Origin of the sequence: Mesorhizobium sp. M0317, assembly GCF_040321555.1 — a bacterium.
GTDB lineage: Bacteria > Pseudomonadota > Alphaproteobacteria > Rhizobiales > Rhizobiaceae > Mesorhizobium.
Genome location: NZ_JAMYRV010000052.1, coordinates 1 through 49,761 on the forward strand (window position 1 = coordinate 1; position 49,761 = coordinate 49,761).

The 49,761-nt window shown below is 62.7% G+C and carries 48 protein-coding genes, 1 tRNA gene and 1 pseudogene; 24 read left to right on the forward strand and 26 right to left on the reverse strand.

The features are described from left to right. Positions 1-181: 181 nt before the first annotated feature. Positions 182-2,821: an aminopeptidase N gene (gene pepN, locus NKI88_RS27210; RefSeq protein WP_352658496.1), complete on the reverse strand. Its 2,640-nt coding sequence runs from the start codon at positions 2,819-2,821 to the stop codon at positions 182-184. Between the two features lie 317 nt (positions 2,822-3,138). On the opposite strand from pepN, the gene NKI88_RS27215 reads away from it, so the two are divergent. Then, a complete protein-coding gene (locus tag NKI88_RS27215) occupies positions 3,139-4,041 on the forward strand; it encodes a DMT family transporter (RefSeq protein WP_352546229.1) in 903 nt (300 codons plus the stop codon). 19 nt (positions 4,042-4,060) lie between these two features. Here NKI88_RS27215 and NKI88_RS27220 read toward each other — a convergent pair whose 3' ends face one another. The 3 genes from NKI88_RS27220 to NKI88_RS27230 form a co-directional block, all read right to left on the reverse strand. Then, on the reverse strand, positions 4,061-4,873 hold the full coding sequence (locus NKI88_RS27220; protein WP_352658498.1) for a helix-turn-helix domain-containing protein: 813 nt from the start codon (positions 4,871-4,873) through the stop codon (positions 4,061-4,063). A 229-nt stretch (positions 4,874-5,102) separates the two neighbouring features. Beyond that, on the reverse strand, positions 5,103-5,981 hold the full coding sequence (locus NKI88_RS27225) for a uracil-DNA glycosylase (RefSeq protein WP_352658500.1): 879 nt from the start codon (positions 5,979-5,981) through the stop codon (positions 5,103-5,105). Between the two features lie 141 nt (positions 5,982-6,122). Further along, on the reverse strand, positions 6,123-6,677 hold the full coding sequence (locus tag NKI88_RS27230; RefSeq protein ID WP_023698594.1) for a hypothetical protein: 555 nt from the start codon (positions 6,675-6,677) through the stop codon (positions 6,123-6,125). Between the two features lie 302 nt (positions 6,678-6,979). On the opposite strand from NKI88_RS27230, the gene NKI88_RS27235 reads away from it, so the two are divergent. Together NKI88_RS27235 and NKI88_RS27240 are read left to right on the forward strand one after the other, a co-directional pair. Continuing rightward, on the forward strand, positions 6,980-8,659 hold the full coding sequence (locus NKI88_RS27235; protein ID WP_023805715.1) for an electron transfer flavoprotein-ubiquinone oxidoreductase: 1,680 nt from the start codon (positions 6,980-6,982) through the stop codon (positions 8,657-8,659). Next, the gene (locus tag NKI88_RS27240; RefSeq protein WP_348524362.1) at positions 8,656-9,402 is read left to right on the forward strand and encodes a DUF922 domain-containing protein; all 747 of its coding nucleotides are present in this window, start codon (positions 8,656-8,658) and stop codon (positions 9,400-9,402) included. Before NKI88_RS27235 ends, NKI88_RS27240 begins: the two co-directional genes overlap by 4 nt. Before the next feature lie 25 nt (positions 9,403-9,427). Here NKI88_RS27240 and NKI88_RS27245 read toward each other — a convergent pair whose 3' ends face one another. From NKI88_RS27245 to NKI88_RS27255, 3 genes are all read right to left on the reverse strand, one after another. Then, complete coding sequence (locus tag NKI88_RS27245; protein ID WP_155922474.1) at positions 9,428-10,441, reverse strand: endonuclease/exonuclease/phosphatase family protein; 1,014 nt, start codon at positions 10,439-10,441, stop codon at positions 9,428-9,430. A gap of 140 nt (positions 10,442-10,581) precedes the next feature. Beyond that, positions 10,582-12,042: an AMP nucleosidase gene (locus NKI88_RS27250; protein WP_023731828.1), complete on the reverse strand. Its 1,461-nt coding sequence runs from the start codon at positions 12,040-12,042 to the stop codon at positions 10,582-10,584. Between the two features lie 277 nt (positions 12,043-12,319). Further along, complete coding sequence (locus NKI88_RS27255) at positions 12,320-12,514, reverse strand: hypothetical protein (protein ID WP_023670200.1); 195 nt, start codon at positions 12,512-12,514, stop codon at positions 12,320-12,322. A gap of 51 nt (positions 12,515-12,565) precedes the next feature. Here NKI88_RS27255 and NKI88_RS27260 point away from each other — a divergent pair, with 51 nt between their 5' ends. After that, positions 12,566-12,796 (forward strand): hypothetical protein, encoded by a 231-nt coding sequence (locus NKI88_RS27260; protein WP_352658541.1) that lies wholly within the window; start codon positions 12,566-12,568, stop codon positions 12,794-12,796. 136 nt (positions 12,797-12,932) lie between these two features. Here NKI88_RS27260 and NKI88_RS27265 read toward each other — a convergent pair whose 3' ends face one another. Continuing rightward, the gene (locus NKI88_RS27265) at positions 12,933-13,274 is read right to left on the reverse strand and encodes a DUF2147 domain-containing protein (protein ID WP_352658503.1); all 342 of its coding nucleotides are present in this window, start codon (positions 13,272-13,274) and stop codon (positions 12,933-12,935) included. A 437-nt stretch (positions 13,275-13,711) separates the two neighbouring features. Here NKI88_RS27265 and NKI88_RS27270 point away from each other — a divergent pair, with 437 nt between their 5' ends. Together NKI88_RS27270 and NKI88_RS27275 are read left to right on the forward strand one after the other, a co-directional pair. Next, positions 13,712-13,978, forward strand: a complete 267-nt coding sequence (locus NKI88_RS27270) for an SEL1-like repeat protein (protein WP_006199745.1) — start codon at positions 13,712-13,714, stop codon at positions 13,976-13,978. Positions 13,979-14,364: 386 nt separating this feature from the next. Continuing rightward, the gene (locus NKI88_RS27275; RefSeq protein WP_023687260.1) at positions 14,365-15,486 is read left to right on the forward strand and encodes an ABC transporter substrate-binding protein; all 1,122 of its coding nucleotides are present in this window, start codon (positions 14,365-14,367) and stop codon (positions 15,484-15,486) included. Between the two features lie 49 nt (positions 15,487-15,535). Here NKI88_RS27275 and NKI88_RS27280 read toward each other — a convergent pair whose 3' ends face one another. From NKI88_RS27280 to NKI88_RS27325, 10 genes and pseudogenes are all read right to left on the reverse strand, one after another. Next, positions 15,536-17,512, reverse strand: coding sequence for an acetyl/propionyl/methylcrotonyl-CoA carboxylase subunit alpha (locus tag NKI88_RS27280; RefSeq protein WP_352658505.1), 1,977 nt, complete (start codon positions 17,510-17,512; stop codon positions 15,536-15,538). 49 nt (positions 17,513-17,561) lie between these two features. Beyond that, on the reverse strand, positions 17,562-17,939 hold the full coding sequence (locus NKI88_RS27285; protein WP_352658507.1) for a hypothetical protein: 378 nt from the start codon (positions 17,937-17,939) through the stop codon (positions 17,562-17,564). 45 nt (positions 17,940-17,984) lie between these two features. Then, the gene (locus tag NKI88_RS27290) at positions 17,985-18,359 is read right to left on the reverse strand and encodes a hypothetical protein (RefSeq protein ID WP_023670207.1); all 375 of its coding nucleotides are present in this window, start codon (positions 18,357-18,359) and stop codon (positions 17,985-17,987) included. A gap of 120 nt (positions 18,360-18,479) precedes the next feature. Continuing rightward, positions 18,480-19,008 (reverse strand): annotated as a pseudogene (locus NKI88_RS27295) (O-acetyl-ADP-ribose deacetylase). A 1-nt stretch (position 19,009) separates the two neighbouring features. Next, entirely contained in the window at positions 19,010-20,617 is a 1,608-nt protein-coding gene (locus tag NKI88_RS27300; protein WP_352658509.1) for a carboxyl transferase domain-containing protein, read from the reverse strand. An 8-nt stretch (positions 20,618-20,625) separates the two neighbouring features. Next, the gene (locus NKI88_RS27305) at positions 20,626-21,450 is read right to left on the reverse strand and encodes a DUF1444 family protein (RefSeq protein ID WP_352658511.1); all 825 of its coding nucleotides are present in this window, start codon (positions 21,448-21,450) and stop codon (positions 20,626-20,628) included. 107 nt (positions 21,451-21,557) lie between these two features. Further along, the gene (locus NKI88_RS27310) at positions 21,558-22,721 is read right to left on the reverse strand and encodes an isovaleryl-CoA dehydrogenase (protein ID WP_352658513.1); all 1,164 of its coding nucleotides are present in this window, start codon (positions 22,719-22,721) and stop codon (positions 21,558-21,560) included. A 66-nt stretch (positions 22,722-22,787) separates the two neighbouring features. Then, entirely contained in the window at positions 22,788-23,444 is a 657-nt protein-coding gene (locus NKI88_RS27315) for a TetR/AcrR family transcriptional regulator (protein ID WP_352658515.1), read from the reverse strand. 69 nt (positions 23,445-23,513) lie between these two features. Continuing rightward, entirely contained in the window at positions 23,514-23,804 is a 291-nt protein-coding gene (locus tag NKI88_RS27320) for an acylphosphatase (RefSeq protein ID WP_023731405.1), read from the reverse strand. A 146-nt stretch (positions 23,805-23,950) separates the two neighbouring features. Beyond that, positions 23,951-25,063, reverse strand: coding sequence for a pyridoxal phosphate-dependent aminotransferase (locus NKI88_RS27325; protein ID WP_352658517.1), 1,113 nt, complete (start codon positions 25,061-25,063; stop codon positions 23,951-23,953). Between NKI88_RS27325 and NKI88_RS27330 the strand changes: the two genes are divergently transcribed. Beyond that, a complete protein-coding gene (locus NKI88_RS27330; RefSeq protein WP_352658518.1) occupies positions 25,062-25,223 on the forward strand; it encodes a hypothetical protein in 162 nt (53 codons plus the stop codon). The genes NKI88_RS27325 and NKI88_RS27330 overlap by 2 nt on opposite strands. Before the next feature lie 97 nt (positions 25,224-25,320). Here the strand turns inward: NKI88_RS27330 and NKI88_RS27335 are convergent, their stop codons facing one another. From NKI88_RS27335 to NKI88_RS27345, 3 genes are all read right to left on the reverse strand, one after another. After that, complete coding sequence (locus tag NKI88_RS27335) at positions 25,321-26,493, reverse strand: porin (protein WP_023684506.1); 1,173 nt, start codon at positions 26,491-26,493, stop codon at positions 25,321-25,323. A gap of 124 nt (positions 26,494-26,617) precedes the next feature. Further along, complete coding sequence (locus tag NKI88_RS27340) at positions 26,618-26,860, reverse strand: GIY-YIG nuclease family protein (RefSeq protein WP_352518982.1); 243 nt, start codon at positions 26,858-26,860, stop codon at positions 26,618-26,620. Between the two features lie 260 nt (positions 26,861-27,120). After that, positions 27,121-27,211, reverse strand: a tRNA-Ser gene (locus tag NKI88_RS27345). Positions 27,212-27,675: 464 nt separating this feature from the next. On the opposite strand from NKI88_RS27345, the gene NKI88_RS27350 reads away from it, so the two are divergent. Continuing rightward, positions 27,676-28,848, forward strand: a complete 1,173-nt coding sequence (locus tag NKI88_RS27350) for a porin (RefSeq protein WP_352625976.1) — start codon at positions 27,676-27,678, stop codon at positions 28,846-28,848. A 239-nt stretch (positions 28,849-29,087) separates the two neighbouring features. Continuing rightward, positions 29,088-30,164: a tyrosine-type recombinase/integrase gene (locus tag NKI88_RS27355; protein ID WP_352625977.1), complete on the forward strand. Its 1,077-nt coding sequence runs from the start codon at positions 29,088-29,090 to the stop codon at positions 30,162-30,164. A gap of 52 nt (positions 30,165-30,216) precedes the next feature. Here NKI88_RS27355 and NKI88_RS27360 read toward each other — a convergent pair whose 3' ends face one another. Together NKI88_RS27360 and NKI88_RS27365 are read right to left on the reverse strand one after the other, a co-directional pair. Beyond that, positions 30,217-31,119, reverse strand: coding sequence for an alpha/beta fold hydrolase (locus NKI88_RS27360; protein WP_352658520.1), 903 nt, complete (start codon positions 31,117-31,119; stop codon positions 30,217-30,219). 311 nt (positions 31,120-31,430) lie between these two features. Further along, complete coding sequence (locus NKI88_RS27365; protein WP_352658522.1) at positions 31,431-33,464, reverse strand: lytic transglycosylase domain-containing protein; 2,034 nt, start codon at positions 33,462-33,464, stop codon at positions 31,431-31,433. 277 nt (positions 33,465-33,741) lie between these two features. On the opposite strand from NKI88_RS27365, the gene dapA reads away from it, so the two are divergent. The 3 genes from dapA (at position 33,742) to NKI88_RS27380 (ending at position 35,918) form a co-directional block, all read left to right on the forward strand. Further along, a complete protein-coding gene (dapA, locus tag NKI88_RS27370; protein ID WP_352658539.1) occupies positions 33,742-34,623 on the forward strand; it encodes a 4-hydroxy-tetrahydrodipicolinate synthase in 882 nt (293 codons plus the stop codon). A gap of 25 nt (positions 34,624-34,648) precedes the next feature. Then, complete coding sequence (gene smpB / locus NKI88_RS27375; protein WP_352658524.1) at positions 34,649-35,128, forward strand: SsrA-binding protein SmpB; 480 nt, start codon at positions 34,649-34,651, stop codon at positions 35,126-35,128. An 82-nt stretch (positions 35,129-35,210) separates the two neighbouring features. Further along, positions 35,211-35,918 (forward strand): glycoside hydrolase family 25 protein, encoded by a 708-nt coding sequence (locus NKI88_RS27380; RefSeq protein ID WP_502909500.1) that lies wholly within the window; start codon positions 35,211-35,213, stop codon positions 35,916-35,918. 268 nt (positions 35,919-36,186) lie between these two features. Here NKI88_RS27380 and NKI88_RS27385 read toward each other — a convergent pair whose 3' ends face one another. Further along, positions 36,187-36,852, reverse strand: coding sequence for a uracil-DNA glycosylase (locus NKI88_RS27385; protein ID WP_352518921.1), 666 nt, complete (start codon positions 36,850-36,852; stop codon positions 36,187-36,189). Further along, entirely contained in the window at positions 36,849-37,430 is a 582-nt protein-coding gene (locus NKI88_RS27390; protein WP_023670234.1) for a LabA-like NYN domain-containing protein, read from the reverse strand. The genes NKI88_RS27385 and NKI88_RS27390 overlap by 4 nt, the downstream gene beginning before the upstream one ends. Before the next feature lie 332 nt (positions 37,431-37,762). Here NKI88_RS27390 and rpoZ point away from each other — a divergent pair, with 332 nt between their 5' ends. From rpoZ to recO, 11 genes are all read left to right on the forward strand, one after another. Next, on the forward strand, positions 37,763-38,164 hold the full coding sequence (rpoZ, locus tag NKI88_RS27395; RefSeq protein WP_023670235.1) for a DNA-directed RNA polymerase subunit omega: 402 nt from the start codon (positions 37,763-37,765) through the stop codon (positions 38,162-38,164). Positions 38,165-38,291: 127 nt separating this feature from the next. Further along, on the forward strand, positions 38,292-40,523 hold the full coding sequence (locus NKI88_RS27400) for a RelA/SpoT family protein (RefSeq protein ID WP_352658528.1): 2,232 nt from the start codon (positions 38,292-38,294) through the stop codon (positions 40,521-40,523). A gap of 165 nt (positions 40,524-40,688) precedes the next feature. Continuing rightward, on the forward strand, positions 40,689-41,267 hold the full coding sequence (pyrE, locus tag NKI88_RS27405) for an orotate phosphoribosyltransferase (protein WP_023687283.1): 579 nt from the start codon (positions 40,689-40,691) through the stop codon (positions 41,265-41,267). Between the two features lie 11 nt (positions 41,268-41,278). Beyond that, positions 41,279-41,659, forward strand: a complete 381-nt coding sequence (locus tag NKI88_RS27410) for a VOC family protein (protein WP_023692854.1) — start codon at positions 41,279-41,281, stop codon at positions 41,657-41,659. Between the two features lie 264 nt (positions 41,660-41,923). Then, positions 41,924-42,508 (forward strand): DUF2062 domain-containing protein, encoded by a 585-nt coding sequence (locus tag NKI88_RS27415; RefSeq protein WP_352658530.1) that lies wholly within the window; start codon positions 41,924-41,926, stop codon positions 42,506-42,508. Further along, complete coding sequence (acpS, locus tag NKI88_RS27420) at positions 42,505-42,918, forward strand: holo-ACP synthase (protein ID WP_023738565.1); 414 nt, start codon at positions 42,505-42,507, stop codon at positions 42,916-42,918. Before NKI88_RS27415 ends, acpS begins: the two co-directional genes overlap by 4 nt. A 90-nt stretch (positions 42,919-43,008) precedes the next feature. Further along, complete coding sequence (gene lepB, locus NKI88_RS27425) at positions 43,009-43,758, forward strand: signal peptidase I (RefSeq protein WP_023670241.1); 750 nt, start codon at positions 43,009-43,011, stop codon at positions 43,756-43,758. Beyond that, entirely contained in the window at positions 43,758-44,474 is a 717-nt protein-coding gene (rnc, locus tag NKI88_RS27430) for a ribonuclease III (protein ID WP_023684493.1), read from the forward strand. Before lepB ends, rnc begins: the two co-directional genes overlap by 1 nt. Then, positions 44,471-45,397: a GTPase Era gene (era, locus tag NKI88_RS27435; RefSeq protein ID WP_023670243.1), complete on the forward strand. Its 927-nt coding sequence runs from the start codon at positions 44,471-44,473 to the stop codon at positions 45,395-45,397. The genes rnc and era overlap by 4 nt, the downstream gene beginning before the upstream one ends. A 44-nt stretch (positions 45,398-45,441) precedes the next feature. Further along, positions 45,442-46,335 (forward strand): aminoglycoside phosphotransferase family protein, encoded by an 894-nt coding sequence (locus tag NKI88_RS27440; RefSeq protein ID WP_352658532.1) that lies wholly within the window; start codon positions 45,442-45,444, stop codon positions 46,333-46,335. A gap of 102 nt (positions 46,336-46,437) precedes the next feature. Continuing rightward, the gene (recO, locus tag NKI88_RS27445) at positions 46,438-47,229 is read left to right on the forward strand and encodes a DNA repair protein RecO (RefSeq protein ID WP_352658534.1); all 792 of its coding nucleotides are present in this window, start codon (positions 46,438-46,440) and stop codon (positions 47,227-47,229) included. A gap of 101 nt (positions 47,230-47,330) precedes the next feature. On the opposite strand, the gene NKI88_RS27450 is transcribed toward recO, so the two are convergent. After that, positions 47,331-47,795 (reverse strand): NUDIX hydrolase, encoded by a 465-nt coding sequence (locus tag NKI88_RS27450; RefSeq protein ID WP_023687287.1) that lies wholly within the window; start codon positions 47,793-47,795, stop codon positions 47,331-47,333. A 246-nt stretch (positions 47,796-48,041) separates the two neighbouring features. On the opposite strand from NKI88_RS27450, the gene NKI88_RS27455 reads away from it, so the two are divergent. Continuing rightward, on the forward strand, positions 48,042-49,761 hold a 1,720-nt coding region (locus tag NKI88_RS27455; protein WP_352658536.1), incomplete at its 3' end, for a DUF2339 domain-containing protein.

Genomic DNA, 49,761 nt, shown 5'->3' on the forward strand with positions numbered 1-49,761 from the left:
CCCCTCAAGGGGAGGGATTCCCTTGAGGGGAGGGTGGCCCGAAGGGCCGGGTGGGGTCCTCGGCGAAGCGCTCGACTCTCTCAATCACGGTCGAAGTTGGTCGAGGTCGCGCACTGCCGCAACGACCCCACCCGTCCATCCGCCTTCGGCGGCTGTCCACCGTCCCCTCAAGGGGGAGGGATCAGGCCAGCGTTCGCTCCACAATGTCCCGCAAATCCGCCGACAGGTTCTCGGCACCGGCGATCGCCAGCAGCGCTTCCCTGGCCTTGGCTTGCCTGCCCGGCTCCAGCGAGCGCCACGAGCGCAGCGCTGTCGCCAGCCTGGCCGCCACTTGCGGATTGCGTTTTTCAACCTCGAGTACGGTCTGGGTAAAAAACCGGTAGCCTTCGCCATCGGCGCGGTGGAAGCCGGTCTGGTTGGCGCTGGCGAATGTGCCGACCAGCGAGCGCACCCGGTTCGGATTGGCCATCGAGAAAGCTGCGTGACCAGTCAGCTCGCGTACCGTGTCGACTGTCCGGCGTCCCGGCACGCTGGCCTGGATTTGGAACCATTTGTCCATGACCAGCGGATCGGCGCCATAACGCGCCTCGAAATCGGCCAGCGCCTTGATCGCCTCCGGCGAACCGTCATGGCGGTGCGCAAGGACGGTCAGCGCTGCGGCGCGGTCGGTCATGTTGGTCGCGGTTTCGAAATGCCGGGCGGCGAGCGCAGCACCTTCCGGCGGCAGCGAGAGGTAGTCGAGCAGGATGTTGCGCAGCGCGCGGCGTCCCGCACTTGCCGCGTCGGGGCTGAACGGCCCGTCGCCGGCGAGGCGGCCGTATAGGTCGGTGAACGTTTGCTGATTGGCGCGCGCGATTGCCAGCGCCAACGCCTCGCGAGCGGCAAAGATGGCGTCGGGATCGATGTTCGTGCCGATGTCGCGGGCAATGTCGGCCTCGCCCGGAAGTGACAGCGCCAGCGCCCGGTAGGCAGGTTCCAGGGTCTCGTCGCCGGCGATCTTGCCGGCAAGTCCGGTCAGCCTGGCGGTGAAAGCCGGCTTCGCGCCGCCGAGGATCTGGCGGAAGGCCGCTATCAGCGCATCGGTGAGCAGCGTGTTGAACGCCTGCCAGCGCGCGAAGGCATCGCTGTCATGGCCGGCGAGGAAGAACTGGTCGTCGGCCTTCTGCTCGACCGAAAGTGTGATCGGCGCCGAAAAGCCGCGATTGAGCGACACCGCCGGCCGCTCGGCGACGCCTGAGAAGCGCACCATATGTCGGCGCTTGCGGATATGGATGACACCGTCTTCGACGGTGGCGCCTTCGACGCCGCCATAGGCGACCGGTTCGCCGCCGGCGCCGACCAAGCCGAAGGCGAGCGGAATGTGCATCAGGCGCTTGCGGCTCTCCGACGGTGTCGGCGGCACCGACTGCTCGATCTCGAGGGTAAACTCGCGCGTCGCCGGATTGTGCGTCGAACTGACGGTCAGGTTCGGGGTGCCCGCCTGGTGATACCAGAGCGCGAACTGAGACAGGTCGCGCCCGGAGGCGTCCTCGAACACCTTCAGGAAGTCCTCGATCGTCGCGGCCTCACCGTCATGGCGCTCGAAATAGAGGTCCATGCCGGTGCGGAAAGCCTCGGCCCCGAGGATAGTGCGGATCATGCGCACGACTTCCGAGCCTTTTTCGTAGACCGTCGCCGTGTAGAAATTGTTGATCTCGCGGTAGCGGCGCGGCCGCACCGGATGCGCCAGCGGTCCCTGGTCCTCGGGGAACTGGTGTGCCCTCAGCGTGCGCACTTCGGCGATGCGCTTGACCGCGCGCGAGCGCTGGTCGGCGGAGAATTCATGGTCGCGAAAGACCGTCAGCCCTTCCTTGAGGCAGAGCTGGAACCAGTCGCGGCAGGTGATCCTGTTGCCGGTCCAGTTGTGGAAATACTCATGCGCGATGATCGCCTCTATATTGGCGAAATCGGCATCGGTGGCGGTTTCCCGGTCGGCCAGCACATACTTGTCGTTGAAGATATTGAGGCCCTTGTTCTCCATGGCCCCCATGTTGAAGTCGGAAACGGCGACGATGTTGAAGACGTCGAGGTCGTATTCGCGGCCGAAGGCCTGCTCGTCCCATTGCATCGAGCGCTTCAGCGCATCCATGGCGTAGCCGGCAAGCCCCTCCTTGCCTGGCTCGACATAGATGCCGAGTTCGACCTCGCGCCCGGACATGGTGACGAAACTGTCCGCAACCTTGCCGAGATTGCCGGCCACGAGCGCAAACAGATAGGACGGCTTGGGGAAGGGGTCGTGCCAGACTGCAAAGTGCCAGCCGTCGGCAAGCGCGCCGCTTTCGACCGGATTGCCGTTGGAAAGCAACAGCGGCGCTTCGTCCAGCCTCGCCTCGATACGCACGGTATAGACCGACAGGATGTCGGGGCGGTCGAGGAAATAGGTGATGCGGCGAAAGCCCTCGGCCTCGCATTGCGTGCAATAGACATTGCTGGAGCGGTAGAGGCCCATCAGCGCCTCATTGCTGGCCGGCGCGATCTCGGTCTCGAGCAGCAGCTGGAAACGGGCCGGCGGCCTCAAAATGGTCAGCTGGTCCGGCGTGGCGAGATACTCGGCCGGGGCAAGCTCGCGACCGTCGATGGCAATGCGCTTGAGCACCAGCCCGTCGCCGTCCAGCACCAGCGACGTCGAGGCGGCGGCGCCATCGCGGCGTTCGATCGTCAGCACTGCGGTGACACGCGTTGCGTCTGGCGAAAGGCGGAAGGTGAGGCCGGTTTGCGGGATGGAAAAGTCGTTGGGGCGGTAGTCTTCGAGCTTGAAGACCTGGCCGGTATCGGTTCGCATTCCCTTGGGTTTCCCTGTCGCTATCGGAGCCGCTGACGTGTCCTGGCCCATTACTCTAAAGTTGCGCGCTCTTTACACGAAACGGCCACTCGACAAAACTGCGCCAATGCCTATTTCACGGCGTTCCCCTTCCATCTTCATCGCGAGGCCTTGATGACCGTCGTCACACCGAAATTCGGCATGGGTGCCTCTGTGCTGCGTCCTACGACACATATCTGGGCAACGATTCGGGAAGCGGCGGAGGCGTGACTTTAGGGCCGAGAGACGAGGCGGCAGGGAAACTGTCCGATCATCCAGGGCGTGTGCTGACCGGGATCATGCTCAAGGTGATGTCGGTGGCGGTCTTCGTCGGCATGCAAACCTGCATCAAGGCAGCCGGCACCTTGCCGGCCGGCCAGATCGTCTTCTTTCGCTCCTTCTTCGCCATCTTCCCGATCATTATCTTCCTGGCCTTCAGGAGAAAACTGGGTACGGCGTTTGCCACCAAACGTCCGCTGAACCACATTGCGCGCGGTGTCGTCGGCGTTTGCGCCATGGGGCTCGGCTTCTTCGCGCTGACCCGGCTGCCGCTGCCGGAGGCGATTACGCTGAACTATGCGCAGCCGTTGCTGGTGGTGGTGTTCTCCTCGCTTTTCCTCGGCGAGGCCATCCGCATCTATCGCTGGAGCGCGGTCGCGGTTGGTCTCGTCGGCGTGCTGATCATCTCCTGGCCGGAACTGACGCTGCTCACGTCGGGCGCCGCACTCGGCGACCAGGAGGTGCTGGGCGTCATCGCTGCTCTCTTCTCAGCGGCAATCTCCGCCAATGCCATCCTGCTCGTGCGCAATCTGGTTCAGACCGAACGGACAGCGACCATTGTGTTGTGGTTTTCGGCGACGGCGAGCGTCATGGCGCTGTTTTCGCTGCCTTTCGGCTGGCAGGCGCTGACGCTATTGCAGACCGGCCTTCTGGTCGCCGCAGGCTTCTGCGGCGGGCTGGCGCAGATCCTGATGACGGCAGCCTATCGCCACGCCGAGGCCTCGGTGGTGGCGCCGTTCGAATACACCTCGATGATCCTCGGTGTCGTCGTCGGCTATTTCGCCTTTGGCGATATCGCCACCATCAACACGCTCGTCGGCGGTGTGATCGTCGTTGCCGCCGGCATGTTCATCATCTGGCGCGAGCGCCAACTCGGCCTGGAACGCACCCGAACGCGCAAGGCAGCGCCACCACAGGGGTGAGGAGGTCCGCGGGGTTGGCTCAGTTAGCTTCCGCACGTTCCTTCGCCAGCCGCACCAGCACCGCTCGCGTCTGCTCGTCGGCCGGGAAGAAAGACTCGATCGCCAGTTCCGACAGCGTCACGTCAAGCGGCGTGCCGAAGACGGTGATGGTGCTGATGAAGGACAGCACCTGGTCGCCATGCGCCAGCCGCAGCGGATGGACGATGCCGTTGGGCTCGACCGGCACCGGCCTCGCACCCTTGAGCCCGGACGGATAGGTTCGCAATTCGCGCTCCAGCTCGACCAGGACGGGATCGCCGGCGGCATCGTTCTGGTGTTTCAGCCGCTCCAGCAGATGCGCCCGCCATTCCGCGAGATTGACGATGCGCGGTGCGATGCCGTTCGGGTGCAGGCTGAGGCGCAGCACATTGACCGGCGGCTGGAGCAGCGACGGCTCGGCAACATCGGCCAGAAACGGGCCGATGGCGGCATTGGCGGAAATCAGGTTCCAGTGCCGGTCGACGGCCAGGGCGGGGAACGGCTCATGCCCTTTGAGCACGCTCTCGACCGCGGCAAGCGCCGGCGCCAGCGTCGTATCTGTGAGTGGCCGCTCGCTGAAGCTCGGGGCAAAGCCGGCAGCCAGCAACAGCTGATTACGCTGCCGCAGCGGAATCTCAAGCTGCTCGGCCAGATGCAGCACCATCTCACGCGACGGCGCGGCGCGGCCGCTTTCGACGAAGGAAAGATGCCGCTGCGAAATCTCGGCCTCCATGGCGAGGTCGAGCTGGCTCATGCGCCGCCGTGTGCGCCATTCACGGATCAGGCCGCCGGCGGAGGTTTGGGCTGTTGTCATCGGGCAGGATTAAGGCGGCGGGAGAGGGATTTCAATTACGTCGGAGGTTATAGCGGAGGCCGAGGCGAAATCTTCTCCCCCTTTGAGGGGGAGATGGCCGGCAGGCCAGAAGGGGTTCGACGGGATGCGACCTTCTTACGGAAATGGACGTTGGCGCTCCACGCGCAACGACCCCACAGTCGCCTTCGGCGACATCTCCCCCTCCAAGGGCCCTCAAGGGGGAGATCAGCTAGCCCACCTCCCGCAACTTCGCCTTCACCTCGAGAAAGTCCCGCCAGGCCAGCTTCTTGTGCGCAGGGGTCCGCAAGAGATAGGCCGGATGCAGCGTCGGCATCGCCGGAATGGCGACACCGGAAGCCGTGGTGTGGACGCGCCAATTGCCGCGCAGGCGCAGGATGCCCTCGGTCGTGTTGAGCAAGGTTTTGGCTGATGGGCCGCCGAGATTGACCAGCACCCTCGGATTGACCAGCTCGATCTGCCGCTCGATGAACGGACGGCAGATCTCGGTCTCGTGCGGCGTCGGCGTTCGGTTGCCGGGCGGCCGCCAGGGAATGACGTTGGCGATATAGACCGAGGTGCGATCAAGCCCGATCGCCGCCAGCATGCGGTCGAGCAGTCTGCCGGAGCGGCCGACGAAGGGAAGGCCCTCAATGTCCTCGTCGCGGCCGGGCGCCTCGCCGACCAGCATCACCGACGCTTCCGGATTGCCGTCGGCAAAGACCAGGTTCTTGGCGGTGAATTTGAGGTTGCAGCCGTCGAAGGACGCCATGTGCTGGCGCAGCGCGTCGAGCGTCGAGGCGCTTGCCGCCATTTGCCTGGCAAGAGCCGCCTGCGCCTCGTCTGGCACGGTCGCCATGGCAGGCACGGAGCGGGCCGGCGCGTCCGGCACCCGGCTTGCGTCCAGCCCGGGGCTGGCGGCGGCTTGTTCCGGAAACTTGTTTTCGCGAGGCGGCGCGGCAGGCGCCGTTGTGCGCTCGGGGCGCTTCGGTGCTGCCCCGGCAAACCGGTTCACCGGCGCGTCCTCCAACGCTTCGTCGACACCGGCAGAGGCGTAGAAGGCGAGCAACTCGGCCAGGTCGGATCGGTTGTTGGGGGAGGCGGCAGTCATACCGGGCACATTCGTCCGCCGAGAGACGATTTGCAAGGTTGGGCGGTTAGTAATCTCCCCCTCAAGGAGGGAGATTACGCGCTCGTCGGCTTTCGCCAATCACGAAGGGCATTTCGTGGCGATTTTCACGGCGTCTGCCGCTTACCCCGTCGGTATCCGCGGATCCTGCACCAGATAGAACGTCCAGCGCGGCGTGTAGTCGGTGATCAGAAACTCGAAGCGTCCCCTCTTCAGCGGGTCGATCTGTCCACTCTTGAACAAGAGCCGGTCATAGGGTTCGAAATCGCGGTCGAAATCGGCGTACGCGCTCGACAGGATGTTGTCGGGCGTCTTGTTGCGCTGGTCGAAGGACAGGCCGTCGCCGAACACGCTCGGCTGGTTGAGTATCTCCTGCAGCTCGAACTGGAATTCGACCCAGGCCTGGCCGCTGTTGTTGAGCACCTCGATACGCATGTACAGGATGCCGTTGGCGAATTCGCCGTTGGTGCTGAACGGCTGGATCGGTTTGGTGGTGCGGATGGTGAGCGTCACCGGCGTCGACGAATTCAGCTCCTCGGAGATGACCAACGGATCTTCCTTGGTGCCGGTGCCCGAGGCGCCGGTGATGTGGAAACCGCCAAGCTCGTCGGAAAAGGAATAGGCGCCGGTCGCCCACACCTTCACCGGCTCGGCCTGAGCGCGAACCGGCGTAAGCATTGAAAGGGCGAGAAGGATCGCTCGGCAGGTCCGGCCGGGCGGAAGGGGGAAGCGCGTCAATGAATAGCCGGACGGCGTGCGCATGGAAATAAGTATGGCCGATAAGAGAGCCGTCGAACAATTAAAATATGGGACGCTGAGCGCGGCCGCGCGCAAAACGCTTGCGGCAGAGTTGTCATCCGCGACTTTTTGTCGAAATCGGCATTGTCACGTCAGCGCCGGTTTCCTGTCGCGGATTGATGCGCTATGCAGCGCAGGAGCCAGCAAAATGCCGGAAACGGTTGGCCAGAGCGGAGGGGTTGATGAGCGAGATCGAACGCGAGAGCATGGAATTCGACGTGGTCATCGTCGGGGCCGGCCCGGCGGGCCTTGCCGCAGCGATCCGTCTCAAGCAGGTCAATCCCGAGCTTTCCGTCGTGGTGTTGGAAAAGGGCGGCGAGGTTGGTGCCCACATTCTGTCAGGCGCCGTCGTCGATCCCATAGGCGTCGACCGCCTGTTGCCGGGCTGGCGCGAGGAAGATGGCCACCCCTTCAAGACGCCGGTTACGGCCGACGATTTCCTGGTGCTCGGCCCCGCCGGCTCGTTCCGTCTGCCCAATATCCTGATGCCGCCGCTGATGAACAATCACGGCAACTACATCGTCTCGCTCGGCAATGTCTGCCGCTGGCTGGCAACCAAGGCTGAAGCGCTAGGCGTCGAAATCTATCCGGGCTTTGCTGCCGCCAGCCTCGTCTACAACGATGCCGGCGCGGTCACGGGCGTCGTCACCGGCGACATGGGCGTCGAAAAAGACGGCACACATGGCCCGGGCTTTGCGCCGGGCATGGCGCTGATGGGCAAATACGTGCTGATCGGCGAGGGCGCGCGCGGTTCGCTGTCCAAGCAGCTGATCGCAAAATACAAACTGTCCGACGGCCGTGAGCCCGGCAAGTACGGCATCGGCCTCAAGGAGCTGTGGCAGGTCAAGCCCGAGAACCACCGGCCGGGCCTGGTGCAGCACTCCTTCGGCTGGCCGCTCGACCTGAAGACAGGCGGCGGCTCCTTCCTCTACCACCTCGAGGATAACCAGGTCGCGGTCGGCTTCGTCCTGCATCTCAACTACAAGAACCCCTGGCTGTCGCCCTTCGAGGAATTCCAGCGCTTCAAGACGCATCCGGCGATATCGCGCACCTTCGAGGGCGCCAAGCGCATCGGCTACGGCGCGCGCGCCATTACCGAAGGCGGCTGGCAGTCGGTGCCGAAACTCTCCTTCCCCGGCGGCGTGCTGATGGGGTGTGCGGCGGGCTTCGTCAACGTGCCGCGCATCAAGGGTTCGCACAATGCGGTGCTGTCCGGCATGCTGGCGGCCGAGCATGTCGCGCAAGCGATCGGCTCCGGCCGCGCCAATGACGAACTGTCGTCTTATGAGGACGCCTGGCGCGCGACCGATATCGGCAAGGATTTGAAGAAGGTCCGCAACGTCAAGCCGCTCTGGTCGCGCTTCGGCACCATTATCGGCGTCGGCCTCGGTGGTCTCGACATGTGGCTGAACACGCTGTTCGGCTTCTCGCCCTTCGGCACGCTGAAACATGGCAAGGCCGATTATGCCACGCTTGAGCCCGCGGCCAAGCACAAGAAGATCGCCTATCCCAAAGCGGACGGCGTGCTGACCTTCGACCGCCTGTCCTCGGTGTTCCTGTCCAACACCAATCACGAGGAAAACGAGCCGGTGCATCTCATCGTCGGCGACATGGAGTTGCAGAAGCGTTCCGAGCATGATGTCTTTGCCGGGCCTTCGACCCGCTATTGCCCGGCCGGTGTTTACGAATGGGTCGACAAGGACGGCAACGCCGCCGCCGATCCGTCTGCCAAGGATGTGCGCTTCGTCATCAACGCGCAGAACTGCGTGCACTGCAAGACCTGCGACATCAAGGATCCCAACCAGAACATCAACTGGGTGCCGCCACAAGGCGGCGAAGGCCCGGTCTATCAGAGCATGTGAGCCTCACCGACCGGGGCCGTCTCAACCAGCAAAAATGGCGGCGATGGCCGGGTTTACCAAGGCATGTAAGGCGCTCGGCGCCAAAGATTGTTGAAACCGTCGTCTGCTTGTGGTCTCATTGCCGCGTCCATGGGGAAAATGGCATGCGCGTGTTGGTCTTGTTTTGCGTCGCCGTCATAAGCGCGGCCTGCGGCGTCGTCGGGACGGCGTCGGCGGGGGTGAAAACCGTCGTCAAGACGCGAACCTATGACATCACCGGCATGACAGGTGCCGGTCTGGTTATCGCCATGAACCGCAGGGGCCCCAAGCACGGTTTCATGACCCACGCCATCGCGCAGACAAGCTACACCGCCGACTGGAGCCTGGACGTGGGTCAGGTCAACGGCGTCTGCCGCCTGCGCCAGGCCAATGGAACGCTCAACATCGCCTACACCTACCCGCGCGTCGCCTCGGCCGTCACGCCGGCGCTACGCAAACGCTGGAACCGGTTTTTCACAGGCGTTCTCGCTCATGAAGGAACCCATGGCCGTATCGCCGGGCAGATGATGCAGGCTGCCGAGCGGTCGGTTCGCGGCCTGAAATTTGCCAACGATCCACAATGCAACAAAACGCGCGTCGAAGCCACGCGGCGCTTGCAAGCCACTTCCAAGCTCTATGAGGCAAAACAGATCGCCTTCGACGCGCGCGAGCACAGTGAAGGCGGCCATGTCGAGCGCATCATCGAGGCCTTGGTAGGCTTGTGAAACCGTAAGCCCCGTGGCGTACGATCTAGCCGCCCATGCTGGGCTGGATCAGCGACACAGTCGCGGTAGAATCCTCGTCGACCGGCTTGGTCTCGTCGCGCATCAATGAAAATTCCACCATCACCGGCAGATGGTCGGAGCCGGTCTCTTCCATCTGCGTCGACGACAGGATGGTCACCCCGCCCTTCGAAAACACCTGGTCGATCGGCAGGCCCGCATAGCGCCGCAGGAAATCGGGCAGGGTCCGGTGGATCCAGGTCGGTCCGGCCGACGGCATCACGGTCAGTCCGCCGAGCGAGGCAACGCGCCGTACCGCGGCGCTCCACGGCACGGCGTTGCAGTCGCCGGCCATGATCGCCGTCTCGCCGAGCGAGGTGAGCGTCTCGGTCAACTCGCCGATCTGCCAGTATTGTTCCTTCGGCCACGGCCAGCTCAAATGGATCGCCGCGACATCGACCGGAGTGCCGCCGAAATCGACGGTGGCGGCCGCCATCGCGCCGCGCGGTTCGCAATGCGGCTCGGTGCCGGCCGCAAAAGGTCGCCGGGACAAAAGCGCCACGCCCCACACGCCGTCGGGATGGGCGCACAGGATGCGATAGGGATAGGCGTTCTGGATATAGCCGAGTTCGGTCGCCCACATGGCCGATACTTCATCGAGCGTGATCACGTCTGGGTTGGTCCTGGCGATCAGCGAAAGAACCTTCTTGGGTGTCGGATTGTTGAAACGCAGGTTCATCTGCAGCAGCCGGTAAACCGGTTCGTTGCCGGGCGCGGCGTCATTGGCGGCCTGCACCGGCCACAGGCGCGGCAAGGTGCTCAACGTGCTGGCGAAGGCGGCCACGGCCAGCAGCAGGCCCACGCCCGCCTGCAGGCGAAACGAGGTGGCGAGCAGCGGCAGCGCAATCAGCCCCATCAGCACGGCAAAATGGATGCGGAAATGGGCGAAGGAATCGAAGGCCGGATGCAGTGCGCCAAAGAACCCGGCTACAAGCGCGGCCGAGAGGCCGAGCATTGCCAGGAACGCCATTGAAGCCATCATCTTTCGCACGCGTGCCATCAGACCGGGTTTTGCCCATAGACCGGGTAATACATTGCCGAGGTATCAGGCCTTTATCGGCTGAAATGCGGCCCAATCAAGATGACGAAACGCCTCGCGGCAAACATTTACGGCAAGCCGGTCTACTGAAAGGCCGTCTCCGAAAAGCTTCTCAGCTTGCGCGAATGCAACCGTTCCATCGGCATTTCCGCCAGCTTCTCCATCGCCTTGATGCCGATGGTCAGATGCTGCGCCACTTGCCGCTTGTAGAATTCGGTCGCCATGCCGGGCAGCTTCAACTCGCCATGCAGCGGCTTGTCGGAGACGCAAAGCAGCGTGCCGTAGGGCACGCGGAAGCGGAAGCCATTGGCGGCGATCGTGGCCGATTCCATATCGAGCGCGATGGCGCGCGACTGCGACAGCCGCTGCACCGGTCCGCGCTGGTCGCGCAGTTCCCAGTTGCGGTTGTCGATGGTGGCGACGGTGCCGGTGCGCATGATGCGCTTGAGATCGTAGCCGGAAAGTCCGGTGACTTCGGCGACCGCCTCCTGCAGCGCCACCTGGATCTCGGCCAGCGGCGGTATCGGCACCCACACCGGCAGGTCATCGTCCAGCACATGGTCTTCCCGGACATAGGCATGCGCCAGCACATAGTCGCCCAGCGCCTGAGTGTTGCGCAGGCCGGCGCAATGGCCGAGCATCAGCCATGCATGTGGCCGCAGCACCGCGACATGGTCGGTGATCGTCTTGGCGTTGGACGGGCCGACGCCGATGTTGACCATGGTGATGCCGCCATGGTTCGGCTTCTTCAGATGATAGGCTGGCATCTGAGGCAGGCGCGGCGCCGCCACGCCTTCGCTGGGTGCGTTTTGCCCTGCCTTGGTGATGACATTGCCCGGTTCGACGAATTCGGTATAGCCGTGGCCGCCTTCAGCCATCTGGGCCCGCGCGCGGGCGACGAACTCGTCGATGTAGAACTGGTAGTTGGTGAACAGCACGAAGTTCTGGAAATGCTGCGGGCTGGTCGCCGTGTAGTGCGTCATGCGGTGCAGCGAATAGTCGATGCGCTGCGCCGTGAACGGCGCCAGCGGCCTTGGTTCGCCGAACGCGACCTCGAAGGTGCCGTTGGCGATCTGGTCGTCGGTGCCGTCAAGATCCGGCACGTCGAACAGGTCGCGGATCGGCCGTTTGATGCGGTCGGCGGCGGCGCCATCGACATGGGTTCCTTCAAGGAACGCGAAATGCAGCGGGATCGGCGTGGTCGATTCCGAAACCGTTACCGGCACGCCGTGATTGCGCATGATCAGGCGAAGCTGCTCTACGAGATAGCGTTCGAACAGCACCGGCTGGGTGATGGTGGTCGAGAAATGCCCGGGGGTCGGCATGTGGCCGTAAGCCTGGCGCGAGTCGATCTGGGTGAACGAATTGGTGGTGACGCCGATCTCCGGGTAGAAGGCGCGGTAGCGCTTGCTTTCGTCGCCGCCGGCGGCAAGCGTGGCAAAGGAGTCGCGCAGAAACTTGGTGTTGCGGTCGTAGAGCACCTGCAAGGCGGCCACGGCCTTTTTGGCGTCGTCGAAGCTCTGCTTGCCGAAAGGCTCCGGCATGACGACCGATTCGATAGCTTGTGGGTAGATTCGCTTTTCCATGGCTCAATATAGAGACTTGAGGCCGCACTTGGGAGGGGAGGGTGGCCGCCAAGTGGTCGATTTATTCGTCCACGCCCAAGGTGTGCTGAGATTCAGGTAACGCTGAGCCGGAGTCGAGGACGGGCGCGAAGCGACCAAACTGGCTGGCTTCGAGAACCGGAGCGGAGCGTACTCGAAGCATGTGAGCACCAAGGCCGCCACTTGCAGGCCGGCATCACCTTAATACCGGCACACCTTACCCGCGCTGCAGACTGACCAGCAAGACAAAGCCGACGCCATGCTTCTTCGTCGCCGGCGCGTCGATCGTCGTGTCGGCATTGGCCCGCATCATTGGCATGGCCAGGACCGGCGCCGACAGCACGACCAGGACGAGCGCCGCCCGCGGCAGGAGCCGAAGGGTCTGGAGGGCGTTGATGGCGATGCGGTTCATGGCTTTTGCTTTTCTGTTTGGATCTATGTCTTTGTCGTCTCAGGGGCGAAAATGGTTCATGCAATCGAATTGGCAGGAACCGGCTGCATCCCAGGAACGGGCCGGGCGGCCGGCTTCGGCCACGAGGATGGCGAAGAGCATCCCGAACAGGCTCATCAACAGGCAGACGATGGTGAAGCGGCGAGCGAGCATTTGCGTAGTGTCTCCTTGAACACGCCATCAAAATGCCCTGATGCGACTGAACCGGCGCTGATGCCGGCGTTCATCTGCGGTTCAAAGTGATTGACGATGTCTTAGAGAGAGCATCGGTTCGGGTTTGCGCCGCCGCAAACGGCACGGTCGTCGCTATGGCGCGGACCGTCCGGCAAAAGAAAACGGGGCCTGTGAAGGCCCCGTTGGTCAACTCAAAGCAGCAAGATCAGAGCTTGTGCCAGGTCTGGCTCTTGCAGATCAGCCCGCCGAGCACGCAGCCGCTCATTTTGAGCGAGGTGCCCGACAGTGTTGCCTTGCCCGAATAGGTCTTGTCGTTTGCCGGATCGGTGATGTTGCCGGCATATTTGTTGGCCCCGGCCGCCTTGAGCGAACCGATGGTCTTCCCGGCATATTTGCCGGTCTTCAGGGTGATGGAGAATGAACCGCTGCCGCCGATAACTGCTGTGTCGCCGGCTTGTGTCTTCCAATTGCCTTCGAGCGGATCGGCCCAAGCCGCACCAGCCATCATCACGGCGGCCGCCAGGGCCAAGCTCACTTTGCGAAACATATCTGTCCTCCCTGGTTTAGATGGGGCAGCCGCCTCTCTGCCCCTTACGCAAACGTAAGCTAATCCAGCTCCCGGCAAAACAAAAGCGTGCCGCGACGGAGGGTTTCGCAATTTTCATGCGGGGTCGGGAGAGCGCAGCCCGTGAAAATGAAACGATCGAGGCGTTGGCTTTGGTTTGCGTGGTTAGCAGAGTGTTGATCGGCCCCTTGCAAATTTTCGTCAAATCGATCGAAAAACGGCGGGATTGCTGACTTTGCATCCTTAACGAATTTCCGCGTTTACCTCTTGTTTTAGCTTTGTTTTCTCCAAATTAAGCACGCCATTTAACGACTGATTCAAGGCTCGGCCTCATTCTCGGAAGCATCGAAAGAGCGGCTCCCCAGGGAACACCGGGGGACAGAAGAGGCCCGCTCTCGGGAGCCAGACAGGGGACTAAAATGGCACGTTTTGAAATGCTTGAAGCCGGCTTCGGCGCCATGGGGGCAACTGCCCAGGCCGACATTCTTTTCGAACTGGGCATGATGTATGCGACCGGCCGCGATTGCGAGACCGATGTCGTTGCCGCCCACAAATGGTTCAACATAGCCGCCATCAAGGGCTCGGTCCGCGCCGCGGAACTGCGCTCGGAACTGTCGGCCGCAATGTCCAAGGTCGAGATCGCCAAGGCGCTGCGCGAAGCCCGCGAATGGATGACGATGCACTGAGATCGCGAGCAGATTATCGCAGGCAGATTATCGAAAACAGGGAAGCCCCGGGATCAAGACCGCAAAGACGGTCGGAACCGGTGAAACGACAAGGCCGCGACAAGACGGCCGACCATGAAAGAACAAGAACGCGGCAGGCCGGCACGGTCCAGTCGTGCACAATGGGGACGGCGGGCAGGTTTTCGTGGCGCGGGGGCGCATGGGGACTGCTACGAGCAAAAAGCCACGACCGGCCGGAACAGGCTGGCGTGGCTTTTTGCGTTGATGAGGCCCAATCGAGCGGTGCCGATGCGCCTAGACAGGCCGTATGAAGGATGAAATTGTCCCGCCTTCGGAAAGAAGCGCGGCCAGAGCGGCTGCGCGAGTGTGGGAGGAGTTCTATCACCATGAAAAAAACGGGTATTTTGAGCGCGGCCGTATTTGGCCTGATGATGAGCGCGCCGGTTGCCTTTGCCGATGACATCACCATTTCGGTGGTCGGCCCGATGACCGGACAGCTCGCCACGATCGGCGATCAGTTCAAGCAGGGCGCAACGGCAGCCGCCGATGCGATCAACGCCGCCGGCGGTGTCAACGGCTCGATGATCAAGCTCGACATCGAGGACGACCAGTGCGATCCCAAGCAGGCGGTTTCGGTGGCCAACCGGATCGTTGCCAACAGCGTCAAGTTTATTGACGGCCATGCCTGTTCAGGTTCGAGCATCCCGGCTTCCGCCGTCTACGCCGAGGCCGGCGCGCTGATGATGAGCCCGGCCTCTTCAAATCCCGAGCTGACCGATGCCGCCGCCAAGGCCGGCTGGCCGACGATCATGCGTCTCTATACGCGTGACGACGCGCAGGGCGCCTTCATTGGCCCTTGGATCGCCAAGAAATATGCCGGCAAGAATGTCGTTATCCTGCATGACAAGAGCGCCTACGGTCAGGGCGTTGCCGATGCCGTGAAGGCGACGATGAATGCCGGTGGCCTCAAGGAGATCGACTATGAAGGCATCAATGCCGGCGAGAAGGATTATTCGGCTCTCGTCACCAAGCTGAAGGACCTCAAGGCCGACGTTGTCTATTTCGGCGGCTATCACCCGGAAGCCGGGCTTATCCTGCGTCAGTCGGCCGAGCAGAGCGTCAAGTTCCAGCTGATCATGCCGGACTCGATCGCCTCGCCGGAATTCTGGCAGGTCGCCGGCCCCGCCGGTGAAGGCACCCTGTTCGTCTTCCCGTCGGACCCGCAGGCCAAGCCGGAAGCCAAGGAGGCCATCGCCAAGATCAAGGCGGGCGGCTTCGTGCCGGAAGGCTTTACGCTGTTCTCCTACGCCGTCGTTCAGGCGTTTGCAGAGGGCGTCAAGCGCGCCGGAACGGACGATCCGGTCAAGGTAGCCGAAGCGCTGAAGAACGGCACGCCGTTCAGCACCGTGGTCGGCGACGTGACCTTCGACGAGAAGGGCGATCTGAAGAACGCCAGCTACGACATCAACCAGTGGCACGACGGCAAATACGCACCGATCGCGCAGTAAGCGGCCGCGTACTCATGGAATGGCCGGGCTTGTCCCGGCCATTTTTCATTCAAGCCTCCAGCCGGCTATGCACCTCTTCAACGAAGCGCACCAGCACCGTTCCGTCGGTTACCTGCGCGCCCTCGGTGGCGATCTCGGCGATCACGCCGTCATGGCTGGCCGCGATCGTGTGCTCCATCTTCATCGCTTCCAGGATCAGTAGCGGCTGGCCCTTGATCACCCTTTCGCCCTTTGCCGCGCGCACCAGCTTGACCACGCCCGGCATCGGCGCGCGCAGGCTGCCCGAAGCGGCGGCCGCCTCGTCGGTTCGCACCAGCGGATCCGGGACGAGGAAACTGTAGCCGACCGCGCCTTCGAACACGGTGACGTGGCCTGGCCAGCGGGCAAGGCGAGGGGCGGCGCGAAGATCATGCGAATTGACGCTATCATAGGGCGCGTCCAGCGCCACCTCGAAGCGCCCGTCCGGCCGCACTGAAACACGCGCCAGTATATCGTCCTCGCCATGGCGCAGGCGCGTGCGGCGCGCAACGCTGTGGAAATGCGCATAGCCGGCAAGCGACGACCACGGATCGTTCGACGGCGGCAAGGCACCGGCGCCCGCCGCGGCAAGGGCCGCCGCGGCAACGATCTCGCTGCTCGGCAGGGCGACCGCGGTCAGCGCTTCCTGATGCCTGCCGATCAGGCCGGTATCGACATCACCGGCCGAAAAATCGGCGTCCGCGGCAAGTGCCGCGAGAAACGCGGTGTTGACGGTCGAGCCGGCAATCTCGGTCTGCGACAACGCAGTGCCGAGCGCATCGAGTGCCGCCTGCCTGTCCTTGGCGTGGACGACCAGCTTGGCGATCATCGGATCGTAGAAGGGCGAGATCGCATCGCCGGCCCGCACGCCGGTCTCGATGCGCATGCTGGCGCCTTCGGGCGCGTTGTCGGGAAACGCCAGGTGATGCAGCGTGCCGGTCGCCGGCAGAAACCCTTTCGCCGCGTCCTCGGCATAGATGCGCGCCTCGAAGGCGTGGCCGGAAAGCGTGATTTCGCTCTGCGTCTTCGGCAGCTTTTCGCCGGCGGCTACCCGCAACTGCCACTCGACCAGGTCGGTGCCGGTGACCATTTCGGTGACGGGATGCTCGACCTGCAGGCGGGTGTTCATTTCCATGAACCAGAAGCGGTCGGCCTTCAGCCCTTGCGAGGCATCGACGATGAATTCGATGGTGCCGGCGCCGGAATAGCTGATCGCCTTGGCGGCCTTGACCGCCGCTTCCGTCATCGCCTCGCGCAGCGCCGGCGTCATGCCGGGCGCCGGCGCTTCCTCGATCACCTTCTGGTGGCGGCGCTGCGCCGAGCAGTCGCGCTCGTAGAGATGCACGGCATTGCCAAAATTGTCGCCGAATACCTGGACCTCGATGTGGCGCGGCTTGTCGACATATTTTTCGACCAGCACGCGGTCGTCGCCGAACGCGGCCTTGGCCTCGCGCCGTGCGCCCGACAGCGCCTCGGAGAAATCGTCGGGATGTTCGACCCGGCGCATGCCCTTGCCGCCGCCGCCGGCGCGCGCCTTGATCAGCACGGGATAGCCGATCTCACGCGCCTTGGACGCCAGCAGCACGATCTCCTGCGCCTCGCCATGATAGCCCGGCACCACCGGCACGCCGGCCTTTTCCATCAGCCGCTTGGCCGCATCCTTCAGCCCCATGGCGCGGATCGAGGCGGCCGACGGGCCGATGAATGTGAGCCCCGCCGCCACCACCAGGTCGACGAAATCGGGGTTTTCCGAGAGGAAGCCGTAGCCGGGGTGAATTGCTTCGGCGCCGGTCGCCAGCGCCGCCGCAACAATCCTGTCGCCGCGCAGATAGCTTTCGCCGACCGGCGAGGAACCGATACTCACTGCCTCGTCGGCCATTTTGACGTGCAGGGCCTTGGCGTCCGCGTCGGAATAGACGGCAACGGTGCGCACTCCCATCTTCCTGGCCGTGCGTATCACCCGGCAGGCGATCTCGCCGCGATTGGCGATCAGGATCTTGGCGAACATGGAGCCTCCAGAGTTTGTCTCGGGCGGCGCCGGTCTGGCAGGAATGAGCCTATTTCGAAGCCGCGATTTTGCAGCCGCTGCTCGCGGTCTGAACCTTCCACTTTTTCAGGCCAACCTGACAGCTTCGCAAAGCCAACTCTTCCGCGGCCTTCTGAGATGGCGCGTTCAGCCGCGCACCGCAGATGATGTAAAGATCGTCGACGCGCGAGTAGAATGTGGTCGCGTAGGCCGAGTGGCCACTCGCCGCGACATAGGCGTTGTACGACTTCGTGCAGGGCTCCTTTGGATTCAGTGACAACGGAGGCCAGAATCGGGTGTCTCCCTTGCTGCCCGCCAGCGATCCAGCCGCCCCGATACCGGGTGCCGTAAATACGAGCAGGCCGGCAAGCATCGATACAGTAATTCGTTTGATGCGTTTCGATTTCATCTTGCGCCGCCCATTTGAAAAATGCCCAAGCCGATGCTTGTCGGCCTACTTCGATGCCGCAACTTCGCAGCCCGCCCCTGTAATGACCTTGTAATGGCTGCGGGCGGACTCGCAGGATTTCATCGCCCGTTCTTCGGCAGCCTTCTGTGACGGTGCATTCAAGCCCGAGCCGCAGATGATGTACAACGAACGGATCCGGGCATAGGGCGTGGTCGCATAGGCCGAATGGCCGCCGGCGGCCACATAGGCGTTGTAAGCCATGGTGCACTGGTCTTTCGGGCTTTTCGGCAAATACGGATAGAAATGGATGTCGCCTTTGCTTCCCGCCAGCGATGCCGCGGCGCCAACGCCGGGTACCGCAAATATAAGCAAGACTGCAAGTACCGACGCAGTCGTTTTTCCCGAATATTTCGGCCTCATCTTTACCCCATCCCCGTTGCCCAATGCGGGATGAACAATAGCGTCTATTCTCCAGTGCCGCCAGCCTGCTCACCGAAAATTGCTTTTGCGTAGGTGGATGAACCATCTTATCCATGCAGACTAGCATCCTCCAATGGCAGCAACGGCTTGTCGGTATAGTTGAGCTGTTGGCTCGTCGAAGCAGCAGAAAATAACTGTTTCGGGCGTTGAGTTCTGTCCGACGAAGGTACCTGCGATGCCAACGGCAATCTGCGTCGCCTCATTTTTCGGATAACGGTAGATGCCGGTCGAGATCGCCGGAAATGCCACGGTCCGGCAATCCCTGGCGGCGGCGATTTGGAGTGACCTGATATAGCAGGATACGACCAGTCCGGCTTCGCCTTTGCCGCCGCCTTGCCAGACAGGTCCGACCGTGTGGATGATGTAACGTGCCGGCAGGTGATAGCCCTTCGTAAGCTTTGCCTCGCCGACTTGCAGCCGTTCAGCATCCGGCATTCGAATTCGAGCTCCGGGCCGGCGGCGCGGTGAATGGCGCCGTCGACGCCGCCGCCGCCCAGCAGCGAGGAATTGGCGGCATTGACGATGGCATCGACCGCAAGCCTGGTGATGTCGCGGTGTGGACATGTATCCGTTTCGCCGACTTGCTCATCTCACATCCTGAACACGCCGAACTTCGTTTCCTCGATTCCGGCGTTGAGCGCGGCCGACAGGCTGAGCGCCAGCACCTCGCGCGTTTTCGCCGGGTCGATGATGCCGTCGTCCCACAGCCGCGCCGAGGAGTAGAGCGGGTGGCCCTCATGCTCGTATTTCATCAGGATCGGCTTCTTGAATTTCGCTTCCTCGTCCGCGCTCCACTCACCGCCCTTGCGCTCGATGCCCTCGCGCTTGACCACCGCCAGCACGGTCGCCGCCTGTTCGCCGCCCATCACCGAAATGCGCGCATTCGGCCACATCCACAGGAACCGCGGCGAGTAGGCGCGTCCGCACATGCCGTAATTGCCGGCGCCGAACGAGCCGCCGATGATCATGGTCACCTTCGGCACGCGAGCGGTGGCGACCGCCATCACCAGCTTGGCGCCGTCCTTGGCGATGCCGCCGGCCTCGTATTTTCGCCCGACCATGAAGCCGGTGATGTTCTGCAGGAAGATCAGCGGGATCTTGCGCTGGCAGCACAGTTCGATGAAATGCGCGCCCTTCACAGCACTTTCGGAAAACAGCACGCCATTGTTGGCGATGATGCCGACCGGCATGCCCTGAAGATGGGCAAAGCCGGTGACCAGCGTGGTGCCGTAATTCTGCTTGAACTCGTCGAACTCGGAGCCGTCGACGACGCGCGCGATCACCTCGCGCACATCATAGGGCTGGCGCAGATCCGTCGGCACGATGCCGTAGAGTTCCTGCGCGTCATGAAGCGGCGGCATGGGTTCCTGTAAGGTCAGGCTTACAGTCTTGCGCCGGTTGAGATTCTTGACGATGCGCCGGCAGATGGCCAGCGCATGTTCGTCGTCCAGCGCATAGTGGTCGGCGACACCGGACAGCCTGGTGTGCACGTCGGCGCCGCCAAGCTCCTCGGCGCTGACATCTTCACCCGTAGCCGCCTTCACCAGAGGCGGGCCGCCGAGAAAAATGGTCGCCTGGTTGCGCACCATGATCGTCTCGTCCGACATTGCCGGCACATAGGCGCCGCCCGCAGTACATGAGCCCATGACGCAGGCGATCTGCGGAATGCCGGCCGCCGACATGTTGGCCTGGTTGTAGAAGATGCGGCCGAAATGCTCGCGATCGGGAAACACCTCGTCCTGATTAGGCAGGTTGGCGCCGCCGCTGTCGACCAGATAGACGCAAGGCAGATTGTTTTGCAGCGCGATCTCCTGTGCGCGCAAATGCTTCTTCACCGTGAGCGGATAATAGGTGCCGCCCTTCACCGTGGCGTCGTTGACCACGACCATCACCTCGGTGCCTTCGACACGGCCGACGCCGGCGATGAGGCCGGCCGAGGAAATCTCCTCGCCATACATGGACCATGCCGCGAACTGGCCGAACTCGAGGAAAGGCGAGCCGGTGTCGAGCAACTGCGCCAGCCGCTCGCGCGGCAACAGCTTGCCGCGCGAAACATGACGCTCGCGCGCCTCCTCCGAGCCACCGCGCTCGACGGTTGCCGCCTTGTCCGCAATGTCGGCAACCAGCGCCCGCATGCGCTCGGCATTGGCGCGGAAGGTCTCGGAGGAGGGCGAGATCTGGGTCTGGAGTACGGCCATTTCGAGCTCTACATCTGGGCTAGGAGTTTGCCGTTGCGGCGTTCGAAAATTTTATCGGATAGCAGATTGAAGCCATCCTCGAACGTGACGTCGATCATCTGTCTGGCCGCGCTTTGGGCCTGCGGATTGCTCGCATCGAAGATGAACAATTGATCCCGGCGCGGCAGCGCAAATAAAACATCGCCGGGAAACTGTGCTTTGATCGACAGCCAGAACTCGTCGAGCAGCACAAGGCTCGTGGAGAGCATCGTATTGCCGTCGACGTAATAGAGATAAAATGTGCCAATCTGGCCGTCGGAGACAATTTTCGGCAGCCATTTCTTCACATTGCCTAGTGCGACATCGCGCAAATCCGAAAGCGCCCGGCCGGGGAAGTCCTTCGGAGCAACAGGTGAGACTGAATCGGGAAGGTCGGCCATGTATACGACCGCAATTTCACCAACCAGCGGTTCGCACAATAAATCCAAACCCATCGATTTGAGGTGCTCGACATACTGCTGGGTCCGTATCACCGCGATCAGACTTTCTTCACTCGCCCTAGGTCGTATTTCGGCGAGGCCTCGGACAAGCCTGCGTATGGCCGCATCGGCGTCTTCGTCGGGGTATGAGTTCAAGTGCCCGAACACGTTTGTGACGTCTGCCGTCACTTCTGCGCCATCGAGTTTTGCACCGATTTTTGCAGGATCCGATGGGTCTGCGACAGCGCTATCGACACCCGGCTGCCGTTTGAATTCGGCAATTACGAGCTCTCTGAATTCCGCCATATTAGAAAAGCGACGCTTCTGAGCCTTCGCGCGCCCGAGAAAGCCAGCGATTGTGGAAAACAAAGCCATCGCAAATATCCCCCGCCTTGTGACTGGATGCCCCGATGAGGTAACCATCTATCGCCCTACTTGTCTCTCGATACCCGCAAAACTACAGCCTGCCATCTTGGCAGGCACTAAACCCCTTCCGCCATGATCTCGCGCCCGATCAGCCAGCGGCGGATTTCGCTGGTGCCGGCGCCGATCTCGTAGAGCTTGGCGTCGCGCAACAGCCGGCCGGTCGGATACTCGTTGGTATACCCGTTGCCGCCAAGCAGCTGGATGGCGTCGAGCGCCATCAGCGTCGCCTTTTCCGCGGCAAACAGCACGCAGCCGGCGGCATCCTTGCGTGTCGTCTGGCCGCGATCGCAGGAAGCCGCGACAGCATAAACGTAAGCGCGCGCGGCATTCATCGTCGAATACATGTCGGCGAGCTTGCCCTGTACCAGCTGGAACTCCCCGATCGGCTGGCCGAACTGCTTGCGCTCATGCACATAGGGGAAGGCGACATCGAGGCTCGCCGCCATCAGCCCGAGCGGGCCGCCGGCGAGCACGGTGCGCTCGTAGTCGAGGCCCGACATCAGCACCTCAACGCCGCGGCCTTCCTCATGCAGCACATTGTCGTAGGGAACCTCGACATTGTCGAACACCAGTTCGCCGGTGTTGGAGCCGCGCATGCCGAGCTTGTCGAGCTTTGGCGATGCCGAGAAGCCGGCCATCGTCTTTTCGACGATGAAGGCGGTGATGCCGTGCGATTTCCGCTCCGGATCGGTCTTGGCGTAGACCACCAGCGTTTCGGCGTCGGGGCCGTTGGTGATCCACATTTTCGAGCCGTTGAGCACATAGCGGTCTTTGCGCTTTTCGGCGCGCAGCTTGAGCGAGACGACGTCGGAGCCGGCGCCCCATTCCGACATGGCCAGCGCACCTGCCCTTTCGCCCGAGCACAATGCCGGCAGGAATTTCTCCTTCTGCGCCGGCGTCGCCCAGCGGTTGATCTGGTTAACGCAGAGGTTCGAATGGGCGCCGTAGGAGAGACCAACCGAGCCCGAGGCGCGCGAAATCTCTTCCACCGCAATGACGTGGGCAAGATAGCCCATGCCGCTGCCGCCGAAATCGGGATCGGCGGTGATGCCGAGAAGGCCGAGCGCGCCGAGCTCTTTCCACAGATGCGTGGGGAATTGATTGCTGCGGTCGATCTCGGCAGCGATCGGCGCTATTTTCTCCTGGGCAAAGCGGCGCACCAGATCGCGCAGCGCCTCGATGTCCTCGTCATGCCCGAAGCTGAGTGTGTTCGTGTACATGCCGTTCCCTCCTGCCGCATGACCCCGAAAATCGACTTCGATTTTCGGAAAGGATCATGCGCGAAATCAAATTGATACAGCGTCCTTTGCGCGTCCGAAGGGACGCGCGGCGCTGTAAGTCTTGCCGTCGATCTTCGCGCCAACCAGGCGCATTGTCATTGAAAGATATGTCGCCGTGACTTCAGCCATCGACAGCCGCTCGCCCGGCCGGAACCAGACGATGACGCCGGTCATCATCTGGATCAGGGCCATGGCAGTGAGCCCGGTGTCATCGACACTGAAGGCGCCGGCCTCCGCGCCGTCGCGCAGGATGGCGCGCAACTCCTTCTCATAGGCGGTGCGCATGCGAAGGATCTGCGTCAGCCGGTCATGTGACAGGCTGCGCAATTCCATGTTCGAGACATGGGTGGAGTGGCGGCGCTCGATGTGGAAAGCGATGTGGTTTTCGACATAGGCGGCAAGCCGCGTTGCCGGATCGGCGGCATCGGGGCGTGCGGCGTCCCACGCTTCGATCAGCCCTTCCATATGTTCGCGCATAAGCGTGAACAGCAGGTCTTCCTTGGTCGGAAAATAGCGGTAGAGCGCGGCGGCCTGGACTCCGACCTCGGCGGCAAGCTGCCGCATCGACATCGCCTCGTAGCCGAAGCGGGCGATCAGGCTGACCGCTGCCTCGCGGACGGCCGCTTCAGTCTTTTCGCCATCGGATCCCGTTGTGCGTGCCATGATCGTCTCCCGATATTTACTAATAAAACGAACGTTCAATTAATTCAAGCGGCAATAAAGTGGTTCCGTCTAGGCAATAATCCGAAAGTCGATGGGCGCGTCGAGGAGTTCGAATTCTTCGATCTCGACCTTCGAAACCGAAGCTCCCCTTGGCCCTTGCCGGAGCCGTTCGATCATTGTGGAAACCGCAGCATCGGCACCGGCAATCGAGGCCGTCACCGTGCCGTCTCGTTCATTGCGTACCCAACCTACGAGGCCAAGCCCTATCGCTTCGCGTCGCGCCCACATCCGGTAGCCGACGCCTTGCACCTTACCATGCACGCGCGCCTGCACCGCCTTTTGCCGGTCGTTATCTCCCATGCTCAAGAACTGGCGCGGGATTGGACGAAAGCAACAGCCTTGAACGGTTGGATTGTTGCTGGATCGACGGAAGCCGGGGACCCGGCTGATTCTGTTTTGGCTTTTGGCGGCGTTGGCAGGCCGTGTCGCGACGGCAATCGGCCGGGCTAATTTCCCCGCTCAGCGGCGAGCGCGCCGGGCAGTTCCTCGGCAAGGATGTCGAGCTCATGATCGAGGCCGACGCTGACCCTTATGCAACGGTCGAGCCCTGGCGCCATCGGCTTGCGGATGAACACGTCGCGCGACAAAAGATTTTGCAGCACTTTCAGCGCGAAGGCGCCGTCCTTGCCGCAATCGATGGTGACGAAATTGGTCGCCGATGGCAGCGGCTTCAGCCCGTTCGTCTCGGCAATCTCGGCTATACGTGTGCGGCCGGCAGCGACGCGCGCCACCACGCTGTGCAGCCAGTCCTGGTCGGCCAGCGCCTCGACGCCGGCGATCTGCGCCATACGACTGACGCCGTAATGGTTGCGGATCTTCTCGAAGTCACGGATCACCTCGGCTTCGGCCACCGCATAGCCGCAGCGTATGCCGGCCAGCCCGTATGCCTTGGAGAAGGTGCGCATGCGGATGACGTTGGGCCGCGCGACATCGATCGGCGGCAGCGCCGAGGCCGGCCCCAATTCGCCATAGGCCTCGTCGAGCACCAGCATGGTGGTTTCCGGCAAGGCTTCGATAAAGCCGATGATCTCGCTCGCTTCCCACCAGCTGCCCATCGGATTGTCCGGGTTGGAGAGATAGACCAGCGGCGCCTTTTCTCGGGTGACCGCCGCCAGCAGGCCGTCAAGACTTTCCTTGTCGTTTTCGTAAGGCACCGTGACCAGCCGGCCGCCGACGCCGGCAATGTGGAAATTGAACGTCGGATAGGCGCCGAGCGAGGTGACCACCGCGTCGCCAGGCGCGACATACATGCGCGCCACCAGGCTAAGCAGCCCGTCTATGCCTTCGCCGACCACGACGTTCTCGGCGCGGACGCCGAGATGGCGGGCCGCAGCCTGCTTCAGCTCGTAATTGTCGGGATCGCAATACATCCACTGGTCACACGCGACGCTCTCCATGCGCTCGATAACGCGCGGCGAAGGCCCGAAACTGCTCTCATTGGCGCCGATGCGGGCGCGAAACGCACGCCCACGCTCGCGCTCCTGCGCTTCCGGGCCGACAAACGGCACCGTCGAGGGAAGCGCACCGACAAGCGGCGTGAGGGCAGGGCGCTGGCGCATGGCAAAGGCTCACGAGAAGATGGGCCTTCTTGCTAGCGTGCCCGATAGGACGGCGCAAGTTCTGGCGCGGCTGGAAATAGTGGCCATCACGCCCGTGATGAAATCGACGCGGGTGGCCACGCTCTACGACCTGACCGCCGGTAGGCGGCAACCCTTTTGAAGGCCAGCACTGCAGCCAATGACTATGGCGACGGGCGCTTCAAAAAGAAAACCCGGCGGTTGCCCGCCGGGTTCGATTTTCAGCCAGGCTGAGCGTCTTAGAACGAGCGCTGGAAGCGGAGGAGACCGCCGATGCTGCTCTTCTTGTCGGCGTTGGTGAAGTTGGAGAAATTGGCGTCGTCGAACTTGCCTGCATTGAGGTAGTCGACTTCGGCCGTGACCGTGAAGCCGGGAACAACGTCGTAGGCGATGTTGGCGGCAACACCGAGATTCTTCCATTCGTCATACGAGACCTGGGCATTGAACGAGGTCTTCTCGTTGATGGTGTAGGTGCCGCCACCCCAGAATGCCCAGTTGCCGCCCCACTGCTTGTAGAAGCCGCGGCCGCCAGCGTCGATCGCATAGCTCGAGTCCGTCAAATTGTCGTCGGTGCCGTAGCCGCCCATGATGAACAGCGACAGGTTCTGCATCGGGGTGATGTCCAACCGAACCTTGCCGGCGACTTCTTCATAGTTGCTGTCATAAGCGACGACGCCGGTGATGGCGCCCCAGCCCTGCGTGTACTTCACGCCGCCGACGACATGCGGAACGTAGCTGTCGATGGTGTCGAAGCCCGAGCCTTCTTCGAGAGAGACGACGGCCGAGAAGCCGTTGCCCGCATCGAAGTAGTACTGGACGACGTTGGTGTCGAAGTCGCCGTAGGGAACGAGCGTATCCTGAAGGACGTTGCCGGCGTAGCCGATGAACGTGTCGAAGGCCGATTCGTCTTTACCGACGCGCAGACCACCGAGCTGGATCCAGGCGAAGTTCAGCGAAACGTTCTTGTTGCCGGCAGGGTTGGAGTTGAACTCGTCTGCTTCGGTCGTCGGATCGTCTGCCGACGGATAGCCGTTACGATTGCCGAAGTTGAAGCGGGTCTCGGTGTAGGTCTTCAAGGTGCCGAGTTCGGTTTCCTGGCCGGTCCAGGTCTTCAGCGTGAAGCGGGCGTTCTTGTAGAAGGTATCCTGCTCGTCGCCATCCTTATGGTCGAAGGACCTCGCACCGTCGAACGAGCCGACGTCGCCGGCACCGATGTCGTAACGGACATAGCCGCCAATGCGCAGGCAGGTTTCTGTGCCGGGAATGTAGAAGTAGCCGGCGCCGTAGACGTCGCAGATCTTGACGTATTCAGCCGGTTCCGGCTCGGCGACGACGACGGCGTCGGCGGCGCGCGCACCGGAAACTGCGATCAAGGCCGCAGCGGAGCCGAGGAGAAGGCTCTTAATGTTCATTTTCTGACCTCCAGTCAGAATCGAACAAGACAGTGAAGCCGGCGACAGGCGTTTTCGCTGTAATCAATTGTTATTGTTGAAGTTTATTGAAAAAAATGGAACTTTGCGGCAGGTGATGCGGCCATCACCACAGGCGCTTGTTGGCGAAAGTATGCCCTGAACCGGATTTGAGATAGCGCTCGAATGAAGCTGCCTTGGCCTGGTTCGAAAAGGCCATATAGGTGACGATCCGCCACGGCAGAAACTTGGATGTATGGCTGGATTTCCCCGCATTGTGCTCGACAAGCCGTCGTTTCAGGTCCGTCGTTATGCCGATATAGCGTTCGCCTTCCGCAGCCGTACTCTCCAGAAGATACACATACCACATGAGCTGCTCTCCTTTGCCGGGGCTTCGGAGGGCATCCTCCTGCTTCGCGCTGAGGTGGGCTTGTCCTGCGAAGCTCGAAGAGCGAAGCAGGACTTCCAATCGAATTTTGCAAGGGATTCTCTGGGCTTACGCTGTGCGGCACGTAGCACGCCACACGGTCCGGCCCTCCTACGCCAAGGCTTCGGAGGGCATCCTCTCCGCCATCCTGCTTCGCGCTGAGGGTTGGGTTTGTCCTGCGAAGCTCGAAGAGCGAAGCAGGATGGCGGAGAGGATGGGATTCGAACCCACGAGAAGCTTTTGACCTCTACTCCCTTAGCAGGGGAGCGCCTTCGACCACTCGGCCACCTCTCCGTTGCGCCGCTGGATAGAGAAAAGCGCCGGCACAATCAACAAGCCGGCGCGATAATCGTTGAAAAATCCGCATTCCGCCGCAGCGGCGCGTTTTGCATGCGGCGATTCTACGGCAGTTCCCTGGCTGGCGAGTCGGCGACATGGCCGCAATTCTGGCCGGCCATCGCCGGATTCGGCCACATTGCGCGGCGCTGGATAAGGCTTGCAGGCCCTTCGATAGTTAATGAGAGCTTTCTGACTGAGGCCAAATCGTGTCATTTGTGCAACAACGCATGGGGATAGCGTCCGCACAGCCCTTTCGCCGGTACGATCGTGGTTGAACGCCGCCGCCTCATGGGTAATGTCGATTTCGAAGGAGCGGCGCGGTGCGCATCTTTTTCGGTAGTGGGGATGGGGCAGGGAACGCTGTCCTTCAGCAAAGAATACCCAGACCCGTTTTTTAACTTTTGACTGGAGGTCAGAAAATGAACATTAAGAGCCTTCTCCTCGGCTCCGCTGCGGCCCTGATCGCAGTTTCCGGTGCGCGCGCCGCCGACGCCGTCGTCGTCGCCGAGCCGGAACCGGCTGAATACGTCAAGATTTGCGACGTTTACGGCTCGGGCTACTTCTACATTCCCGGCACCGAAACCTGCCTGCGCATCGGCGGCTATGTCCGCTACGATATCGGCGCCGGCGACGTCGGCGCATTCACGGGTGCGGAGTCGCTCGACCACGAAGATGGTGACGCGCAGGACACCTGGTACAAGAATGCCCGCGCCACCTTCAAGACCTGGACCGGCCAGGAAACCGAACTCGGCACCTTGAAGACCTACACCGAGACCCGCTTCAACTTCGGCAACAACAATCGGTACGCCACCAACATCGCTGATGATCCGGCCACACCCCTCGTCGATGAAACCGCTTTCGATAGCAATCCGGCCGGCATGAAGAGCGTTTCGCTGAACTTCGCCTGGATCCAGCTCGGTGGCTTGCGCGTTGGTAAGGACGAATCGGCCTTCAATACGTTCATCGGCTATGCCGGCAACGTCATCCAGGATACGCTGGTCCCCTACGGCGGCTTCGACACCAACGTCATCCAGTACTATTTCGATGCGGGCAACGGCTTCTCCGCCGTCCTCTCGCTCGAAGAAGGCGCTGGCGTCGTCGGCACCATCGACAGCTATGTTCCGCATGTCGTCGGCGGTCTGAAGTATACGCAGGGCTGGGGCGCCATCACCGGCGTCATTGCTTACGACAGCAACTATGAAGAAGTAGCCGGCAAGGTGCGTTTGGACGTCACCCCGATGCAGAACCTGTCGCTGTTCATCATTGGCGGCTACGGCACCGACGACAATCTGTCGGATCCGACCTGGGCAATCCCGGCCGGCGGCCGCGGCTTCTACAAGCAGTGGGGCGGCAACTGGGCAGTCTGGGGTGGTGGCACCTACACCATCAACGAGAAGACCTCGTTCAACGTCCAGCTTTCGTATGACGAGGACAAGAACTTCGGCGCCGCGGCGAACATCGCCTATGACGTCGTCCCCGGCTTCACGGTCACGGCCGAAGTCGACTACATCAACGTTGGCGACTCCGATTGGACCGATGCCCGCGATGACGACGCCATTGGCGGCATGCTCCGCTTCCAGCGCTCGTTCTAAGGGCTAGCTTTAAACAGGTGAATACCAGCCCGGGCGATTCAACGCCCGGGCTGTTTTGTTTCGTGACTGGGTCAAGACAAGCAGAAGGAACAGGGGGAATCGGCAGCTGAACAGTCCGTAGGGTGAGTTCGTGGGATCCGCTGATGGTGGATGAATTCACAACTGCGTGATTAAATCTCTTGAAAGGACGCTTCCAAGCGGGTAGGTCTGACTCTATCCACTCGGGGGTGTGGCAATTTATGACCATCGAAGCGATACAAGAGGGCGACCCCTCCGAACATTTCTCAATGTTCTCTTCTCAAAATGCGAAGATAAAATACAGCTACAACAAGATCAGAGAAGTAAAGTCGCACCGGGTCGGAGAGCTTTTTTCAGCGTACCGAGACATACTCTGGGATGATGGGCGACATAAGTACAATGTCAGCTCCTTCATCGGCGAAATAGACGAGATTCTCCTCGGAGAACGGTTCAGCGCCTTCGACCAGAGCACCCTTGACAACCTTATCGGCACCTTGCGCCAGCGCGGCAACAGCAACGCAACCATCAATCGAAAGATGGCTGCCCTCAGCAAACTGCTGCGCAAGGCTTACAAGATGGGGGATATCCACAGCCTGCCCGAGTTCCGCCGCCAGAAGGAGCGGGCGGGACGGATACGTTTCCTCGAAAGGGACGAAGAAGCAAGGCTGTTCGCCGCCATCAGGACCCGCAGCGAGGATGCCTACCGTCTTTCATGCTTTCTCGTGGACACCGGATGCCGTCTCGGCGAGGCGCTCGGACTGATCTGGAACGACATCCAGGAACACCGCGTCTCGTTCTGGATCACCAAATCCGGCCGCAGCCGCACCATCCCGATGACCGAGCGGGTCAAAGAGGTGATCAAACTGCCGCCCTCAGAGGGCCGCCGGCCCAAAGGTCCGTTCACCAAACTCAGCCAGGCGCAGTTTCGCGCCATCTGGAACGATGCCAAGGCCGAGGTCGGCCTCGGCGCCGACGACCAGGTGGTGCCGCACATCTTGCGTCACACCTGCGCCTCACGTCTGGTCCAGGGCGGCATCGACATCCGGCGCGTGCAGATGTGGCTCGGCCACCAGACGCTTTCGATGACCATGCGCTATGCGCATCTGGCCACCAACGATCTCGACGGCTGCGTCGTCGTGCTGGAAACGCCCCGCGGCGAAGGGCTGTCCGGTGATGGAAAAAACTCCGCCTTCGCATCGCCGCTGACCACGGCCTCAGTGCCAACGCCTGCCCAAAAGAGCAAAACGGCAGCGGCGAAGGCACCCAAGACGCCCCGGAAAAGCTCGAAAGCCAAATAGTTACCCAAGGCTTTTGCCATGGCAACCCCAGGATCATATTTGATCTTGGGGTTTACTTATCCTGGGCCGTATTTAGTACTCCATCCAGGAAGGCCGCGATAGCGCCCGGCAGGTTGCCTGTCTCCAGGAAGGGGGCATGGCCTTGGCCCTCGACGGTGGTCGCTTCCATGCCGGGATGACGCTTTTGCATCTCGTCGAGTGTGTCGGCCGACAAGAGTTTCGAGTTGGCGCCGCGAATGGCAAGCAAAGGTATCGCCGCCAGCGCCTCGAACTGTGGCCACAGATCCGGCAACGGCTTGCTGAGGTCGAGGCCCGCCACCGTCTCGACCAGTTGGGGGTCGAAATCCGGCAACAGGAGGCCTTCGTCCGTCTCGCGGTAGAGGGCCGACACCATCCGCTCCCAATCCGCCGCGGTCAGAGCGGGAAAATCCGCGCCGTGCGCGACGCGTTGCGCATCGATCGCCTCATGGCGGCTCTTCGGTTTCGGTGCCGGGTCGAGATAGGTTTGGATATGGGCCAGCCCCGCGGCCTCGATCACGGGTCCGATGTCGTTCAGCACTATGGCTTTCAGTATGGCTGGCCGCAGCGCGCCGAGCACGTGGATGATCAGTCCGCCACGCGATGTGCCGATGAAGGCCGCTTCCTCGACGTCCAGGGCAGCCAGCCCGGCGAGGACATCGCCGGCCTCGATGCCGATAGTGTAGTGGCCGATATCAGGGTCGTAAGCGGACTGGCCGCGGCCACGGTAGTCGAAGGCGATGACCTTGCGCGGATTGTCGGCCCGCTGTGACAAATAAAGCGCCAACTCATGAAAGTCGCGCGCGTTGCGGGTCAGGCCGGGCAGGCAGACCACCGGCCAGTTTCCCGAGTTTGTCTCACCGTAGATGCGAGCGTGAAGTCTGAGGCCGTCCGGCGCTGTGTAGAAGAAATCGGAAAAGCCGTCGGTGCTCGACATATTGAAAGGACTCCCTGGCCGGATTGTCTCCGTCTGCTACAGGCGAGGGTGGGAGCGGTCAAATCGAGGGTTGTCGGCAAGCTGACACTCTTGGAAATGTCGGAGGGACAGCGCCCCCCTCTGTCCTGCCGGACATCTCCCCCACGAGGGGGGAGATTGGCGGTTCAGGCGCTACGCCCTTCCTTCGACGTTGGAGATTGGCGAAATCGGCAACGACAGCTGATCTCCCCACTCGTGGGGGAGATGGCCGGCAGACCAGAGGGGGGCGCGAAGGATCGCCAACGTCTGCCCATGGCGACAGCTCTGCCGCCTCAACCCCGCCCGTTCACCAAATCCCCAACGATGTCGTACTTCCCCGAAATACGCATCTTGTAGACCTCGTAATTCTCCATCACGCGCTGCACGTAACTTCTTGTTTCGGTGTAGGGAATCCGCTCGATCCAGTCGACGACGGCGTCGATGCCCTTGCCGCGCGGGTCGCCGTACTTGGCTACCCATTGGCTGGCGCGGTTGGGGCCGGCATTGTAGCCGGCGAAGGTCAGCACATAGGAGCCGCCGAAGCGGTCGAGCTGCTCGCCGAGGAAGGCAGCCCCCAACGTCGCATTGTAGCCGGCATCGCTGGTCAGCCGATCCTGGGAAAAGCTCAGTCCTGCCTTCTTCGCCAATTGCTTGGCGGTGCCCGGCATCAGCTGCAGCAGGCCGCGCGCGCCGGCGCTGGAGACGGCGCCGACATTGAATTCGCTTTCCTGGCGGGCGATCGCGTAGGCCAGCGCCTTGCCCGAGCCGGAAATGTCGGCGGTGTCGGGAATGACGCCCAGCGGATGCGACAGCGCGCCGACATCGATGCCGCGCGCGCCGGCGATCTTGCCGATCTTCAGCGCCATGAAATGATTGCCCTGCTTTTCCGCCAGCACGGCAAGCAGCGCCAGCTCGCCGGGGCTGGTCAACTGCCCGGCGAGGTCGCGGTAAAGCGTCTCGGCATAGCGGTCGTAGCCCGCCTCCTGCAGCCGCTTGATGGCGCTGACGGCTTCGCGGCCGTCAAAGCTTTGGCGGTCGACAGTGCTTGGCTCGGGATAGGCGATGTTCAGCGTGCGCAAGCCAACCCGTTCCGCCGCCAACTGCCCGTAGAAAGTGGTGCCATAGGCTGCCGCCTTGGTGAAATAATCCTTCGCATTGCCGGGACCGCCGACTTCCGCCGCGCGGCCAAGCCAGTAATAGGCGCGTGACAGCGACATCGGTCCCTGCGCGAGATCGGCGATGCGGGCAAAATGGGTCGAGGCCGTCGCAGGATCGTTGAGGCCGCGCAGCGCATACCAGCCGGCGTGGAATTCAGCCTCGGCGGCGCTGGCGGGACTTGCGGCGGCGTGCGCGGCAACGATCTTGTAGGCGGTCTTCCAGTCGCTCTGATCGACCAGCGCGCGCGACAGCACGCGGCGCTCGACCCACCAGGCATCGGGATCGACCAACGCGTCGCGGTTCGTTGGCGCTTTCATCATCACCGCGGCGGCGTCCGCAAACTTCCGCTGCTTGCGCAGATATTCGGCTTGCGCGAAGAAATAGCCGGCCGATTGCTGTGCGGCAGGCACTGCTTTCAACAGCTTGGCCGCGTTCTTGTCGCCACGCGAGGCGGCGGCCCAGGCATCGGCCAGCGGTTGCGCGCCGGCAAGTGCTGCGACCCGCAGTGCCGAATTCTCCCGGTCGGCATAAAACATCCGTTCCATGCGGAAACGATGGTCGGCAGCCGGAATGATGGCGCCAAACTCCTTGCTGACGGCCGCCTCGTCCCTGGCTTCCAGCTTCTCGGTGCGCCAGAATGGCGACAGCACGGAAAGCGCAGCCTTGGTGTTGCCAAGAGCTACATAAGAACGGGCAAGGATGACCACGCCTTGAAAGGTCAGCGGCTGGCTGCCGTCAAAGGCTTTCACCACGGTCTGCGGCGACGGGTTTTCGCGATAAAGCGCGCGCTCGCTGTTCTTGCGCAAGGCCATGGTGCCCGGCCAGTTCGGCAGCATCTTTGCGGTATCGGCAATCTCGCTGCTCGGCACACGGTCGCCGCCATAGAGCGCGATCGCCCAGGCAAGGATATGACGGTCCAGCGAATTGGCCGGCAATGTTTCGCGCACCGCTCGTGCCGCGGCGATATCGCCGGTGGCCAATGCGTCGAGACCGCTTTTCAGCACGACGATACTGGCGGAGGGCGCCTCGGTCTGCGCTCTGTCTTGCATGTCAGGCATCGGGATCGATGAGGTCGTCTGCTCGTCGACGCTCTCGTTTGCCGCCGTCCCCACTATCAGCAGGGCAACGGCGCCAAGCAATATGAAGCGGAGTGGCCGACTGGCCGGCATGATCCTGATCTTTCCCTGTTGCGGCACTTTAGATGGCAAGCCCAGGTGCCCGAGAGCCTAGACTTAGGTCGTGAAGAGCCCGTAAACAAAGGGTTATCCAGGCCGTTCGAATTGCGCTTGCTGGCACCATCGGCATGCTTGCCGCGCAACAGTGTCGAGACTATGGTGCGCGGCTTCGCTTTCGGCTAGAAGGCGCCCGATGCAGTCGCCCAAAAGTGGGAACCGGTTTTGGGACGACGACATGCATAAACAAACAAGTCCCAAGGAGTTGGACGACATGCTGAGAGGCTCGCTTACTGCGCTCGTGACGCCGTTCGAAAAGAGCGGACGTTTCGACGAGAAAGCCTTTCGCGCTTTCGTCGAATGGCAACTTGGCGAGGGCACGACGGGCCTCGTCCCGGTCGGCACCACCGGTGAGTCGCCGACGCTGTCGCATAACGAGCATCGCCATGTCGTCAAGGTCTGCATCGATGTGGCCAAGGGCCGCGCTCCGGTCGTCGCCGGCGCCGGCTCCAACAACACCGCGGAAGCGGTCGGTCTGGTGCAATATGCCGAGCAGGCGGGCGCCGATGCCGCTCTGGTCGTCACGCCTTATTACAACAAGCCAACACAGCGCGGCTTGTACGAGCATTTCGCTGCTGTCGCCAGGGCGACCAAGCTGCCGATCATCATCTACAACATCCCGCCGCGCTCGGTGATCGACATGATGCCGGAGACGATGGGCAGGCTGGCGCACGACTTCAAGAACATCGTCGGCGTCAAGGATGCCACCGGCAAGGTCGAGCGCGTGTCCGAACAGCGCGCCACCTGCGGCAAGGAGTTCATCCAGCTTTCAGGTGAGGATGCCTCTGCCCTCGGCTTCAACGCTCATGGCGGTGTCGGCTGCATCTCGGTGACGTCGAATGTCGCGCCGCGGCTGTGCGCCGAATTCCAGGAAGCCACACTGTCCGGTGACAGCGCCAAGGCGCTGGAATTGCAGGACCGTCTGCTGCCGCTGCACAAGGCCATCTTCCTCGAGCCCGGCCTGTGCGGCGTCAAATACGCGCTGTCGAAGATTGGCAAGGTCGAGAACGTGGTGCGCTCGCCGCTGGTGACCATCGAGGCGTCGACCGCCGAGAAGATCGATGCGGCGATGAAGCACGCCGGCTTGATAAACTAGGGATGAGGCGCCACCTCTCCACATCATGAACCAAGTCAGAAAAGCCGATCCCAACAACAAAACCGTTGCGGAAAACCGCAAGGCGCGGTTTTCCTATGAGGTGCTCGACACCGTCGAGGCCGGCCTGGTGCTGACCGGCACCGAGGTCAAGTCGCTGCGCCAGGGCCAGGCCAACATCCAGGACAGCTACGCCTCGGTCGAGGGTGGCGAGATCTGGCTGATCAATTCCTATCTGCCGGAATATCTGCAGGCCAACCGCTTCAACCATGAGCCCAGACGGCGCCGCAAGCTGCTGCTCAAGAAGCGCGAGATGGCAAAACTCGCGCAGAGCATCGACCGCGAAGGCATGACGCTGGTGCCGCTGAAAATCTACTTCAACGACCAGGGCCGTGCCAAGCTGCTGCTCGCCGTCGGCCGCGGCAAGAAACTGCACGACAAGCGCGAGAGCGAAAAACAGCGCGACTGGTCGCGCGAAAAGGGCCGGCTCATGAAGGAACGCGGCTAGAACCTCGGGCAGTCCCAGAAAAGCCAGACGTCGGCTTTCAAGTTTCGAACAGCTGCAGCAGCGACACACGATGGGGAAAGGTTTGAAGAACCGGATCATCCTCTGGGGTGCGGCCAGTCTGGTCTTTGCCGGCCTCGTCGCGGCAGGCGGCTTCTTCTATTTCCGGACCTTCTCGCCGGATCGTGACAGCTATCCGGTCAGGGGTATCGACGTTTCCCATCATCAGGGTGAGATCGACTGGCGCCGCGTTGCCGCCGACGATGTCGCCTTCGCGGTCATCAAGGCGACCGAGGGCGGCGACCATGTCGACGATGCCTTCGCCAAGAATCTGCGCGAGGCGCGCGCGGCCGGCCTCGCCGTCGGCGCCTATCACTTCTTCACCTTCTGCCGGCCGGGCGCCGACCAGGCGAAAAATTTCATCGCGGTGGTGCCGCACGACCAGCCACTGCTGCCACCGGTCGTCGACATCGAATTCGGCGGCAACTGCCCGCAACGCCCGTCGCCGGAACAGCTGAGCGCGGAACTCCAGGCCTTCCTCGGACCGGTTGAAGCTGCGTTCGGCAAGCCGGCGATCATCTACCTGACCGACGAGGCTGAGGACGCCTATGCCGGGAAAATCGACGTTCGCCCGCTCTGGCGTCGCTCGTTGCTCCTGGAGCCAGGTCGCAACGACTGGATCTACTGGCAGTACCACAATATGGGCCGCGTCGACGGCATCGTCGGCGATGTCGATCTGAACGTACTGCAGGGCGGGCAGGAGAAGCTGGCTGAGTTGTTTGCCGCGCCTTGACCTGGCGTGCTCGACCGGCGCGAGATTGGAACCAAACATCGCGGCGCTGATCGGCCCTACCCAGCGTTCCGGCCAGTCTGCGCGCTAACGAAGGTCGGTTTCAGACCGAGCGCTTCCGGGACTTTCATGATTGTCGCAATTCCGGCTTCCCGTCGCCGCTCAAGGCTTTGGAGAGCGCCTGTCTCGTCATGCCTGCCTTTCGGCAAGCTTCGTCATCCGCGCCCGGGCAAACCAAGGGCAAGATCGTGCTGGCGGGGTTCTGAAGGCGTTAATTGCGCAGGAAGGCGGCGATGTCGCTGAATACCTTGACAAACATGGGTTCGGTCAAAACACCGGTGTTTGTGTTGTAGCGCGAGCAGTGATAGCTGGAAAACAGCGTGACGCCGCCGGCCGGCAACTGACCGCCGTGCTTGAACGGATAGGCGGCGACGCGCTGGCCCAGCGCCCTGACGGTCGACTGGTGGGCGATGGAGCCCAGCGCCAGCACGGCGCGCAGTTTGGGAAAGCGTGCAATCGTCGGCACCAGAAAGCTGCGGCAAGTGGCGATCTCGGCGCCGACCGGCTTGTTTTCAGGCGGCACGCAGCGCACCGCATTGGTGATCGCGGTGCCGACCAGCTGCAACCCATCATCCGGCCGCGCCTTGAACTCGCCGCGGGCAAAACCGTGAGCGATCATCGTGGAGTAGAGCAGGTCGCCGGCATAGTCGCCGGTAAACGGCCGCCCGGTGCGGTTGGCGCCGCGCAGGCCGGGCGCCAGCCCGACGATCAGCAGCTCGACGGCGTCCTCGCCATCAGGCGGCAGGAAGGTCGGCACCGGCGCGTTGAACCACGACGGCTCGCGCTGCCGCCAGTCTGCGATGAAATCATGCAGGCGTGGGCAGAGGGGGCAGTCGCGGTCGGGTTCGGGAGCGGCGTCCAAGGCCGCCGCCGTCAATAGTCTTCCTCTTCGACTTCGGCCGGCTCGGGCCTGCGCACCGGCCGTTCGGAAGGATCGCGGCCGACCTCGTTCTTCAGCGAGGTCAAATCGATGAAATGGTCGGCCTGGCGGCGCAGATCGTCCGAGATCATCGGTGGTTGCGAGGCCATGGTGGAGACGATCGAGACCTTGCGGCCGCGCCGCTGCAGCGCTTCGACCAGTGTGCGGAAATCGCCGTCGCCGGAGAAGATGACATAGTGGTCGACGACATCGGCAAGTTCGAGCGCATCGACGGTCAGTTCGATGTCCATATTGCCCTTGATCTTGCGGCGGCCGGTCGAGTCGGTGAACTCCTTGGCCGGCTTGGTCACCACCTTGAAGCCATTATAGTCGAGCCAGTCGATCAGGGGACGGATCGAAGAGTATTCCTGATCCTCGACCAGAGCGGTGTAGTAATAGGCCCGCAGCAAATAGCCGCGCTTCTGGAAGCTGGACAGCAGTTTGCGGTAGTCTATGTCGAAGCCGAGTGCGCGCGAGGTGGCGTAGAGATTGGCGCCGTCTATGAAAAGAGCGATTTTTTCACGGGGGTCGAACATGGCAATATTCCTTTTTCGAAATAGGTGGCGGACTAATCGAAATGGGTCGTTTATATCGCTCGGCTCGTAAATAAACCGGCTGACCTTTCGTCAACCGAGATAGCGCCAGTTTTACGGCAATCCAAGGGTGCCGGGGCGCACTGCAAGCAATTGTGATCGGAGCCGTGTCGTCGCCCGGTAGGCGGGCTTCGCCGGCAAGGCATTCAGCGGCGCCAGAAGCTGGCATTCGCCAGCCCATGGGGCCACAGAGCCATAATGCTTGTATTTTGGCGGCGTTCGGGTTATGGACCGCGCCTGTTTTCCATCAAATCCAGGCATGAAAGGGGCAATCAATGGCCCGCGTAACCGTTGAAGACTGCATCGACAAGGTCGACAACCGCTTCGAGCTCGTGCTGCTTGCCGGCCATCGCGCCCGCCAGATCAGCCAGGGCGCGCCGATCACCGTGCCGCGCGACAACGACAAGAACCCGGTCGTGGCGCTGCGCGAGATCGCCGACGAGACGCTGTCGCCCGACGACCTCAAGGAAGATCTGATCCACTCGCTGCAGAAGCATGTCGAGGTTGACGAGCCCGAGGCCGACGGCGAGGCGATCGCCGACCAGACCGGCAACGCAGTTGCAGCTACCGACGCCGACGACGCGGAAGAAAACGTCACCTTCGATCGCATGACCGAGGAAGACCTTTTGGCCGGCATCGAGGGCCTGGTTCCCCCGGAAAAGAGCGACGACTACTAATCGCTGCCCTGGACCTGCCGGGAATATGGTTCCGGCACTTCCGTCCCGTGAGTTTCGTGGCTATCTATGAGATGCGCCGTACATCAGTGCGGCGCATCAATCATTTCAGCACCGTGAGAACCCGCCCATGATGCGTCAGTATGAGCTTGTCGAGCGCGTCGCGCGCTACAAGCCTGACGTCAACGAGGCGCTGCTCAACAAGGCCTATGTCTACGCCATGCAGAAGCATGGCCACCAGAAGCGCGCTTCCGGCGATCCCTATTTCTCGCATCCGCTCGAAGTCGCCGCCATCCTCACCGAAATGCACATGGATGAGGCGACGATCGCTGTCGCCTTGCTGCACGACACGATCGAGGACACCACCGCGACGCGGGCCGAGATCGACGATCTGTTCGGCCCCGAAATGGGCAAGCTGGTCGAAGGCCTGACCAAGCTGAAGAAGCTCGATCTCGTCTCCAAGAAGGCCGAGCAGGCGGAAAACCTGCGCAAGCTGTTGCTGGCCATCTCGGAGGATGTCCGCGTTCTGCTGGTCAAGCTCGCCGACCGTTTGCACAACATGCGCACCCTCGACCACATGCCCGAGGCCAAGCGCCTGCGCATCGCCGAGGAGACGATGGACATCTACGCGCCGCTGGCCGGGCGCATGGGCATGCAAGGCATGCGCGAGGAACTGGAAGAGATCGCCTTCCGCTTCATCAATCCGGAAGCCTACCGCGCCGTCACCGCGCGGCTTGCCGAGATATTCGAGCGCAACAAGGGTGTGCTGACCGACATCGAAAAGGCGCTGTCGGCGCTGTTCGAGAAGCATGCCATCAATGCCGGGGTGAAGAGCCGGCAGAAGAAGCCGTGGTCGGTGTTCCGCAAGATGGAGGCCAAGGCGCTGTCCTTCGAGCAGCTCTCGGACATCTTCGGCTTCCGCGTCGTCGTCGACAGCGTCGAAGACTGTTACCGCGCGCTCGGCGCCATTCACACCACATGGTCGATGGTACCTGGCCGCTTCAAGGATTACATCTCGACGCCCAAGCAGAACGACTACCGTTCGATCCACACCACCATTGTCGGCCCATCGCGCCAGCGCGTCGAACTGCAGATCCGCACCCGCGAGATGAACAAGATCGCCGAATATGGCGTCGCCGCCCATTCGATCTACAAGGACACCGGCGGCAAGACGAACGGTGCCGCCCATGCGATCTCGAAGGAGACCAACGCCTATGCCTGGCTGCGGCGCACCATCGAGCAACTGGCAGAAGGCGACAACCCGGAAGACTTCCTCGAAAATACCAAGCTGGAGCTGTTCCAGGACCAGGTATTCTGCTTCACGCCGAAAGGCATGCTGATTGCGCTGCCGCGCGGCGCCACGCCCATCGACTTCGCCTATGCCGTGCACACCGATGTCGGCGATACCTGCGTCGGCGCCAAGGTCAACGGCCGCATCATGCCGCTGATGACGGAACTGAAGAACGGCGACGAGGTTGAGATCATCCGCTCCAAGGCGCAAGTGCCGCCAGCGGCCTGGGAGTCGGTGGTGGTCACCGGCAAGGCGCGTTCAGCCATCCGCCGCGCCACCAAGAACGCCATTCGCAAGCAATATTCAGGTCTTGGTGCCCGCATTCTCGAGCGCGCCTTCGAGCGCGCCGGCAAGACCTTCACCAAGGAAAGCCTGAAGCCGGTGCTGCACCGGCTGGCGCGCAAGGACAGCGAAGATGTGCTGGCCTCGGTCGGGCGCGGCGAACTTGCCTCGACTGACGTCATGAAGGCCGTCTTCCCAGACTACAAGGACGAGCGCGTCACCGTCAGCGCCCCCAAGCAGCGCGAGGAGGGCTGGTCGAAGATCCGCAACGCCGCCGGCATGCTGTTCCAGATGCCCGGCACCCGAGCCGCGCGCAAGGACAAGGACCAGCCGCGCGATGGCGCGGTGCCGATCCGCGGCGTGCGCGGCGACCTGCCGGTGCGTTTCGCGCCGGAAGGGGCCGTGCCTGGCGACCGCATCGTCGGCATCGTCCAGCCGGGCACCGGCATCACCATCTATCCCATCCAGTCGCCGGCGCTGCAGGCCTTCGACGACCAGCCGGAGCGCTGGATCGACGTGCGCTGGGACATTGACGAGCAGACCAAGGAGCGCTTTCCGGCGCGCGTCTCGGTCACCGCCATCAACGCGCCGGGCTCGCTCGCCGATATCGCCCAGGTCGTTGCCTCCAACGACGCCAACATTCATACGCTGTCGATGGTGCGCACCGCGCCCGACTTCACCGAAATGCTGATCGATCTCGAAGTCTGGGATCTGAAGCACCTCAACCGGCTGTTGTCGCAGCTCAAGGATAGTTCGAGCGTCAGCGATGCGCGGCGTGTGAATGGGTGAGTAGTGAATAGTGAATAGTGAATAGTGAATAGTGAATATTGAATAGTGAATATTGAATAGTGAATAGTGAAAGAAGGCGCTCACACTACCATTCACCATTCACCATTCACCATTCACCATTTAACCATTCACCATTCACCATTCACCATGGACATGGGGCGAGTTATGAATACCGACGAGGTGCTGGGCATTTTCCGCGAGGCGGGCGCTGTTCTGGAGGGGCATTTCATCCTGACGTCCGGCCTGCGCAGCCCGGTCTTCTTGCAGAAGGCGCGCGTCTTCATGCATGCCGACAAGACCGAGCGCCTGTGCAAGGCGCTGGCCGAAAAGATCCGCAAGGCGGTGCCTGGCAAGATCGACTATGTCGTCGGCCCGGCGATCGGCGGCCTGATCCCGGCCTATGAAACATCGCGCCATCTCGGCGTACCTGCCATTTGGGTCGAGCGCGAAGGCGGCGAGTTCAGGCTGCGCCGCTTCGAGATCGCGCCGGGATCGCGCGTCGTAATCGTCGAGGACATCGTCACCACTGGTCTTTCGATCCGCGAAACCATCGACTGCCTGCGCGCGATTGGCGCAGAGGTCGTGGCGGCGGCCTGCATCATCGACCGCTCGGCCGGCAAGACCAATGTCGGCGTGCCGCTGATCGCGCTTGCCGAATATGAGGTGCCGGCCTATCCCGCCGACCGCCTGCCGCCGGAACTTGCCGCCATTCCCGCCGTTAAGCCAGGAAGCCGCAACATCTAGGGGACATCACAATGATCGCCGGCATCGATCATTTCGTGCTGACGGTCCGCTCTGTGGAGGACAGCTGCGCCTTCTACCAGCGGGTGCTTGGCCTCAAGCGCCTCGACGAGCCGAACCGGCCGACGGCGTTGCTGTTCGGATCGCAGAAGATCAATCTGCATCAGGTGGGCCGCACCTTTGAGCCCAAGGCCAAGGTGCCGATGCCTGGGTCCGGCGATTTCTGCCTGGTCGCCGCAAGGCCGCTTGCCGAGATTTGCGCCCGTCTGGAAGCCAATGGCGTTGCCATCGAAGTCGGTCCGGTCGAGCGCACCGGCGCCCGCGGTAAGATGATGTCGGTCTATTTCCGCGATCCGGACAGCAATTTGGTCGAAGTCAGCGAATATCGGGAATAATCTATCCGCCTCGGCGTCGTCTCGCGCGGGCCTTGCCGTCGTCGGGGAGCTTTCATCGATATTGTCCTCAGTTTCGCCCCAATGGCGCTCTTGTTACCCGCCTGCGGCAGACCATCGCGGCGGCGTTTCATTGTTCCGCCGCAAGGCAGTCGCTATATCAAAGTCGTTGTTGCCTTTCTGCGCCCTCGAAGCGCAAGATGGAGCGACCGCGCCCGGCCAGGGATGGTTGCAATTTGGGCGTGATGAACCGGGAACTGGAACAGAGTGCTTTTTCGACGCCGAAAGCCTGATGGCATTCTGGAGCGGGTGCGTACCTATCTGTGGCCGCGCCGCTCGTTTTCGCGCTCGTTGCAATATTTCTCCAAGCGCATCCTGCGGCTGAAGGCGACACCGCATGCAGTCGCGGCCGGCGTCGCGGCCGGCGTTTTCGCCTCCTTCTTTCCGCTCGGCTTCCATTTTGCCGTCGCCGCCGTGCTCTGCTGGGTGGTCGCCGGCAATCTGGTGGCCGCCGCCCTCGGCGCGGTATTCTTCGGCAATCCGCTGACTTTCCCGCTGCTGTGGGGAGCGTCCTGGGAAGTCGGCAAGCTGATCCTGCATGAACGCCTGCCCAAGAACGGACCGCCTGCGCATCTTGGTGAGATGATGCACACGCTGTCGTTTGCAAAACTGTGGCATCCGGTGCTCGAGCCGATGCTGATCGGCGCGGTGCCGCTCGGCCTGATCTTCGGGCTGATCTTCTACGGTATCACCCGCTGGGGGATGACAGCCTTTCGCGAGCAGCGCAGGAAGCGAATGGCAGAGCGGGCGCATAAGGCCCGGCACCGCGGACGGGAAGTTCCGGCGGAATGATCATCGGCATCGGCAGCGACCTGATCGACATCAGACGCATCGAAAAGTCGCTGGAACGGCATGGTCAGCGCTTCATCCAGCGCATCTACACCGAGGTCGAACAGGTCCGCTCGGAAGGCCGCAAGGGCCGCGCCGCCTCCTATGCCAAGCGGTTCGCCGCCAAGGAGGCCTGCGCCAAGGCGCTTGGCACCGGGCTGGCGCAGGGCGTGTTCTGGCGCGACATGGGGGTCGCCAACCTGCCCAGCGGCGCGCCGACCATGGCGCTGACCGGGGGAGCGGCGGCACGGCTGGCCAAAATCCTGCCACACGGGCACAGAGCGGCGATCCACCTCACAATCACCGATGATTTCCCGCTTGCTCAAGCCTTTGTGATCATCGAGGCGTTGCCCGCCGAACAAGCGCCACATTGATTGCATCAGACGACCGCTATCTAACGCCGACTTGACGTTGCCCAGCGCGCGCCGAGACTCTATACCATCCAACGCACAATCGAGGACGACATGAGCGTGGCTGAAAAATCCGAGAAGAAATCCGGCGGGCTTGGCGAAATCGTCAGCGTCATCATCCAGGCTTTGCTGCTGGCCATGGTCATCCGCACCTTGCTGTTCCAGCCCTTCTCGATCCCGTCCGGCTCCATGCGGCCGACCTTGCTCGAAGGCGACTATCTGTTCGTCACCAAATGGTCCTATGGCTTCTCGCGTTATTCGCTGCCATTCGGCCCCGACATCTTTTCCGGCCGCATCTGGGGTTCCGATCCGAAGCGCGGCGACGTGGTGGTCTTCAAGTTCCCGCCGGATCCGTCGCTCGACTACATCAAGCGCGTCGTCGGCCTGCCCGGCGACAAGATCCAGATGAAGGACGGCCAATTGTTCATCAACGGCCAGGGCGTGCCTCGTGTGAAAACCGGCCAGATCCAAAATCCTGATATCACGGAAGTGCCTGAGCCGGTCGACGTCTATCGCGAGACCCTGCCCAACGGCGTCAGCTACGACACGCTCGACCTGACACCGAATTCGATCACCGACAACACCCGCGAGTTCGTCGTGCCCCCCGGCAACTATTTCATGATGGGCGACAACCGCGACAATTCCTCCGACAGCCGCCTCAGCGTCGGCTACGTGCCGGCGGAGAACCTTGTCGGCCGCGCCAACATCGTCTTCTTCTCGATCGCCGGGAAGGCGAGCCCGCTCGAGATCTGGAAATGGCCGTCCCTGGTGCGCCTGTCGCGCCTGTTCCATTTCGTAAATTGATGGCTTTGAAGCGCCCGACGGGTGAAACTCTGGCCGATTTGGTGACAGCCAAAACCGGCCATTCCTTCCGGGACGTCCGTTTGCTCGAGACCGCGCTGACCCATTCCAGCGCGGTCAAGGCAAGCAGCAACAACCAGCGCCTCGAATTCCTTGGCGACCGCGTGCTCGGCCTGATCGTTGCCGACCTGCTTTTTGAAAAGTTTCCTGAGGCGCCGGAAGGTGAAATCGCCCCGCGCTTCAATGCCCTGGTCGATGCGCGGACATGCTCCGAGATCGGCATTGAAATGCAGCTCGAAGATCTGGTTCGGGCCGACGCTGCCTTGAAGGCGCGCTCGCGTGGCTCGGGCGGAAACTATCTGGCGGATGCAGTCGAAGCGCTGATCGCGGCGGTCTATATCGATGGCGGCCTCGATGCGGCAAGGCAATTCGTCCTGCGTTACTGGGAGCCGCGCTCGCAAAAGGTGGTGGCCAAGCCGCCCAATCCGAAATCCGACCTGCAGGAATGGATCGCCAAGACCAGCGATGTCAGGCCCGAATACGCGATCGAGAAACGCGAAGGACCTGAACATCAACCGGTTTTCACGGTGTCCGTGAAGGTCGGCGGTTTTGCGCCGGCGAGCGGCACGGGCGGCTCTCGCCGCGCAGCCGAAGAAGCGGCGGCATCGGCGTTTCTTACGCGCGAAGGCATCTGGGCCAACCAAGGGAGTGCGGCATGACCGGCAGCGAAGATCTCCCTCCGGCAGCGGAGGCCACGCATTCCGGCTTCGTTGCCCTGATTGGGGCGCCCAATGCCGGCAAGTCGACGCTGGTCAACCAACTGGTCGGCGCCAAGGTGTCGATCGTGACCCACAAGGTGCAGACCACCCGCGCCATCGTGCGCGGCATCGCCACGCATGACAACGCGCAGATCGTCTTTGTCGATACGCCCGGCATCTTCAAGCCGAAGCGCCGGCTCGACACCGCGATGGTGACCACCGCCTGGGGTGGCGCCAAGGACGCCGATATCGTGCTGCTGCTGATCGATGCCGAGCGCGGCATCAGGGGTGACGCCGACGCCATCCTCGAGCGGCTGAAGGACGTCCGCCAGCCGATGGTGCTGATCCTCAACAAGGTCGACCGGGTCAAGCACGAGGCGCTGCTGGCCCTGGCTGCGGCAGCAAACGAAAAGGTGCCGTTCAAGCGCACCTTCATGGTCTCGGCGCTGACCGGCTCCGGCTGCAAGGATTTGCTCGACTATCTCGCGCAAGCGCTGCCGGTCGGCCCCTGGTACTATCCGGAAGACCAGATCTCGGACCTGCCGATGCGCCAACTGGCCGCCGAGATCACCCGCGAGAAGCTGTATCTGCGGCTGCATCAGGAGTTGCCCTATTCCTCGCATATCGAGACCGAGAAATGGGAAGAGAAACCGGACGGCTCGGTGCGCATCGACCAGACCATCTATGTCGAGCGCGACAGCCAGAAGAAGATCGTGCTCGGCCACAAGGGCGAGACCATCCGCGCCATCGGCCAGTCGGCGCGCATGGAAATAGCCGGCATTCTCGAGCAGAAAGTGCACCTGTTCTTGTTCGTCAAAGTGCGTGAAAACTGGGGCGACGACCCCGAGCGCTACCGCGAGATGGGGCTTGAGTTTCCCCATTGAGCTTCATCGTCTAGAAATGCCGCCCGGCAGTTTGAGACGATGACATGCCTGATCCAAAACCGACCATCGATACCGATCTCGTGCGCCGGCTGGTCAACGCGCAGTTTCCGCAATGGCGGCATCTGCCGGTGAGGCCGGTGGCGTTTGGCGGCTGGGACAACCGAACCTTCCACCTCGGCAGTGATATGACTGTGCGGCTGCCGAGTGCCGCACCATATGCCTTGCAGGTCGAAAAAGAGCACCGCTGGCTGCCCAGGCTGGCGCCGCTTCTGCCGCTGCCGATCCCGGTTCCACTGGCGATGGGCGAGCCCGGGGAGGGCTACCCCTGGCATTGGTCCGTCTACCGCTGGATCGACGGCGAAACAGCCAAGACCGCCGAAATCGCCGATCGCCCACAGTTCGCGGTCGATCTGGCCAAGTTCCTCATTGCGCTCCGGCGGATCGATCCGGCGGGCGGGCCGCCCCCGGGCCAGCACAATTTCTTCCGCGGCGGATCGCTGAGCGTGTATGACAACCAGACAAGGGAAGCACTCCAGGCGCTGGAGGGGCAGATCGACACCCAGGCGGCCACCGCTGTCTGGGATGCGGCCCTTGCCGCCACCTGGCAAGGGTCGCCCGTCTGGTTTCACGGCGACGTCGCCTGGGGCAACCTTCTGGTCCAAAACGGCCGCCTGAGCGCCGTCATCGACTTCGGCACCTCCGGCATCGGCGATCCATCCTGCGACCTGGCGATCGCCTGGACATTCTTCCAGGGCGAGAGCCGGGAGGCATTCCGGGCTGCCATCGACGTCGATGAAGCGACCTGGGCGCGCGGCCGCGGCTGGACGCTGTGGAAAGCGCTGATCACCGTTGCCGGACACGACGCCAACCAGGCCGAGGCGGAACGACCGCGCCGCGTCATCGTCGGCGTTCTGGCCGATCACCGGGAATTCGCGTGATCAGAGCCTTTCGACGATGTGTGGGGATCCAATGTCAGCACAGATCGCACGCGGCGCGCCAAAATCTTGATTTAGCCACGCAACCGGTGACAAGCTCCTGCCATGGAATGGCGCGACGAGGGAATCATACTCGGCACCCGCAAGCATGGCGAAACCAGCGCCATTCTCGAGGTAATGACGCGTGCGCATGGCCGCCATCTCGGCCTGGTGCGCGGCGGGCGCTCGCGCAAGCAGCAGCCGGTGCTGCAGCCCGGCAACCGCGTCGACCTTTTGTGGCGGGCACGCCTCGACGAGCATCTCGGCACCTTCCAGGCCGAGGCGATCGAGATGAATGCCGCCCGGTTGATGGACAGCGCAGTCGCCGTCTACGGCCTGCAGACCATGGCCGCGCATCTCAGGCTCCTGCCGGAGCGCGACGCCCATGGCGGCCTGTATGAGACGCTTGCCGTGATGATCGCCCATCTGGACAATTCGGATGCCGCCGGCGAACTGGTGGCGCGCTTCGAACTGCTCATCCTCGACGAACTCGGCTTCGGCCTCGATCTCAGCCAATGCGCGGCGACGGGCGCCAGGCAGGATCTGGCCTATGTCTCGCCGAAATCCGGCCGTGCCGTGTCGCGAGCCGCCGGTGCGCCGTGGCGCGACAAGATGCTGGCGCTGCCGGCCTTCCTGCGGCGCGGCTCCGGCTTGCGGGCGGACCACGCGGCACTCGAGGACGCCTTCCATCTGACCGGTTTCTTTTTCACCCGCCATGTCTACGAGCCGCGCGGCATCGAACAGCCCGATGCCCGTGCCGGCTTCCTCGCCGCCTTGCGCAAGCATCATTCGGGCGGCAAGGCCGCCCTTACGGCAGACGCTGCGCCAGAAGGGGGAGGGAGACTCGGTGGGTGCTGACCTCCGCAAACCGTCCAGGTTCACACCACAAGCTGCATGCGGCAGCATTCCCTCCCCCTTGTGGGGAGCGTTAGGGTGGGGGTACTCGTAGGGCAAGAGCCTCAGCCGGCTTTGCGATGCTCCATGAAATCATCGAGGATGGCGCGCTGACCGCCGAGGATCTTGAGGCTGGCCTCGGCGAAGGAAAACCAGCCGGCCCTGTCGATTTCGGGAAATTCCCTCGTCACGCCTGACCTGGGCGGCCATTCCATCGTGAACATGTTGCTTTTAACGGCATCGGGATCGAAATCGGCTTCGACACTCCAGGCGATGACGATCTTGCCGCCGGCTTGCCGATAGCTGCCGACAGGCTCGAAATCACCCTCGATGCTGACTCCGAGTTCTTCCCCAGCCTCGCGCCGGGCGGCGGCCAACTCATCTTCATTGTCCTCGACGAGGCCCTTGGGGATCGACCAAGCGCCTTCATCCTTCCTTGCCCAGAACGGGCCGCCGGGATGGACGAGCAGAAATTCGAGAATGCCGGCCCTTGTTCGGTGGATCAGCAGCCCTGCACTTCGTTTCGGCATTCGATTTCCTCACAGTTCATCCGAGGATAGCATGGCTCCTGGGCAAGTGGCGGCGGCATGCCATTCCTGGCTATCTCAGATGATGGATGAGGATAAAGACCGTAGGCCGCTGGAAGTTGCCGACGAAACATGCTCGATAACTTCTTTTCGGCACCATTGCGGTGGCGTGACTTGAATAGCCGTCTGGGGTGGCCGTGTGGCCGCCGCAATTGTCAGTGAAAACTGGCCTGGTTTGGGGGAACCGCCATGTTTGAAAGCCTGATTGGCGCCGTCGTCGTTATCGTGCTTTTTGTCCTCGTCTTGCGCCAGCAGGGCCGCGTCAGTCTGATCGAGCGCGAGCTCGGAGCGCTGCGCAGCCTGGTTCTGTCCGGCGTGCATACGACACCGCCCGTTACCAAACCGGTCGAGCAGGCTGCAAGCGCACCGGCGGATGCCGCTCACGCTGGCGCACCAGTTGCCAACATAGCTTCGCCAACAACAGCCGACGCGGCACATGCCCAGGCACCGGCCGCCGAAGCCGATGCGGCCACCAGCGAGGTCGTGCCAGAACTGTCAGCCGCGGCCAAGGCGGCATTCACCGGATCCGCGCCTGCCGCCACGGCGAAGGCAGCCCGCCAGTCCGAGGTCGAAACGGCGCTCGGCACCCGTTGGGCGGTCTGGGTCGGCGGCGTCGCATTGGCTTTGGGCGGCCTGTTCCTGATCCGCTACACCATCGAGGCCGGCATTTTCGGCCCCGAAGTGCGGCTGTCCCTGGCGGCGCTGCTCGGCCTGGTGCTGATCGGCGGCGGCGAGTTCATCCGCCGCACCGGCTTCAAGGTGCCGGTGCAAGGGGCTGCAGGCGCCTATATTCCGGCGATCCTGACGGCTGCCGGCGCCTTCATCCTGTTCGGTACGGTCTATGCCGCGCACGCCATTTACGGTTTCGTCGGCCCGGCCTTCGCCTTCACCGTGCTCGGCGCCATCGGCGTAGCGACCATTGTCGCCGCTCTCGTCCACGGCCAGGCCCTGGCCGGCATCGGTCTTGTCGGCTCCATGGCGACGCCGGCGCTTGTGTCCTCGCAGGCGCCCAACCCATGGGCGCTGTTCGTCTACCTGGCGATCGTACTTGCCGCTACAGCCGTGATCGCCCGCATTCGCGACTGGAAATTCCTGATTGCGGCGGCCTTCTTCGGCACCGGCGCCTGGACCATCGTCTACATGATGAGCACGCTAGTCGCCGACCTTGCCGTCATCCTGTTCACCGACGCGGTGACGCTGGCGGTGCTTGCCTTTGTCTGGCTGGGCACACGTGACAGCGAAGCGGAGACGGCGAAGACCGGCTTCGACTGGCCCTCGATCGTGCCAGGCGTTTTCGTTGCGTTTTCAGCGCTAGGCCTGTCCGTCGACACGACGCTGGTCGCCGCCGGTGGCGCCTTGCCGGGCGCCTTCGTCCTCGTCGCCCTTGTCGCCACCGCACTCTACCGGCCGCGCGCGCTGCCGCTGCTGCATGCCGCCGGCGTGGTGAGCGTGATGATCCATCTCGGCATCATTCCGCCCACCACCATCGGCTCCGACATAACCCAGGGGAATATCGGCTTTGACGGCATGCCGGTGGCGGCCGGAAATCCGTTGACGCTGCGCATCGGCATTGCCCTCGGCCTGGTTTTCATCGGCGCCGGCTTCTGGGCCGCACGCCGCTTCGCCGCCTCAGCACGGGTCCGCGCGGCATGCTGGGCGGCATGGGGCGTCGCTGCGCCGCTGCTTATTCTGCTGACGCTGTGGCTCGCCTACGGCAATCTCGACCGCGACCTTGTCTACGCAGCGATAGCTGCCCTTCTGGTCGTGGGGGGGGGGGGGCGGGGGGCGGGGGGCGCGGGGGGGAGGGGCGCGCCCCCGCCCCGGCGGGGGGGCCCGCGCCCCGGGCGCGGGGGGGGGGGGGGGGGGGGGGGGAGCGGGGGGGCGCGAGGGGCGCCGCAGCGGGGGGGGG

Excerpts from the sequence above, each read along its gene's own strand:
- era (WP_023670243.1), top strand. The coding sequence starts at position 44,471 with ATGACCGGCAGCGAAGATCTCCCTCCGGCAGCGGAGGCCACGCATTCC.
- NKI88_RS27315 (WP_352658515.1), bottom strand. The coding sequence starts at position 23,444 with ATGGCACGCACAACGGGATCCGATGGCGAAAAGACTGAAGCGGCCGTC.
- NKI88_RS27350 (WP_352625976.1), top strand. The coding sequence starts at position 27,676 with ATGAACATTAAGAGCCTTCTCCTCGGCTCCGCTGCGGCCCTGATCGCA.
- NKI88_RS27265 (WP_352658503.1), bottom strand. The coding sequence starts at position 13,274 with ATGTTTCGCAAAGTGAGCTTGGCCCTGGCGGCCGCCGTGATGATGGCT.
- NKI88_RS27280 (WP_352658505.1), bottom strand. The coding sequence starts at position 17,512 with ATGTTCGCCAAGATCCTGATCGCCAATCGCGGCGAGATCGCCTGCCGG.
- NKI88_RS27260 (WP_352658541.1), top strand. The coding sequence starts at position 12,566 with ATGGTTCATGCAATCGAATTGGCAGGAACCGGCTGCATCCCAGGAACG.
- dapA (WP_352658539.1), top strand. The coding sequence starts at position 33,742 with ATGCTGAGAGGCTCGCTTACTGCGCTCGTGACGCCGTTCGAAAAGAGC.
- NKI88_RS27320 (WP_023731405.1), bottom strand. The coding sequence starts at position 23,804 with ATGGGAGATAACGACCGGCAAAAGGCGGTGCAGGCGCGCGTGCATGGT.
- acpS (WP_023738565.1), top strand. The coding sequence starts at position 42,505 with ATGATCATCGGCATCGGCAGCGACCTGATCGACATCAGACGCATCGAA.
- NKI88_RS27250 (WP_023731828.1), bottom strand. The coding sequence starts at position 12,042 with ATGCCGGAGCCTTTCGGCAAGCAGAGCTTCGACGACGCCAAAAAGGCC.
- lepB (WP_023670241.1), top strand. The coding sequence starts at position 43,009 with ATGAGCGTGGCTGAAAAATCCGAGAAGAAATCCGGCGGGCTTGGCGAA.
- NKI88_RS27355 (WP_352625977.1), top strand. The coding sequence starts at position 29,088 with ATGACCATCGAAGCGATACAAGAGGGCGACCCCTCCGAACATTTCTCA.
- NKI88_RS27300 (WP_352658509.1), bottom strand. The coding sequence starts at position 20,617 with ATGGCCGTACTCCAGACCCAGATCTCGCCCTCCTCCGAGACCTTCCGC.
- NKI88_RS27335 (WP_023684506.1), bottom strand. The coding sequence starts at position 26,493 with ATGAACATTAAGAGCCTTCTCCTCGGCTCCGCTGCGGCCTTGATCGCA.
- NKI88_RS27340 (WP_352518982.1), bottom strand. The coding sequence starts at position 26,860 with ATGTGGTATGTGTATCTTCTGGAGAGTACGGCTGCGGAAGGCGAACGC.
- pepN (WP_352658496.1), bottom strand. The coding sequence starts at position 2,821 with ATGCGAACCGATACCGGCCAGGTCTTCAAGCTCGAAGACTACCGCCCC.
- NKI88_RS27410 (WP_023692854.1), top strand. The coding sequence starts at position 41,279 with ATGATCGCCGGCATCGATCATTTCGTGCTGACGGTCCGCTCTGTGGAG.
- NKI88_RS27275 (WP_023687260.1), top strand. The coding sequence starts at position 14,365 with ATGAAAAAAACGGGTATTTTGAGCGCGGCCGTATTTGGCCTGATGATG.
- NKI88_RS27310 (WP_352658513.1), bottom strand. The coding sequence starts at position 22,721 with ATGTACACGAACACACTCAGCTTCGGGCATGACGAGGACATCGAGGCG.
- NKI88_RS27390 (WP_023670234.1), bottom strand. The coding sequence starts at position 37,430 with ATGTTCGACCCCCGTGAAAAAATCGCTCTTTTCATAGACGGCGCCAAT.
- NKI88_RS27230 (WP_023698594.1), bottom strand. The coding sequence starts at position 6,677 with ATGCTTACGCCGGTTCGCGCTCAGGCCGAGCCGGTGAAGGTGTGGGCG.
- NKI88_RS27450 (WP_023687287.1), bottom strand. The coding sequence starts at position 47,795 with ATGCCGAAACGAAGTGCAGGGCTGCTGATCCACCGAACAAGGGCCGGC.
- NKI88_RS27365 (WP_352658522.1), bottom strand. The coding sequence starts at position 33,464 with ATGCCGGCCAGTCGGCCACTCCGCTTCATATTGCTTGGCGCCGTTGCC.
- NKI88_RS27290 (WP_023670207.1), bottom strand. The coding sequence starts at position 18,359 with ATGAGGCCGAAATATTCGGGAAAAACGACTGCGTCGGTACTTGCAGTC.
- NKI88_RS27220 (WP_352658498.1), bottom strand. The coding sequence starts at position 4,873 with ATGACAACAGCCCAAACCTCCGCCGGCGGCCTGATCCGTGAATGGCGC.
- NKI88_RS27360 (WP_352658520.1), bottom strand. The coding sequence starts at position 31,119 with ATGTCGAGCACCGACGGCTTTTCCGATTTCTTCTACACAGCGCCGGAC.
- smpB (WP_352658524.1), top strand. The coding sequence starts at position 34,649 with ATGAACCAAGTCAGAAAAGCCGATCCCAACAACAAAACCGTTGCGGAA.
- NKI88_RS27440 (WP_352658532.1), top strand. The coding sequence starts at position 45,442 with ATGCCTGATCCAAAACCGACCATCGATACCGATCTCGTGCGCCGGCTG.
- NKI88_RS27270 (WP_006199745.1), top strand. The coding sequence starts at position 13,712 with ATGGCACGTTTTGAAATGCTTGAAGCCGGCTTCGGCGCCATGGGGGCA.
- NKI88_RS27255 (WP_023670200.1), bottom strand. The coding sequence starts at position 12,514 with ATGAACCGCATCGCCATCAACGCCCTCCAGACCCTTCGGCTCCTGCCG.
- pyrE (WP_023687283.1), top strand. The coding sequence starts at position 40,689 with ATGAATACCGACGAGGTGCTGGGCATTTTCCGCGAGGCGGGCGCTGTT.
- recO (WP_352658534.1), top strand. The coding sequence starts at position 46,438 with ATGGAATGGCGCGACGAGGGAATCATACTCGGCACCCGCAAGCATGGC.
- NKI88_RS27235 (WP_023805715.1), top strand. The coding sequence starts at position 6,980 with ATGAGCGAGATCGAACGCGAGAGCATGGAATTCGACGTGGTCATCGTC.
- NKI88_RS27215 (WP_352546229.1), top strand. The coding sequence starts at position 3,139 with ATGCTCAAGGTGATGTCGGTGGCGGTCTTCGTCGGCATGCAAACCTGC.
- NKI88_RS27245 (WP_155922474.1), bottom strand. The coding sequence starts at position 10,441 with ATGATGGCTTCAATGGCGTTCCTGGCAATGCTCGGCCTCTCGGCCGCG.
- NKI88_RS27400 (WP_352658528.1), top strand. The coding sequence starts at position 38,292 with ATGATGCGTCAGTATGAGCTTGTCGAGCGCGTCGCGCGCTACAAGCCT.
- NKI88_RS27325 (WP_352658517.1), bottom strand. The coding sequence starts at position 25,063 with ATGCGCCAGCGCCCTGCCCTCACGCCGCTTGTCGGTGCGCTTCCCTCG.
- rpoZ (WP_023670235.1), top strand. The coding sequence starts at position 37,763 with ATGGCCCGCGTAACCGTTGAAGACTGCATCGACAAGGTCGACAACCGC.
- NKI88_RS27305 (WP_352658511.1), bottom strand. The coding sequence starts at position 21,450 with ATGGCTTTGTTTTCCACAATCGCTGGCTTTCTCGGGCGCGCGAAGGCT.
- NKI88_RS27285 (WP_352658507.1), bottom strand. The coding sequence starts at position 17,939 with ATGAAATCGAAACGCATCAAACGAATTACTGTATCGATGCTTGCCGGC.
- NKI88_RS27330 (WP_352658518.1), top strand. The coding sequence starts at position 25,062 with ATGGCAAAGGCTCACGAGAAGATGGGCCTTCTTGCTAGCGTGCCCGAT.
- NKI88_RS27225 (WP_352658500.1), bottom strand. The coding sequence starts at position 5,981 with ATGACTGCCGCCTCCCCCAACAACCGATCCGACCTGGCCGAGTTGCTC.
- rnc (WP_023684493.1), top strand. The coding sequence starts at position 43,758 with ATGGCTTTGAAGCGCCCGACGGGTGAAACTCTGGCCGATTTGGTGACA.